This is a genomic window from Microbulbifer agarilyticus S89 (assembly GCF_000220505.1).
Lineage (GTDB): Bacteria > Pseudomonadota > Gammaproteobacteria > Pseudomonadales > Cellvibrionaceae > Microbulbifer > Microbulbifer agarilyticus_B.
This window is the reverse complement of the sequence record NZ_AFPJ01000051.1, coordinates 1-57,671: the sequence shown is the minus strand read 5'-3', so window position 1 is coordinate 57,671 and position 57,671 is coordinate 1. Positions and strand designations below refer to the sequence as shown.

Sequence of the window (57,671 nt, the reverse complement as noted above, 5' to 3'; positions counted from 1 at the left end):
ACCGGTAAGGATTCTGAGACGCTGTTTGTCGGCTGGGATGTGGGCGGCTGGAACTGCGATAACAACGCGAATAGCCGCGATGCGCTGGTTATCCTCGATCGCGGGCGCAATGTCCTCGGTCGCCCCTGGCGCGGTAACCTGCGTGCGGCGATCAACGAGGCTGATTCTACCCAGGCGTGGGTCCGTGCGTTACTCGAGTGCTGTGGCGTCCCGCCCACCAATGACCTGCCGCCAGTGGTATTGGCAATCGATACACCTTTGGGCTTTTCGCAGGCCTTTCAACAGCTGGTAACCGGTGGCGCGGCGGCCGGTGCAATTCATCAGTCGGCCACAAACCCCTACCTGTTTCGTTATACCGAACAATTCCTGTTCCGGCACGGCCTGCGGCCGCTGTCTCCGGTCAAAGATATGATCGGCAGCCAGGCCACCAAGGGCATGCATGTGCTCGCTCGTTTCGCCCCTGCAACTAAAACCGCCGGGGTTTGGCACGGTGGTTCTGCACTCACAGCGTTTGAAGCCTATCCATCCGCATGCAAGCCATCGCCACTCGTCCACAAGTTACTCGAGGATTACCGGGGCGCACCTGTGCAAGATACGCGAGACCCGCTGCATGCATGGGATATGGCCGGCTTTGAATTTGGCATCGATCACGAGGACAAACGCGACGCGCTGTTGTGTGCACTGGTTGCTTGGTTGTTTCACTGTGAGCCCGATACGCTGAGCCACCCGGATGTGCACGCGCCCGTGGATGAGGGCTGGATATTTGCGCCACGGGATGCGCTGACTCCCCCCGAAGGTGACAACACGTAAGTCTCTGCTAGGTTCAATGAGGGAGCAATTCGTGCGAATACGCCAGTTGAAAAGGTACCTGTATGACTCAAAGCCGCAGCGTTAACCGTCAGATTACCCTGGCCGCTCGCCCCCATGGCGCGCCGACACCAGCCAACTTCAATGTGGTAGAAGGGGCGGTGCCAACACCCGGCGACGGAGAAATTCTGTTGCGCACCATCTACCTGTCGCTTGACCCATACATGCGCGGGCGCATGAGTGATGCAAAATCTTATGCCGACCCAGTCGCCATTGACGAGGTAATGGTGGGTGGCAGTATTTGCCGGGTGGAGGAATCGAAACACGCAGGTTTCACCAAGGGCGACCTGGTGGTGGCCTTTGGCGGCTGGCAGGACTATAGCCTGTCGGATGGCGAGGGGCTGATCAAACTGGATAGCGCCATGCCCCACCCATCCTATGGCCTGGGGGTACTGGGGATGCCCGGGCTCACCGCGTATATGGGGTTGATGGATATTGGCCAACCCAAAGCCGGTGAAACTTTGGTGGTTGCCGCCGCGACCGGTGCGGTGGGTAGCCTGGTGGGCCAGATCGGCAAGATTCAGGGCTGTAACGTGGTGGGGATAGCGGGTAGCCAGGAAAAGTGCGACTACGCGGTGAATGAACTCGGTTTCGATGCCTGCCTCAATCACCATGCGGACGACCTAGGCGAGCAACTCGCCAAAGCCTGCCCGGATGGCATTGATGTGTACTATGAAAACGTCGGCGGCAAGGTGTTTGATGCGGTATTGCCATTAATTAACCCAAAGGCTCGCATTCCACTGTGTGGCTTGATTGCCCAGTACAATGCAACGGATTTACCCCCGGGGCCGGATCGCATGCCCATGCTGATGGGCAATTTACTGGTGAAACGGGCAAAAATGCAGGGCTTCATCGTGTTTGACGACTACGGCCACCGCTATGAAGAATTCCAGCAGGCCATGGTGCCCTGGCTGATGTCGGGTCAAATCAAATACAAAGAAGACAAAGTGGTAGGCCTTGAAAATGCAATCACAGCATTTATTGGCTTACTGCAGGGTGAAAACTTCGGCAAACTGGTAGTTGAGGTCGGCCCAGATCAGCTGGCTTGAACACCGGGGTATATGGGCGGTGATCCGCCCATAACCTGTCCACAAGCCGAGGCTCACTCATACGCTACCTGCAGATCGACACGCTCACTCTCCAATCCATTTCTATCTACCGCGACAACCGCAATGGCTGAGACCTCAGCCTGCTGTTTGAATTGGTGGTTGTGGATATCTTTGGTGAAAATCCGATATTGCCACTTGCCGCCGGTCTGGTAGTACAGCAGCCAGCGGGATGCGGCCTCGTCACCGCGTGGTTCCCAATTGACGCTCAACCCGTCTGTGTTTGACTGGTAGCGCACCTCCGGTGCGGCCGGCGCGGTGTCGTCCAACCACGGTGAGGCGGGCACCAGGGCCTGCTGGTAGAACACCGTATCTTTCAACACTTGTGCAAACCGGGGGTTATCACTCACCGTTTTCACGTTCCAGAAAACCTGCCCGGTCTGTTCTTGCAGTAGCGCGCGGGTAAACAGAATCTGGTTGATGATCTCGTCGATGCCCGGATTTGTTTCCACCTGGTTACTGCTCAGACCCGGCCACAGGTGACGTTGCTGATGATTCTCGCCCTGCCACCAGGCCAGCAGCATGGGGAAGCTCTGCTGCACGCGGTTGATATTCCAGTACAGCTGCGGCGTGAAGTAGTCCAGCCAGCCTTCATTCAGCCACAGGCGGGCGTCGGCATAGAGCTGCTCATGCTGGTCAAACCCGGCGATGGTCTCCGGGTACTTGGGGCGCCAGATACCGAAGGGGCTGATACCGACTTTCACGTGCGGCTTGATGCGTTTTACTTCACGGTAGATATCTTTAACAAAACGGTTCACCGCCGCTCGGCGCCAGTCGGACACGCCAAGTTGACCGCCTTGCTGCTGGTAGGCGGTGTAGCTGTCACGGTCGGGAAAGGGGGCACCCTCGTTGTAGGAAGGGTAGGGGTAGAAATAGTCATCGTAGTGAATGCCATCGATATCGTAGCGCTGCACAATATCCGTGATGACCGATAGCGAATGCGCAATGGTTTCTTCCCGGGTGGGCTCCATCCAGTACATACCGTTGGCCAGCTTTGCGACCAACTCCGGCTTGGTGTTGACGATGGAGTGTTCAGATACAGGGCCGCCCTGGGTGTGGTGGGCGCGGTATGGGTTCACCCAGGCGTGTAGTTCAAGGCCGCGCTGGTGGGCCTGTTCTATCCAGAACGCAAGTGGGTCATACAAGGGCTCGGGCGCTTTACCCTGCTCGCCGGAAAGGTAGTAAGACCAGGGCTCCAGTTCACTGGCATACAGGGCATCGGCCTGCGGGCGAACCTGAAAAATCACTGCGTTCATGTTCGCCGCAGCAACCTTGTCCAGCAGGGCGATGGCCTCCTGTTGCTGCTGCGCTACCGGCAAACCCGGCTGGCTCGGCCAGTCGATGTTGGCCACCGTGGCCACCCAGGCCGCGCGGAACTCTCTTGCCACCGTCTCCCGCTCAGCCCTGCCGTATTTTGGCAGTTCTTCCTGCTGGACTTCTGCCTGCTCCGGCAGCTCGGGGCCAAACCACGCGGGGTATTGCCACAGTGCCAGCGCCATCACGGCAATGATCGCGGGGTAAGCCCAACGATAAAGGATTTTCTGCAGGGGGAATGTTTTCGGTAGCGTCATGATTACCTTATTGGAATTGTACTTCGTTTGAATTCGGCAGCGCTGCTGCGGCGGCACCTAGTATCCTCGACACGCTGTGATGCCTCAACAGCATGAAATGGGGCTGAATTGTGCGCGGGACTACGGCGTGGTGTCCACAGGGCCACACATCGGCGCAAACGATGGAAGGTCACTATCATTTGCACGGGTATACCGTAACTTAGGCTTCAGGTTTCTAAATAAAAGCATCGTTGCTACAGGTATAACTATGCAGAGTGTGCGCTTAAATTCGTTATTTTTCTTTCTACTGGCCCTCACTTATCTTGCGGGCTGTGCCGGCAAGCCTGCTATGCCCACTGCCAATACGGATATTGGTCCTGCGTTGGCAAAGATGGCAACGGTCGATGTGCTGCTGGTGTCGGATCACACCTTGCCCGATCACCTCAATTTATCCAGCGGCGGGGCCAATGGCGAAGAGCGCCTGTTTATCGACCCAACCTTGCAAAGCCTCAACAGCAAGCTGATTAGCCGGGGCCTGAACACACATATTCTCAATGTTGAAGATATGGTTGCCGGTAAAGATATCCAAAATAAAGCCACGTTTGATACAGCATATACACAGTACGACCAGATTTTGCAGGCGGCGGTAAAGCACGGGGTAACCATCGCCTCTATCCATTACGATGCGGACAAGATTCCTGCAGAAAGTTACGGTGACAATAAAGCCTATGCCAGCGCCGAAGAAGGCGGAAAAAAATACGGCTATATTGGCGGAGTGCAATTGATCCTGGATGAACGGGCCACTAGTGACGCAACCCTCAACCTGGCAGAGCATATTATTCATCGCGACCTTATCTTGCAGCAGCTCAATGCGGTGGGTTTTCGTATCCGTCCGGGCTACGGTGATAAAGTGCGCTTTCAGAACAACCTGACATTGAATATCGCTGGCCATTCTGAGGGTGGCGCCTTCCTGCTGGAGATTGCGCCGCAAGATCAGGCTGTGCGTCTTTATGGCAGCCCGGAGAAGATCGTTGAGGCGATTGATACACCCATGGACGCACTGGCGGATACGCTCTACGCGTTTCGGCAGGGCTTGAAGTAGTCGCAGGCTACCCGCTGCTAAATGGCTATAAAAAAGAAAGCCCCAGTCTTGCGACCGGGGCTTTCTTTTTTTGGGGGATGCGATAGTGGCTATCGCGGGTTCCGTCGTTAGCCGCGTTTGTCCAGTATGGCTTCGATCTCATCCATAACCACTTCCATACGATTGATTACCGCGTTGTATGGAGCCGGGCTGGTCATATCGAGGCCGGCTTTCTTCAGGATCTCCACCGGGTAATCGTTACCGCCCGCCTTGAGGAACGCGAGATAGGTATCCAGCGCGGCATCGCCACCGGTTTTGAGTTGCTCAACGAAGTAGGCCGCACCTGCAATTGAGGTCGCATACTGATACACATAGAAGTTGTAGTAGAAATGCGGAATGTAGGCCCACTCAATCATTTCCCGCTGTGAAATGTTCATCACGCCCTTGTCGTGGCCGTGGTAGCGCTTGAGGATTTCACCGTAGATTTCCGTCATGCGCGGGCCGGTCATGGCTTCACCGCGCTCGACCGCCTCGTGGATTGCCAGTTCGAACTCGGAGAACATCACCTGTCGAAAGAAGGTCCCGCGCATCTGCTCCAGGGCATAACCCAGGTAGAACAAACGTTCCTCTTCGGTCTTTGCCTGTTCCAGCATGTGTTCTTGTAGAATGATTTCCTTGGCAATTGCCGCAATTTCGGTGGTGAAAATCGAGAAGTTAGACAATTCGAAGGGCTGGTTCTCGTTGGTCAACACCTTGTGCATCGCGTGCCCCCACTCGTGGGCATAGGTGGAAGCGCTGTTGTAGTTGTCCTGGTGATTCAGCAGGATAAGTGGATGCACATCGTAGGCTGAGCCAGACATGTAGGCGCCAGAGCGCTTACCCGGTTGTGGGTACACATGCATCCAGCGGTCGCTAGAGGCCTCGGCGAATTTGTCGGCAAACTCCCGCCCCATAATGTCGAGGGAGGCCAGCATATGTTCACGTGTTTCATCAATCGGGAAGGTCAGGTCGGTCTTCACCAGATCCGGGTAGATGTCGTGATAACCCAGGTCTTCGATACCGAGCATGCGCCCACGCAGCTCGAAGTAACGGTGCAGCACATCCATTCGCTCGTTGGTAACGCCAACCAGCGTGCGGTACACCTCTTCCGGGATATTGTCCCCGGACAGGAAGTACTGCAGCGTATTGTCGTAGTTACGGGTTTTGGCGGTGGCAACATTCGCCTGCACTTCACCGTTTAAGGTGGCGCCAAGGGTGCCTTCAAAATCTTTGTATTTGCCCCAGAAAGCGTCAAACACCGCCTCGCGGTCTTCACGATTTTGCGCTGCGCGATGCAGTGTGTAACCAGCATTGGTCAGGTGTGCCTCGGTTCCATCGCTCAGGGTGATCGTCGGCCACTCTATCTCCGCATTTGCCAAAATCTGACGCGCGTTCTCCGATGCCGATAGTGCAGTACCCATCAGGGAGAGTACCTTTTCTGACTCCGGCGACAACACGTGTTTACCCTGACGCAGGGTATCTCTTAGGGAGTGCGCATGTTTTGCCAGGCCCGGCTCTTGCTGGATAAAGCCCTCGATACGCTCCTCGCCCAACGCGACAATTTCAGGCGCCATAAAGCTCTGGCTGGCACTGATGGATTGTGAAAGCGCCTGCAGGCGACCGACCATGGCTTGGCCCTCTGCATCCCCCAGATTGGTATTGCGGATATTGGAGGCGTACGTCCATGCCCGGTACAGTTCTTTAGCTAACGCAGACTGTGCATCCAGCGCGTTCAACAGGCTCTTGGCACTATCGCCCAGCTTCCCCTCATACGCTTTCAGGCTATCAACTTCGCCGCTCAGCCGTGCCAGCTCAGCTTCCCAGTCCTTTTTGGTGGCGTAGAACTCGGTCAGGTCCCATGTGTACTGCTCATCGATGGCTGTGGTTGAGGGCTCCTGTGCCAGCGCCGGCGAGGCAACCGCCGCCAGTGCCACAGCGCTCGCACACAGGATGCCAGCCGTTTTTAGCTTAAGTTTATTGATATTCATTGTGTTCTCGCTATTGGTCTAAGGAAAAGATGCCGATTCAACTAGCTCAATACTGTGCCGTAGTCACAAGGATGAACCTTGCCATTCCAAGATAATCTTGCAACAAGGTCAACCGCAGGCAGAGCGCCTCGCAGGACGCATAGCACATGGGAACTTTGAGTAGTGGCCTAAGATATGAATACGCAGATAACCCGGCTGTGGTTTAACTTGCCGGCCTCTGGCCAGTAATGAATCGAGTCACCATACTGCGGTTTGATGGGCAGAGCAGGCCTTTCAGATGCGAGGGAGATGAGAAAAAGCCTCGGGAGCGCTGGGCTGCCGAGGCTTTTATGAGTCGCCTGAGGCGAGTATTAAGGGAGGGGCGGTTCACATCATGGTGTCGTGTCACCTTTACCGGTAGTGATAACAACCCTCTTAATTTCGCCAGTGAACGGATAAGGTGGCTTGTACTCGTGAGTGACGGGTTGGCCGGTATCCTCGCCGATCCCGAAGGTATCGATACCAAACCGCCCGCCAACCGTAGCCTCCATGTTTCCGCTGGCGACCTCTTGGCCGTTTACCTTTAGCGTTATGGTGGCCGGGCCACCTGGCTCGGAGCCCTTATAATCGAAATCTACCGAGACGGTTGCATCGCCGGCGGGCAGGGGCTTGTCGCCTTTGAGGATTGTGTGTTCCTCAAAGTAGTTGTAATTGAATATGGGAATACCGTCATCGAGGTAGAGGACAATACCCGCAGCAACGCCCCCGAGCGCCATCACAACCCCTTCGGTGTCACTACCTTCCGTATTTAGCTCAGCGGTGAGTGTCCAGGAACCATTTTTCAGGGGCGGGCCTGCGACTTCTGCAATCCGTGTAGCACCGGGGTAATAGGTGTATGTCCCGGAGCTGGTGTCAGCACCGGGTACCGGAGGCTTTGGCATGGCCAGTCTTGCGGCACCCCGGTCGTCCAGCGGGAACACCTCTTTTCGTTTCGCGGTCTCATCGAACTTTTTCTTGAGCTCTGCAAGCTTGTCTGGATTCTGCTGCGCCAGGTCGTTAGCCTCAGAAAAATCCTGCTCGAGGTTATAGAGTTCCCACTCGTCCTTGTCCCAGTTGCCCGGGGCAAGGTCCTGGCGCCAGGGCAGTGTGTGCTGGGCATTGGCCTTCCAACCGTCGGAGTACATGGAGCGGTTACTGAATACCTCGAAGTACTGTTCCGGACGCCCTTTGAATTCCGGATTGGTGAAGCTGGCGAGAAAAGATTTGCCGGCGAGGGGCTTCTGCTCGATACCGTTGACCGTTTCGGGCATCGGGATATTTGCCGCTTCCAGGATTGTTGGTACCACATCAACCAAATGCAGGAAGGCGTCGCGGACCTGCCCGTCTGGTTTGATCTTGGCAGGCCAGCTGATCACCATCGGGTTACGGGTTCCACCGAGGTGCGAGGCGACCTGCTTGACCCACTGGAACGGCGTATTGCCAGCCCAGGCCCAGCCAACCGGGTAGTGGGGTTCCGACTCGGGGCCGCCCAGTTTGTCGATATTGGCAAGATTCTCTTCGATACTAGTCGGTATTCCGTTTAGGGCGCGGATCTCATTCAGGGTGCCATCGGGGCCGCCCTCGGCAGACGCACCATTATCACCAGCGATATAGATGATCATGGTGTTGTCTGCATCCGGTAGCTCTTTGATGGCATCAAGCAGGCGACCAATTTCGTGGTCGGTAAACGCGAAAAAACCGGCGAAGTTTTCCATCAGTTTGGTGTAGAGCGTCTTCTGCTCGTCGTTGAGGGAGTCCCAGGCTGGTACCCACTCCGGACGCGGCGTCAGCTTGGTATCGGCGGGAATGATGCCCATGTCTTTCTGCCGAGCGAAAACTTGCTCGCGATACTTTTCCCAACCCATGTCGAACTTTCCCTTGAACTTCTCGCGCCATTCTGCAGTGACATGGTGAGGTGCGTGCATCGCGCCGGGAGCGAAGTACATGAAGAAGGGCTTTTTCGGCGCAACCGACTTGGCAAACTTCATGCGCGCAATTGCCCTGTCGGTCATGTCCGTCATGAAGTGATAGCCCTCTTCGGGTGTCTCGTCCGGCTCGACGGGCAGGGTATTTTCGAACAGCACCGGATAGAACTGGTGCGTTTCCCCGGCATTGAAGCCATAGAAATATTCGAAGCCCATACCGGTAGGCCAGTGATCAAAGGGCCCCGCGGTGGTGGTTTCCCAGTCCGGGGTGTTGTGGTTTTTGCCGTACCACCAGGTGCCGTAGCCGTTGCCCTTCAAGATCTCACCAATGGTGGCGGTGCTCTTGGGAATATAGGTGGAATAGCTGGGAAACCCGGTGGCCCACTCCATGAGGAAACCACTCCCAGATTCGTGGTGGTCGCGCCCTGTTAGTAGCGCTGCGCGCGAGGGTCCGCAGATAGCGGTGGTGTGGAAGCGGTTATAGCGCAAGCCTTCCTCAGCTAACTGGTCGAGGTTTGGGGTGGGGATAAGCCCCCCAAATGTGGATGGCTGACCGAAGCCAACGTCATCGAGCAAGATTACGACGACGTTAGGGGCGCCGTCTGGGGCCATGGGGCCATCTTGCCAGTTGGGTTCAGATTCTTTGTATGTCCTTCCGATCTCGCCTGTAAAAGGAGACAGCGGAATCGGCAGGTGTCTACGATCGGGCCATTTGTCGTTCTTTTGTGCGGCGTCCGGCGCGGCAGCCGCTTCTAAGTTAGCGCTGTCGGTTTTCGTGTCACGGTTGTTTGTGACGGCTTCGCGAGCGCTGTTTTCTGCGGACTGTTCGCCGCTGCCGCAGCCGACAAAGGCGAGAGAGAGGAACAGAGCGGAGAGAAAGAGACGCATGGCAGCCTCGAGATGCATTGTGTTTTGGGCGTGCCCTCAGAGGGCTAATTCAGAATACTTGAGAAGAGAATCCTACTTATCTAGGTATAAGTCATAGCACGGATACGGCTGCTTTGTGTGGGGGGAGTATTGCGAGTGGAAGGGGGTGTTTATCCGGTTGCTTTACATTGCTTTGCGTAGCGATTGGAACCCGGGCTGAATGATCCGCAATTTTTTCTGTTCGGAAATTAAAAAGGCCCGGTATCTTGCGATACCGGGCCTTTTTAATTTGGTGGAGATGGCGGGAGTCGAACCCGCGTCCGTCAGCACTCCGCCAGAGGCTCTACATGCTTAGATCCGTCTATTGATTTAATCCACTACAGCCCAACGGGCAGGACGTAGCAGACGATTCTGAAAAAGTTTTAACCGATCTACCTCAGATAAGTGTCACGGCGATCCAGTTCTGTATAACAGCCAGCAGCGCGGTACTGGAACCTTGCTGAGGGCCGCTAAGGGACGAACCCTTAGTTAGTGCTTCACGGGCTGCTTATGCAGCCAGTTGGGCACCGTAGTTGTCGTCGTTGGCAACTAATAAAATGCAGCTTTGGATTTACGTGATTCGCTACCCTCACGGCATGCACCCATGGTTTCGTCACCGGCGTCGAATCCAAGTCATCCCCAGAATCGGCGTCTACGAACCTCGTAGGCGTAACAGTAATTATACCGGAAGCAGGATTGTCACAATAGGTGTGTTTGCAAAAAGATTGACTGGTGGTTCTCAACTGTTCACGCGGGTGCAGTGAACCGGAAGACCTGACCGGGTCAGGCCTTTTCGAACAGGGCGATGGATTCTACGTGGGTGGTGTGGGGGAACATGTCCATTACCTCGGCCTTGCGCAGCACGTAGCCCTGTTGGATCAGTTCGGCGGTATCCCGTGCCAGGGTGGCGGGGTTGCAGGAGATGTACAGGATGGCCTTGGCGTTGAACTGGCCGATATTGCGCACCACTTCCAGCGCGCCGTTGCGCGGTGGATCCAGCAGGATGCGGTCGAAGCCGCCGCGCGCCCAGGGGCTGCGGGAGAAGTCTTCGGTCAGGTCGGCGGCCTGGAAGCGGATATTGTCGATGCCGTTCGCCGCCGCGTTTTCCCGCGCACGCTCGGTGAGCGACAGCAGCCCCTCCACGCCAACCACTTCGCGCGCGCGGGTGGCCAGTGGCAGAGTGAAGTTGCCGAGCCCACAGAACAGGTCCAGCACCCGGTCTTGCGGTTGTGCATCCAGCAGTTCCAGCGCTAGGGAAACCATCTGCCGGTTGATCTCGAAATTCACCTGAATGAAATCCTGCGGATGGAAGTTCAGGGTCAGGTCGAACGCGGGCAATGCATAATTCAAACGCGCCGGGCCGGATTCGGGCCAGACCTTGTGCGTGTTGGCATCGCCCTGCTCCCCCTGCTGGTAAAGGTGCAGCTGATGTTGCTTGGCGAAATCCAGCCAGCCATTGCGGTCGCCCTCAGATAGCGGCTGCAGGTGGCGGATGACCAGTGCGGTGTGGTCTTCACCGGCGGCAATCTCGATATGCGAGATATTGCGACGGCCCTCGCACTGCAGGATGGTCTCGCGCAGCTGCGGAATCAGCGCGGAGGCTTCTGCGGGAAGTACCGGGCACTGTCCAACATCGGTGAGGTCGTTGGAGCCTTTCTCACGGAAGCCCAGCACCAGGCGCGCCTTGCCGCCGCTTTTCGGTTTTACGAAACGCACACCGAGGCGCGCCTTGCGGCGGTAGCCGAGCGTGCTGCCGGTGAGTGGCGGTAACACCTGCTCGGGAGTGGCTTTGGCAAACCGGCTGAGCTGATCCAGCAGAATTTGCTGCTTGGCATCGATCTGCGCGGCGGGCGTCATCTGTTGCAGGGCGCAGCCGCCGCAGACCTCTGCGTGGGGGCAGGGCGGTGTCTGCCGGTCTGGGGAGGCTGTCAGTACCTCGGTGGCCACTGCTTCATCAAACTTGGCGCGGTTGGCGGTATAGCGGATGCGCACCGTCTCACCGGGCAGGGCGTTATCCACAAATACGGTTTTACCCTCGTGCCGTGCGATACCGCGTACCTCGTGGCTAAACCGCTCAATCTCCACTTCGGGTGTCGCGTTCGATGGTTTGTTGCTGCCACTTTGCGGTGATTTACCAGCATTGCGGCGATTGGAGTTGCGGAAGATCGAAGGTGGTTTTCTGGATGGCATAAACGCAGCGTCGATTGACGATCGGTTGGAACAGTTGCAGTGGGGGAGTGTTTGGGCTGCCGCAGCGGGCAGCCCAAGGGAATATCAGGACTATTTTAGGTCAGATAATCCGGGCGGGCAGTTACAGCACGGTCTGTGCGAAGGCCGCGAGGATCAGCAGCGGGCACACGATGCGCACGTACCAGGGCCAGATCTTCCAGAACAGGGTGTTTTCGATGCCCTCATGGCCTTCCTGCAGTTCCATCAGCAGCTGGTCGCGGCGCCAGATCCAGCCGGCAAAGATGCACAGGGCCACGCCCAGCAGCGGCTGGCCGTATTCGGTGCTGATGGAAATCACCAGGCCGAACAGGCTGTCGAAATTAAAGATGATCACGGTGCTGATCAGGAAAATAATCAGGCCCATCAGCAGGGTGGCAGGCTTGCGCTTCAGGCCCAGGCTCTCGATGGAGAAGGCAACCGGCACTTCCAGCATCGAGATGGAGGAGGTGAGGGAAGCGATGCTCATCAGGGCAAAGAAGGCGATGGCCACAAACAGGCCGGTGGAGCCCATGCTGTCGAACAGCGCCGGCAATACCTGCAGGATCAGGCCCGGGCCGGCAATCAGGTCACCCGCTTCGGAGAAGATCTGGGTGCCCGCAGCCTGGGCCACATACATGGCCGGCAGGATCAGCAGGCCGGCGGTAAACGCAATGCCCACATCGATTAGGGTTACCAGTGCGCCCAGGCGCGGCAAGCTTTCCTCTTTACTCAGGTAGGAACCGTAAATCAGCATGGTGCCCACACCCAGCGACAGGGAGAAGAACGCCTGGCCCATGGCGGACAGCAGCAGTTCCGGCGAGAGCTTGCTGAAGTCTGGGATCAGGTAGGCCTCAAGCCCCTGGAAAGCGCCCGGTTGCGCGAGCACGTATACGATCAGCAGCAGTAGCAACAGGATCAGTGACGGCATCAACAGGGTGGACCAGCGCTCGATACCTTTCTCCACGCCGCTGGCAATAATCAGCATGGTGAAGCCGCTGAAAATGGCGGTAAAGGTGAAGTTGCGAGTGGTGCTGTCGCCAGTCATCCAGGCGGCCGCTTCCTTCGCGCCTGCGAGGGTGGCAACCGGGTCTGCCAGGTGGGCCACCATCCAGCCGGCAACGATGGCGTAGAAGCTCAGGATCAGGGAGGCGACGAGAATACCGCCAAGGCCGGTCAGGGTCCCGGCGGCGCGGCTGACCGGGCCGGTGGCGATACCGCGCAGGGCCTTCACCATATTGCTGCGCGCGTAGCGGCCAATGGCGAGTTCCGCCATCAGTACCGGGTAGGCCAGCAAGAAGGCGAGGACCAGGTAGATCACCACAAACGCGGCACCGCCATTGGCGGCAACGTTGGTGGGAAAGCCCCAGATATTGCCAAGACCGACGGCGGAGCCGGCGGCGGCCATCAGGAAGCCGAAGTTAGAGCTGAACTGTCCTCGCGGTGCACTCATGGTAAATCTCGTCGTTATTGTTCTGATGTTCTGGTGAGTTGCGGATCAACGGTGGTCGCTGCGCATCAGGCGCTGTTTCTGGCGGTTCCAGTCCCGTTCTCTCTCGGTCTCGCGCTTGTCGTGGGAGGCCTTACCCTTGGCCAGCGCAATCTCGCACTTGATCAGGTGCTGCTTCCAGTAGATTGCGGTACATACGCAGGCATAGCCTTTCTGGTTGACCGCGGCCACCAGCTTGGCGATCTCGCGCTTGTTCAGCAGCAGCCGGCGGGTGCGGTCCGGCTCGGTAACGAAGTGGGTCGAGGCACTGGCGAGCGGTTGGATACGCGCACCCAGCAGCCACGCCTGGCCGTCTTTGAACAGCACGTAACTATCGGTGAGCTGGGCCTTGCCCTCGCGGCAGGACTTTACTTCCCAGCCCTGCAGCTCCATACCCGCCTCAAACTTTTCCTCGATAAAGTAATCGTGCTTCGCCTTCTTGTTGAGGGCGATGGTGTTTGAGGTCGGGGCCTTTTTCTTCTTGGCCATGAATACAACGTTGCCTGAGTTTAAAAGAAGCTATACCCGAAGTACTTCTCGGCCACCGTGTTGATGAATACCAGCAACAGGATCAGCGGGATAAAAGTACCGAGGGAAAAGTTCACATATTTCTGGGAGAGGGTGCCGGCAAAGCCACTGTCACCCTCCTGGAGTTCGGAATCAAAGTTGGACTTCTTCCATTTGTAGATCACAAACAGGCAGACCAGCAGGCCGTTCAGCGGCAGGATTGTAGAGTAGAAGATCAGTTCTACAAGATCAAAGAATGACTTATTTTCACCGGCGACTTCTACGAACTGGGTCAGCCAGCCGGCCATGCCGAAGGACATGGCGCAGGCGATGGCGAGAACCAGCTGTGCCGCGGCCACCGTATAGATGGCCTTCTTGCGCTCCATGCCGCGCTCGTCGCACAGGGTGGCAACCGGCACCTCGATGATGGACACCAGCGAGGTAATGGCGGCAACCAGTACCAGGAAGAAGAACACGGATGCGAAGGCGCTTGCACCGAAGTAGCCGATGTTGTCCTGCAGCGCGTAGAAGATCTTCGGCAGGAATAGGAAGATCATGCCCGCGGATGAGTCACTCAGCTCAGCCGGGTCAATTTGCGGATTGAAGTGGAAAATGGTCGGCAGGATCAGGAGGCCCGCGGTGAACGCCACCATGGTGTCGGTGAGCGCTACAGCTTTCGCCGAGCCGGGGATCGCGTCCCGCTTCTTCATATAGGAGCCGTAGGTGATCATGATGCCCATGCCCAGCGACAGAGAGAAGAACGCCTGCGCCATGGCATTGTTGACGACTTCCGCATTCAGCTTGGACAGGTCTGGGGTCAGGTAGTATTTCACTCCCAGCATGGCGTTCTCCTGAGAGAGAACGAAGATCACCAGGCCCACCAGCATGACGAACAGCATCGGCATCAGGGTCTTGGCTGCGCGCTCAATACCGTCCTTCACACCCAGCGCCAGAATGCCATTGATGACCAGCATCATGACGATCAGGTAAGCGAACACCACCGGGGAGTTGATAAACTGGCCAAAGTATTCGCCGCTGGCGAGCTGGTCCAGGTTACCGGTCAGGGTGGCCAGCAGGTAGCCGAGCACCCATACGGTAACCACGATATAGAATACCGCGATCATAAAGGGGGTCAGCAGGGCCAACCAGCCGGGGATATGCCAGAGTCGGGAGCCTCCGGCGAGCTGCCGGTAAGCGCCCACCGGGTCTTTATCAGTTTTGCGGCCAAGTGCCAGCTCCGCCATCATCACCGGCAGGCAGATCAGGAAAACGAACAGCGCATACACCAGCAAAAAGGCACCGCCGCCACTTTTGGTTGCGGCCACGGGGAAGGCCACCAGGTTGCCAATACCGACGGCGGAGCCGGCGGCGGCCAGAATAAAACCGATTCGGGAGCCAAAATGTTCTCTAGCTGCGGACATAGATTACTCGCTTGCCTGTTATTCTTGTCTTCTGAGTGTTTGCCGTGGCCGCGCTGGGCGCCCCTGCAGCGTACATTGGAGCGTACACGTTCCGCAGGGGGCGGTCTGGGCAAAAAATGGTCGCGTCTGCAAAGCAGATAAAGAACGAATTGTTGCAGGATTTATCCGCCTTGAGTAGCGTCGCGGGCGAAATTTGCCCCCAGTATCGCCAGATAGGTAAGAATCCGGCCTCAATGGTGCAAGCCGTGAGTCATGAAAAAGATACCCAATGACAAAAATTGAACGCAGTGCGCTGGTCATGTTCAGTGCAGAACAGATGTTTGACCTGGTCAATGATGTGGCCAGCTACCCGCAGTTTTTGCCGGGGTGCCGCAGTGCAGAGGTACTGCATCAGGATGAAACAACCCTGGAGGCGCGGCTCGATTTGTCGCGCGCGGGAATCAGCCAGAGCTTTACCACCCGCAATGGTTTGCAGCGCCCCACGCAGATGACGCTGGAGCTGGTGGACGGGCCATTTCGATCCTTCAACGGTTGCTGGACCTTTACCCCGCTGGCAGAAGACGCCTGCAAAGTCGCGTTTACCCTGGCATTTGATGTAGAAAACCGCCTGCTTGGTGCCGCGGCCGGCAAGCTGTTTGGGGGAATTGCCAATCAGATGGTGGATGCCATGTGCGAACGGGCCAAGAAGATTTATGGAGAGAATGCATGAGCAACCAGAAAACGATTGCGGTAGAGGTAGTGTATGCGCTGCCCCATGAACAACGCCTGATGAGCCTGCTGGTGGAGCCCGGTACTACTGCCCTGCAGGCGCTGGAGCAGTCCGGCATCCCGCGGGAATACCCGGAAGTCGATCCGGCCACCGCCAAGCTGGGCATTTTTGGCCAGGCGCTAGGCACCAAGGGGCTGGCGGTTGCCGCGGAATACGTATTACAGCCGGGGGATCGGGTGGAGGTTTACCGGCCACTGATTGCGGACCCGAAAGAGGCGCGCAAGCAGCGGGCGGCCAAGGCGAAGCGTCAGGCCGAGGGTGGCTGACGCTCTTGGTACTGCCTTAGCCGGGCCAGCCGGCGGGCTGCCAGTCGCCGCTGGTGGCGATCAGTAGCTCACCATTGAAGTAGACCGTGAAGCGCTTCTGGCTCTCTTTGCCCTTGGGGCTGCGCACCCGATTGACGTAATCCCAGCGGTTCGGGTTGAAGGTGTCTTCAATCAGCGGGGTACCGAGGACAAAGCGCACCTGACGGCGGGTCATGCCCGGCTTCAGCTTGTCGACCATTTCCTGGGTGATGATATTGCCCTGCTGAACCTGGATCCGGTGTACTCCGGGGAATTTGAACAGGCTACAACCGGTGACCAGGCTAACCAGCCCGGCGATCAGCAGAATGCGTACAACTGATGGCATTGAATGCTCCATCTAAATTTTTATGGTTCCGTAACGGGGCCCATTGCTGGGCCTGTGGTGGATTCAGCGCCCCGCGCTGCCGCCTGACGGTGTGATGCCACCCTGACAGAGAATAGTCGCCTTTGCGGCGATTAAGTTCCCGGCCCTGTCGGCTGAAACCGCCTTGTGGGCGCCAGCACCACGGATGATGAATCCGGGTGTCGGGGTTTCGCTGTCCACCTTGGGCGTGGATAATACCCGAACTATTCGCCCGTCGACAGGCGGACGATCAATAGAGCACAAAGATCCGGAACTTGAATACCCATGTCTAACGAAAACCAGGAACTGCGCAAGGCTGGCCTAAAGGTCACGCTGCCGCGTGTAAAAATTCTGCAGCTGCTTGAGGGCGCCAGCGAACAACATCTGAGCGCTGAAGATGTGTACAAAATGCTGCTGGAGGCCGGGGAAGATGTGGGCCTGGCGACCGTTTACCGGGTATTGACCCAGTTTGAGAGTGCCGGTCTGGTGATTCGCCACAACTTCGATGGCGGCCACTCCGTATTCGAGCTGGACCGCGGCGACCACCACGATCACATGGTATGTACCGATTCCGGCAAGGTAATCGAATTCCACAATGAGCAGATCGAAGAGCTGCAGCACAAGATTGCCGCCGAGCACGGTTACGAGCTGACCGGCCACAGCCTGGTGCTGTACGTGAAGAAGAAAGAGAGCTGATCGGCCAGTACTGATCACACAGCCCAAATTTCTACGGTTGGGCAAATAAAAAAGGGAGCAGAAGCTCCCTTTTTTGTTGGTTTTTGTTGGCCGTGTACGCTGCGGCTTAGATCGGCGGGGTGTAATCGTTCTGGTACTTGCCTGCCTTGTCCGCGTAAAACGCACCCAGCCGCTTCAGGTCGGCTTCCAGGTCGTCGCTCATCTCCATCACCGGGCCGACTCCGGCAACCTTGTTGGGGAAGTCGACGAAGCCACAGGCAACGGGAATCCCCGCGCCGCGGGCGATATGGTAAAAGCCGGTCTTCCAGCGTTCGGACTTGCCGCGGGTGCCTTCCGGCGGAATGCCGATGATCAGCTCTTCGTGGGCGTTGTACTGGTTAATGGTGGCGTCTACCAGATTGTTCGCCTTGCTGCGGTCGACGGGAATGCCGCCAAACCAGCGCACCACACGGCCCAGCGGGAAGGGGAATAGCTTGTCTTTGCCCATCCAGTGCGGGTTTATCCCCAGTTTCAGCGCCGCCAGAATAAAGATGTAGCCATCCCAGTTGGAGGTATGGGGGGCGGCAATAAGCACATACTTTTTCAGCTTCATTGCCTGCTCATCGGCAACGATGTTCCAGCCGTGCAGTTTCAGCAGCAGCTTGGCAATCAAGCGCAGGAATGGCGTGATGATGGGGGTGTTGAAAATCGTGGTTTGCATGGTGAGACCGAATTGATTCCCGTCAGTGTAGTCGTATCCGCCTAAGCGGGCGCGGGAGTATAAAGTGAATCTCCCGCCACTTTCGGTCAATTTCGGTCCCGAACGCCAGCTAATTGTGACTGCTTGGCCGAACTTTCTCTGATCCGCACGGTGTGTGCCGGCGCAATCAGGCCCGCGCTAGCATCTCTTCCGCGTGCGCCAGGGACTGCGCGGTAGCCTCACCGCCGAGCATGCGCGCCACCTCGGCGCTGCGCTCCGCGTCCTTCAGTTCGCGCAGGGCCACAAATGCGGCCTCGCCGTCGCTGTGTTTCTCCACCAGGTACTGCCGGTGGGCGCGTGCGGCAACCTGCGCAAGATGTGTGACGCAGATAACCTGGCCGCGCTCGCCCAGTTGGCGCAGCAGCTTGCCCACCACATCGCCGGTCGCGCCGCCAATCCCCACGTCCACCTCATCGAACACCAGGGTGGGGGTGCGCGAGGTTTGTGCGGTGACCACCTGAATGGCCAGGCTTACCCGCGAAAGCTCACCGCCGGAGGCAATTTTGCCCAGTGCCCTCGCCGGCTGGCCGGGGTTGGTGGCGATCAGGATCTCCACTTCCTCGAGACCTGTGGCGGTGGGCTTTTCCAGCGCAGTGAGCGCCAACTCGACGCGGGCGTGAGGCATCGCCAGGTCGGCGAGCTGGCTGTTTACCGCACTTGCCAGTTTCTTCGCGGCGGCGGTGCGGAGTTTGCTGAGTTTGCCGGCGGCGACGCGGAACGCCTGCTCCAGCTGCGCGCACTCGTCGGCCAGTTTATCGAGGGCGTCGGGCGCGCCGATTTCTTCCAGCTCCTGCTGCCACTGCTGTTGCAGTTCGGCGAGCTGGGCTGGCTGAATGCGGTGTTTGCGGGCGATGGAGTAGATGGCCGACAGGCGCTCTTCTACTTCTGTCAGGCGCTCGGGGTTCATTTCAAAGCTATCGATATGCCGCGACAGGGTGCTGCCCGCTTCGTCGATCTGGATGCGGGCGCTATCCAGCATTTGCGCGACTTCAGCGAGTGCCGGGCTCTGCTCGGGCATGGCGCTGACCAGTTGCAGTGCGCGGTGCAGCTGTTCAGCGATATCGCCCTCACCACCGTTCAGCATGGCGGCCAGCTGATAGCTGCCGTGCAAAATATCGCCGGCGTTGGCCAGCTGGCGTTGCTCACTCTCGAGCTCTTCCAGCTCGCCGGGCTTCAGGTCCAGCTGCGCCAGTTCTTCCAGCTGGTACTCCAGCAGGTCGCGACGGGCCTGGGTTTCCTCGGCGCTGTCGGCCAGGCGGCGGTAGCGGCGGTACTGGTCCTGCCAGGTTTTGTAGTGAATACGTACTTCGGCGCTGTGCCCTTCGGCGTGGGCATATTCGTCCAGCAGGCGGCGGTGGGTGTCCTTTTTCAGCAGCGACTGGTGTTCGTGCTGGCTGTGGATGTCGATCAGCTGCTCGCCCAGGGTGCGCAACTGCATCAGGGTTACCGGCTGGCCGTTAATGTAGGCGCGGGAGCGGCCATCGGCGCTGATGGTGCGGCGCAGGATCACTTCGCGCTCGGCATCCATTTCCTGCTCTTCCAGCCACGCGCGGGCGTCTTCGTGATTGCTGATGTCGAAGGTGGCGTGGATATCGGCGCGCTTGGCACCGCTGCGCACCAGCTCACCATTGCCTCGGTCACCCAGTGCTAGGCCGAGAGCATCCAGGGTGATGGATTTGCCCGCACCGGTCTCGCCGGTGAGGGTGCTGGTGCCATTGCCGAACTCCAGCTCCAGCTGGTCGACCAGGGTGAACTGACTGATGGACAGGTGCAGCAACATGGGAAAGCATTCGTTGTTGTTTCGATAGTGGTTGTTTATACAGTATTTGGCCCGAGCGTTTCAATCATCACGGGGCCTAATTGCAACCGGATCATATTCGTTGCGGGACCGCCCGCACATTATCCTGCCTCCCCAAGGGCCACTTCGCTTCACACCGCAGCTGCGATCCGCGCATCCATCCCGTATGACTTGAAGTGCGTACCAATGACCCCATATAGCCTTCCTCACCCGCGAAGGGCCCGCAGTCAACGGGCTGACGGAACGGGTTCTTTCTTTTGAACACCCAGCTGGACCGTTGACGAACGGGCAGTTGACCGCAGGACACAGACGGAGAAAGCAGTGGCCAAAGAGCGCAGCGAAGAAGAGCAGATCGACACTGGCGATCAGGCGGCGGAACAGGCCGTCGAAGTAGAAAACCCGAGCGCCGCAGAGCAGCACGCCGCGGAAGAGGCGCTGGCTGAAGAAAATGCGCAGGACGAGGAGATCGCCTCCCTCCACCAGCAGCTTTCCGACCACAAAGACATGGTGCTGCGCGCTCAGGCGGAGGTGCAGAATGCCCGCCGTCGCGCCCAGCAAGACGTGGAGAAGGCACACAAGTTCGGCCAGGAAAAACTGCTGAAGGACCTGCTGCCGGTTGTGGATAACCTCGAGCGCGCGCTCACTACTATCGACAAAGACGACGAGTCGCAAAAGGCGGTGCGTGAAGGCATCGAGCTGACCCAGAAGTCTTTTATCGACACCCTGACCAAGTCTGGCTTGGAAGTAATCGACCCGGCCGGCGAGCCCTTCGACCCGGAACTGCACCAGGCCATGACCCAGATCCCCAATGGCGATGTGGAGCCCAATACCGTGCTGGACGTGTTCCAGAAAGGCTACCGCCTGAACGGTCGCCTGTTGCGCCCGGCAATGGTCGTTGTCTCCAAGGCGCCCTAGTTTAGTTTTCTGCAATTCATTCGTGAATTGCAGAAAAGACGCCCGCCGCGGCGCATGTCCGCCCCGGGCTCCCGCGAATCAGCGCAAACGCTGTTTCGCGAGCGGCACCTCCCTGTGCCGCTGAATTACAGGTTTCGCCCTTGAAATGTGAGAGGCGGCACCAATATAAGCAGCAACCGAATACAAACGTGCAGCGCCGGTGACGGAATATCGCGTAACACCGGCGCGCAGCAAAGTGAGGAATTAGATCCATGGGAAAAATTATCGGCATCGACCTGGGTACTACCAACAGCTGTGTGGCAGTCCTGGACGGCGACAAGGCCCGCGTTATTGAGAACGCCGAGGGCGATCGCACCACCCCTTCCATCGTTGCGTTCACCGACGACAACGAAGTGCTGGTAGGCCAGTCTGCCAAGCGTCAGGCGGTAACCAACCCGACCAACACCCTGTTCGCGGTGAAGCGTCTGATCGGCCGTAAGTTCAAAGACGACGTTGTGCAGAAAGACATCAAAATGGTGCCTTACTCCATCGTTGAAGCCGAGAACGGCGACGCCTGGGTAGAAGTGAAGGGCGACAAGAAAGCGCCGCCGCAGATCTCTGCCGAAGTGCTGAAAAAGATGAAGAAAACCGCCGAGGACTTCCTGGGCGAGACCGTCGATGCGGCCGTAATCACCGTGCCGGCGTACTTCAATGATTCCCAGCGTCAGGCGACCAAAGACGCCGGCCGCATCGCGGGTCTGGATGTGAAGCGCATCATCAACGAGCCGACCGCTGCCGCACTGGCATACGGTATGGACAAGGCCGGTGGTGACCGCACCATCGCCGTGTACGACCTGGGTGGTGGTACCTTCGATATCTCCATCATCGAAATCGCCGACGTCGACGGTGAAAAGCAGTTTGAAGTACTGTCCACCAACGGTGACACCTTCCTCGGCGGTGAAGACTTCGACCTGCGCCTGATCGACTACCTGGCGGAAGAGTTCAAGAAAGAGCAGGGCATCGACCTGAAAGGTGATCCCCTGGCCATGCAGCGTCTGAAAGAAGCGGCCGAAAAAGCCAAGATCGAGCTGTCCTCCAGCCAGCAGACCGAAGTGAACCTGCCGTACATCACCGCAGACGCCACCGGTCCCAAGCACCTGGTTGTAAAACTGACCCGCGCCAAGCTGGAAAGCCTGGTAGAAGACCTGGTTGCCCGCTCACTGGAGCCGGTTAAGACCGCACTGGCGGACGCCGACATGTCTGCCTCCGGTGTCGACGAAGTGATTCTGGTGGGTGGCCAGACGCGTATGCCGCTGGTTCAGTCCAAGGTAACCGAGTTCTTCGGCAAAGAGCCGCGCAAAGACGTAAACCCGGACGAAGCTGTTGCCGTTGGTGCAGCGATTCAGGGCGCGGTACTGGGCGGCGACGTGAAAGACGTACTGCTGCTGGACGTAACCCCGCTGACCCTGGGTATCGAAACCATGGGTGGCGTAGCGACTCCGCTGATCGAAAAGAACACCACTATCCCGACCAAGAAATCTCAGGTGTTCTCTACCGCCGACGACAACCAGACTGCCGTGACCATTCACGTAGTACAGGGTGAGCGTAAGCAGGCGGCACAGAACAAGTCCCTGGGCCGTTTCGACCTGGCCGACATCCCGCCGGCGCCGCGCGGCATGCCGCAGATCGAAGTAACCTTCGATATCGATGCCAACGGCATCCTGCACGTGCACGCCAAAGACAAGGCGACTGGCAAAGAGCAGTCCATCGTGATCAAGGCCTCCTCTGGTCTGTCCGATGACGAGATCGAAAAAATGGTTCAGGACGCCGAGGCCAATGCCGAAGCGGATAAGCAGTTCGAAGAACTGGTAACCGCGCGCAACACCCTCGACGGCCTGATCTCAGCCACCAAGAAGACTCTGGAAGAGGCCGGTGACAAGGCGACTGCGGATGAGAAGACCGCGATCGAAGCCGCACTGACCGAAGCCGAGGAAGCGGTTAAGGGCAACGACAAGGCGGCCATGGAGGCAGCAACTACCAAGCTGACCGAAGCGTCTGGTCCGGTTGCCCAGAAGATGTACGCTGAGCAGGCGCAGGCCGCCGAAGCGGGTGCCGAACAGCCGCAGGGCGAGCAGGCGCAGTCCGCTGGTGACGATGCCGTGGACGCTGAGTTCGAAGAAGTGAAAGACGACAAGAAAGAAGACAAGTAAGATACGGCCGCCGCTGGAGTTCCGGCGGCGTCCTGAAGCTTACACCTTCAGAGGCGCGGACGTCCGGTCATCAGAATCGGGCTTCGCGCCTTGCGCCGTTTTAAGGCGTGCCTAAAAAGCAGTTGAAACAGAACACACAGAGCTATGTCCAAACGCGATTACTACGAAGTCCTCGGCGTCAGCAAAGGCGCGGATGATAAGGAGCTGAAAAAGGCTTACCGCCGGGTGGCGATGAAATATCACCCGGACCGCAACCCCGACGATAAAGAGGCGGAAAACAAGTTCAAAGAGGCCAACGAGGCCTACGAGATCCTGTCTGATCCGCAGAAGAAGGCGGCTTACGACCAGTTCGGTCACGCCGGTGTCGATGGTCAGGCGGGCGCCGGTGCCGGGGGCTTTGGCGGCTTCTCCGATATTTTCGGTGACGTGTTCGGCGATATCTTTGGTGGCGGCGCCGGTGGCGGCGGCCGTCGTGGTCCGGCGCGCGGTTCCGACCTGCGCTACGACCTGGACCTGGATCTGGAAGACGCGGTGCGCGGCACCACCGTCAAGATCAAGGTGCCGACCCTGGCCAACTGTGGCACCTGCCACGGTTCCGGAGCCAAAGCCGGCTCCCAGCCCCAGACCTGTGGCACCTGTGGTGGCGCCGGTCAGGTGCGTATGCAGCAGGGCTTTTTCTCTGTCCAGCAGACCTGTCCCAACTGTCGCGGACGCGGCACGGTCATTACCGATCCCTGTACCGACTGTCATGGCCGCGGCCGTATCGAAGAAACCAAAACCCTGTCGGTCAAGGTACCGCCGGGTGTGGATTCCGGTGACCGCATTCGCCTCGCGGGCGAGGGTGAAGCCGGGCCGGACGGTGGTCCCGCCGGTGACCTGTATGTACAGGTGATGGTGCGCGAGCACGAGCTGTTCCAGCGCGATGGCAAAAACCTCTACTGTGAAGTGCCCATCAGCTTCGCTACCGCCGCCCTCGGCGGTGAAATGGAAGTGCCGACCCTCGATGGCAAGGTCAAACTGAAGATTCCCGCGGAAAGCCAGACCGGCAAGCTGTTCCGCCTGCGTGGAAAGGGGGTTACCCCGGTGCGCGGTGGTGCCCCGGGCGACCTGCTGTGCCGTGTGGTAGTGGAAACCCCGATTAACCTCACCAGCAAGCAAAAAGAGCTGTTGGAAGAGTTCGCCGGCACCCTGAGTGAAAAGAAAAACTCCCCGCGTCAGACCGGCTGGTTTGAAGGGGTGAAGAATTTCTTCGGTGATATGAAGCTCTGATTTAGCAATCGCTCTTTTTTGTTGTCGGTATTTATCCGGCAAAGCAAAAAAGCCCGGGCAGGAATGTCCGGGCTTTTTTTGTGGAGCTTTTTACCGGGCTATTCTTTGGTCTTCTTGTCCAGCCGTTTGCGGAATTCCTGGTGGAATTCCGTCTGCATTTTCTTGAGCTCTTCGAGCTGTTCTTTATTGAGTACCTTGACCATTTCTACGCGAGTGGCAGCGCGGGTCGCGATGATTTTCGCATCCAGCTCTTCGCGCTGTTCACGGGTCAGCTGGGGTAACTTGCCTTCACCAAATCCGTAGTCTTTGAGGATCGCCAGCTGTAGCTCAAAGTTGCGCTCTAAAATAGGCAACACCTTGTCCTCCTGTTCCTGGGTCAGGTTCAGGCGCAGGGTTGTCCAATCCGCAATATCGTCATATTTCTCCCAGAAATCCGGGCCGAGTGTGTCGTCGTCTCCCGCTTTACCGGTATTTACCACGGTGAACAGCAGCAGCGCGACGAGGGCGGCGCACAATGAAGACCAGAAGGGGTGGTGGGATTTGCGAGGCATGAGTGGCGCTCCGATCAACAGATTACTAAAAGCCTAGTAAAAGAATGCTGTGCCGCAAGGCGTACCTGAGAGTCAGTAGGCGAAAGTTGCGGTGAAGGACGGTGACGCAGATTAATCGGTGTTACCCGGAGCCTAATCCAGAGTAGAATCCGCGGTTTTGCCCGGGCCGTAAAACAGGAGAGTGACAGGGATCATGACAGCAAGCGCCACAGCAAAAATAGCGATTACTGGATTTGGCGGCCGTATGGGCCGGGTACTGGCAGAGGCGGTGTCGTATGCCGAGCAGGAAGGCAAGGCCAAGCTGAGCGGTGCCATCGTGCGCCCGGGGTCCAGCCTGGTGGGTGCGGATGCAGGCGAAGTCGCCGGTCTCGGGCGCAATGGCCTGGCCATCGTGGACAGCCTCGAGCAGGCCGAGTTTGATGTGCTGATCGATTTCACCTCTCCGCAAGCCACGCTCGACAACGCCGCCTACTGCGCGGAACACGGTAAGGCCATTGTGATTGGCACCACCGGGTTTACCGCGGAAGAACGCGCGCAGATGCTCAGTGCCGGGGATAAAACACCTCTGTGCTTTGCCACGAACTTCTCCACCGGCGTAAACCTGTGCTTTAACTTACTGGAAACCGCTGCGCGGGTGCTGGGTGACGACGTGGACATCGAAATCGTCGAGGCGCATCATCGCCACAAGGTGGATGCACCCTCGGGCACCGCGCTCAGCATGGGGGAGGTGATTGCCGATACCCTGGGGCGTGACCTGTCCAAGGTGGCGGTCTACGGGCGCGAAGGGCAAACCGGCGCCCGCGAGCGCGAAACCATTGGCTTTGCCACGGTGCGTGGTGGCGATGTGGTTGGCGAGCACACCGTGTCTTTCCTCGCCGATGGTGAGCGCATTGAAATTACCCACAAGGCGAGCAGTCGCCTGGCGTTTGCCCGCGGCGCAGTGCGCGCGGCGACCTGGCTGATGGGACGGGCCGCCGGCCAATACGACATGCGCGATGTCCTTGCGCTCAAATAATTTGTACGAATAGGAAGAGGCTTTTACTTGGATAAGAAAATCATTGTCGGCAGTGAAGAGTGGTGCGGTTTCCCGGGGTTGGGTATTCCCGCTATCAAGGCTCGCGTTGATTCGGGCGCCAAGACTTCCTCTTTGCACGCATACAACATCCAGCCTTTTAACCGCGGCGGTGAGCCGTGGGTGAGCTTTGAGGCGCATCCCCTGCAGGGGCAGCGACGCCCCAGTGTGCGCTGCGAGGCGCGAGTACTGGACAAGCGCACGGTGCGCAGCTCGTCTGGCGACAGCGAAAAACGCCTGGTGATTAAAACGCCGATCAGTATCGGTGGCAGTACCTGGGACGTGGAACTCACGCTGACCAACCGCGACTCCATGGGCTATCGCATGCTGCTCGGGCGCGAGGCCATGATGGGGCGCATGCTGGTGGATCCGGCGGCGAGCTTTTGCCTGGGGGAAATCCCCGGCAGTCAGCTGGAAGAGTATTACCACGACGAGCACCATATGGCGGGCACCGGCCTGCGTATCGGCGTGCTTGCGTCCAACCCGGACCTGTACAGCAACCAGCGCATCATGGAGGCGGGCACCGAGCGTGGCCACCGCATGACGTTTCTGAATATTCGTCAGTGTTACATGAAGCTGGATGCCGCGGAGCCGGAAGTACATTACCGGGATGGCCGTATCCTGAATCACCTGGATGCCATCATCCCGCGCATTCGCCCGAGCCAAACCTTTTATGGCTGCGCCCTGACCCGCCACTTTGAAAGCATGGGCGTGTTTGCGCTGAATGGCTCCCAGGCGATCAGTCAGTCCCGCGACAAGCTCTACTCACTGCAGTTGCTGCAAGAAGGTGGGTTGAATATCCCAATTTCAGGGTTTGCCAATTCACCCATCGACACCAACGAGCTGATCGAGATGGTTGGTGGTGCGCCATTGATTGTGAAACTGCTGGAGGGAACCCAGGGACGCGGTGTGGTGCTGGCAGAGACGCGCAAGGCGGCGGAGTCTGTGATCAATGCCTTCAAGTCGCTGAAGGCAAACCTGCTGGTGCAGGAGTTTATCCGTGAGGCCGAGGGCAAGGACCTGCGCCTGTTCGTGGTCGATGGCAAGGTCATTGCCGCGATCCAGCGCGAGGCTGCGCCGGGTGAATTCCGCGCCAATATCCATCAGGGTGGCACCGCGTCGGTGGTGAAGATTCTGCCGGAAGAGCGCAGGCTGGCGATCAAGGCGGCCAAGGTGCTGGGCCTGAAAGTGGCGGGCGTGGATATCATCCGCTCCAAAAAGGGACCGCTGCTGCTGGAGGTGAATTCCTCGCCGGGGCTGGAAGGTATTGAAAGCGCTACCCGCAAGGACGTCGCGGGGTCGATGATTCTGTCGATTGAAAAGGCGCTCAAGTGGAAACCGGGCGCGGCGGTGGCGCCAGACCTCGACTGATCTGGCCCCGCCACAAGCGGCATTTTTGGCGCTCGCCTCGCGCTTGGGCGATGGTGAGCGCTGGTTGCGGATACTACCCTTTGGGTAGCCCGCGCTGTACGCCCGCAGTGTGGGGAAACCTGATACCGGTGACCCCCAGCCATGTTGAAGTCATCCTCTCATCACCAGCGCTCGTCCCAGCCCATTGGGTGGAGGCGTAGTATTGCGGGCCTGATGCTGGTTCTGGGGGTGACTACCGCGGCCCCTTGCGCTGCCGAGCAGCTCTCTGACAGCGACCTGGGGCGCAAGGTGATGGTCGACTATATCGTCCATTTCGCCCACCATTTCCAGTGGCCGATCGAGGTCTTTAACGGCGCCAATGCCCCTTTTCGTATTTGTGTGATGGGCGATGAGGCGCTGGTGCCCGCGCTGACCGCGCGTTTTCATCGCCACCGTATCCAGGGGCGCATGGTTGCGCTGGAGACCGTCAACGATGGTGAGACCATGCGCGCACGCCGTTGCCAGATTATGGTGATGGGCAGCGAGTTAGGCCTGGAGCCCGTCGCCAAGGCGGTTGGTGCCCTGGAGTTCTTCCCCGTGCTCACGGTAAGCGATGTCAACCGCTTCAATCAGCTGGGGGGCATGGTGGAGTTTGCCGGCAGTGGCGCCAACATGTCGTTGCAGTTGAATAAGACGCGGCTCGATCGCGCCGAGCTCAAAATGGGCAACAGCCTGTTCCGCCTGACGCGCGAGGTGAACTAGTCGTCACTGGAGCGCCGCTTGTCCCGAGCAGGGCAGCTAGGTGGATATTTCAATGTGGCGTAAATTTGTACTGGCGGACAACCCCGTTTTCCCGTAGAATCTGCGCCCGGCTTGGAGAGGCCCCACAGTAGTTGCTCGCGCCATATTGGCCGCTGAGCCCGTGGCTTTCCTGCCAAAAAATTGCGCCGGTGTTGGCGGTATTTCCCGCCCACCAAACCACCGAACTGGTTGCCGGCCAAACCGTGAGAGCCAAGGTGAAAGCCTCAGTGAGCGCCCGAAAAGAACTCTATAAATAAGCGAGATGAAGCAGAAGTTTCATCTCGCTTTTTTATAAAGGGCACAGGGTAAAAAGTTGCAGCTGAAACTTCGCCTGTTGTGGCACGTAAATGTGCGCCCTCTCACCCCGCCCGCAAGCTGTTCTGACGACTGGAGATTGAATTGAACAACGCTGTTCCCACGCCGGAATCCTTGATGCCCAGCACCACCCCGGCAATGCTGGTGCTCGCCGATGGCAGTGTCTTCCGCGGTCGCGCTATTGGCGCCGAAGGCTCAACTGTTGGTGAGGTAGTCTTCAATACCTCCATGACCGGTTATCAGGAAATCCTGACCGATCCATCCTACGCCCGCCAGATCGTTACCCTGACTTACCCGCACATCGGCAATACCGGTACCAACTCTGAAGATGAAGAGTGTGCCGAGATCTGGTCTGCCGGCCTGGTGATCCGCGATCTGCCGCTGCTGGCTTCCAGCTTCCGTAACGAGCAGTCTCTGGAAGATTACCTGAAGGCGCGCAATATCGTTGGCATCGCCGATATCGATACCCGTCGCCTGACCCGCATCCTGCGCGACAAGGGCGCACAGAGTGGCTGCATCATTGCCGGTGAAGGCGTTGATGAGGCGGAAGCCCTGAAGAAGGCCCAGGAATTTGCCGGCCTGAAAGGCATGGACCTGGCCAAGGTGGTTTCCACCAAAGAACAGTACGACTTCAATGAAGGTACCTGGGAGCTGGGCCAGGGCCACAAGCCGGCACCGGCGGCGCAGCCTTACAAGGTTGTGGCGTACGACTTCGGTGTAAAGCGCAACATCCTGCGCATGCTGGTGGATCGCGGCTGCAGCATCACCGTGGTACCAGCAGAAACCCCGGCCTCTGAGGTGCTGGCGATGAATCCGGACGGCGTCTTCCTGTCCAACGGCCCCGGCGACCCCGAGCCCTGCGACTACGCGATCAAGGCGATCCAGGAAATCCTCGACGCCAGCCTGCCGACCTACGGCATCTGCCTCGGTCACCAGCTGCTGGGCCTGGCGGTTGGCGCCAAGACCGCAAAAATGAAATTCGGCCACCACGGTGGTAACCACCCGGTGCAGGACCTGAATAGCACCAAGGTGATGATCACCGCGCAGAACCACGGTTTTGCGGTGGATATGGACTCTCTGCCGGACAATGTGGAAATCACCCACAAGTCTCTGTTCGACGGCACCCTGCAGGGTATTCGCCTGACCGACAAACCGGCGTTCAGCTTTCAGGGCCACCCGGAAGCGAGCCCCGGCCCACACGACGTGGCGCCACTGTTCGACCAGTTTATCGAGATGATGGAAGCGCGCCGCTAAGCGCCGCTCTCACGGCAGGGGCTTTAACGGACCCCTGCGATGCAAGACCAGAATTTTATCCACCGGCTGCGGCCGGCTAGATTCGGAAGAAAGATGCCAAAACGCACAGACATTAAAAGCATTCTGATCATCGGCGCGGGCCCGATTGTCATCGGTCAGGCCTGTGAATTTGACTACTCTGGCGCCCAGGCCTGTAAGGCCCTGCGCGAAGAGGGTTACCGGGTGATCCTGGTGAACTCCAACCCGGCCACCATCATGACCGACCCGGCCATGGCGGATGCGACCTACATCGAGCCGGTCGAGTGGAAGACCGTTGCCAAGATCATTGAGAAAGAGCGCCCGGACGCGATTCTGCCCACCATGGGCGGCCAGACCGCACTGAACTGTGCGCTGGCGCTGGACGAAAACGGCGTGCTGAAAGAATTTGGCTGTGAGCTGATCGGCGCCGACAAAAATGCCATCGAAAAAGCGGAAGACCGCAACCTGTTCGACAAGGCGATGAAGGCCATCGGCCTGGAAACCCCGCGCGCCAAGATCGTCCACAGCATGGACGAAGCCAAGAAGGTGCCGGAAGAGTTTGGTTTCCCGGTGATCATTCGCCCGTCCTTCACCATGGGTGGTTCTGGCGGCGGTGTGGCCTACAACTGGCCGGAATTCGAAGAGATCTGTAAGCGTGGTCTCGACCTGTCTCCGACCAATGAGCTGCTGATCGACGAATCTCTGCTCGGCTGGAAAGAGTACGAGATGGAAGTTGTGCGTGACAAAAACGACAACTGCATCATCGTGTGTGCCATCGAAAACTTTGACCCGATGGGCGTACACACCGGTGACTCTATCACCGTAGCCCCGGCGCAAACCCTCACCGACAAGGAATACCAGCTGATGCGTAACGCATCCATCGCGGTATTGCGTGAGATCGGCGTGGAAACCGGCGGCTCCAACGTACAGTTCGGTATGGACCCGAAAACCGGCCGTATGGTGGTGATCGAGATGAACCCGCGGGTATCTCGCTCCTCCGCACTGGCTTCCAAGGCCACCGGCTTCCCCATCGCCAAGGTCGCGGCCAAGCTGGCGGTGGGTTACACCCTCGACGAGTTGCAGAACGACATCACCGGAGGTGCAACGCCGGCGTCCTTCGAGCCGTCTATCGACTACGTTGTGACCAAGATTCCGCGCTTCACCTTCGAGAAATTCGGTGAAGCAGATGCGCGCCTGACCACTCAGATGAAGTCTGTGGGTGAAGTGATGGCCATTGGCCGTAACTTCCAAGAGTCCATGCAGAAAGCCCTGCGCGGCCTGGAAGTGGGCTCCTTCGGTTTTGAGCCTAAGATCGACCCGGCAGAAGTGGGCTCCATGGAGCGTCTGCGCCGCGAGCTGTCCGTACCGGGCGCCGAGCGTATCTGGTATGTGGGCGATGCCTTCCGTGTGGGCATGACCATCGAGGAAGTGTACGAACTCTCTGGCATCGATCCCTGGTTCCTGGTGCAGATCAAGGAACTGATGGATATCGAAGAGCCGCTGAAGTCCATGCCGACTTCCGCGCTCACCGCGGAAAGCATGCGCTTCCTGAAGCGCAAGGGCTTCTCCGACCGTCGTCTGGCAGACCTGCTGGGTGTGAGCCAGAAGACCGTGCGCGAGTTCCGCCACAAGATGGGCGTGTTCCCTGCGTACAAGCGTGTGGATACCTGTGCGGCGGAATTCGCCACCAGCACTGCGTACATGTACTCCACCTACGACGAAGAGTGTGAGGCGGCACCTTCGGACAAGAAGAAAATCATGGTGCTCGGCGGCGGTCCAAACCGTATCGGCCAGGGCATCGAGTTCGACTACTGCTGTGTACACGCAGCACTGGCGATGCGTGAAGACGGTTACGAGACCATCATGGTCAACTGTAACCCGGAGACCGTATCCACCGACTACGACACTTCCGACCGCCTGTACTTCGAGCCGGTAACCCTGGAAGACGTGCTGGAAATCGTGCGCAAAGAAAAGCCGGTGGGCGTGATCGTACAGTTTGGCGGCCAGACCCCGCTGAACCTGGCGCGCTACCTGGCTGCCGAAGGTGTGCCGATTATCGGTACCACCCCGGAGCAGATCGACCGCGCGGAAGACCGCGAGCGCTTCCAGCAGATGATCATGCGTCTGGGCCTCAAGCAGCCGCAGAACGCCATCGTGCGCTCTGAGTACGAAGCCATCCAGCGCGCGAAAGAAGTGGGCTACCCGCTGGTGGTACGTCCTTCCTACGTCCTGGGCGGCCGTGCCATGGAGATCGTCTACAAGGAAGACGAACTCAAGACTTACATGAAGGAAGCGGTGGAAGTATCCGACGACGCGCCGGTACTGCTGGACCACTTCCTGCACTCCGCCATCGAGGTGGACATCGATGCGGTTTCCGACGGCAAGGACGTGGTGATCGGCGCGATCATGCAGCACATCGAGCAGTGTGGTGTGCACTCCGGTGACTCCGCATGCTCCCTGCCGCCCTACAGCCTGCCGGCCGACGTGCAGGACAAGATGCGCGAGCAGGTGAAAGCCATGGCGCGTGAACTGGGCGTGGTCGGCCTGATGAACACCCAGCTGGCCTACCAGGACGGCGAGATCTACGTGATCGAGGTGAACCCCCGCGCGTCCCGTACCGTACCGTTTGTCTCCAAGTGTATCGGTACCTCTCTGGCCAAGATCGCCGCGCGCTGTCAGGCGGGTATCAGCCTGAAAGAGCAGGGCTTTACCACGGAAATCGTACCGGACTACTACTCGGTGAAAGAGTCGGTATTTCCGTTCAACAAGTTCCCGAAGGTAGACCCGATCCTCGGCCCGGAAATGAAATCCACCGGTGAGGTGATGGGTGTAGGCGAGAGCTTCGCCGAAGCCTTCGACAAGGGCCTTATCGGTGCCGGTGACGCACTGCCGGAATCCGGCAAGGTATTCATCTCCGTACGCGATGTGGATAAGCCGGGTGTTGTCGAAGTGGCGCGCGAGCTGGCCAGCCTGGGCTTCGAGCTGGTTGCCACCCGCGGTACCGCGAAGGTCTTGCAAGAAGCGGATATTCCCGTTAAAACTGTGAACAAGATGAGCGAAGGACGCCCGCATATCGTCGATATGATCAAAAACGACGAGATAGCGCTGGTGGTGAACACGACCGAAGGTCGTCAGGCCATCCGGGACTCCGCTGACATCCGTCGCAGCGCGGAAAACCACCAGGTTTGTTACACCACCACCTTGGCTGCGGCGCGTGCCATGGCCATGGCTCTGCAAATTGCCGAGCCGCACAAGGTGCGCAGCTTGCAGGAGTTGCACCAGCGTGTAGTGCGCCTGCAGGGCTGATCAGCGAGCCAACAGCACCGCCTTAATCAGCGTTGCAAATGAAAAGCTCTGCCATTTGGCAGAGCTTTTTCGTTCAAGTAATACCGTATAAAAACCAACGCGATTGCCCCCCGGGGTACCGCGCAACATAGAGATTCTGGAGGTCCCCCATGAACCGCGTACCTATGACCGTTGAAGGTGCCGAGGCACTGCGCACGGAATTGGAAGACCTGAAGAAGGTGCAGCGCCCGGCGGTAGTACAGGCAATTGCCGAGGCCCGTGAGCACGGCGACCTGAAAGAAAATGCCGAGTACCATGCTGCCCGCGAGAAGCAGGGTTTCATCGAAGGTCGTATTCAGGAAATTGAAGCCAAACTGTCCCTGGCACAGGTCATCGATGTCAAAGCCATCGAGCCTTCTGGCAAGGTGATCTTTGGTACGACGGTGACCATCATCCATGTGGAAGATGACAGCGAAGTAACTTACAAAATCGTGGGTGACGATGAAGCGGATGTGAAGCAGAAGAAAATTTCTGTAAATTCACCAATCGCGCGCGCCCTGATTGGCAAGGAAGAAGGCGATATCGCGGTGGTGAATACCCCTTCCGGTGCGGTGGAGTACGAGATCGACTCCGTCGAGCATCTCTGATTTTTCAGAGTGTGGATAAAACAAGGCGGCCATTGGCCGCCTTGTTTGTTTTTACGCTGCAAAAAGCAGTAAGTATTACTGCAGAATGACCGCCTGATTGCCTACGCCAACCTGGGTGATGATGGCGGTTTCCGACAGGCCGCTCTGGATCACCGTGGCGTTGTTGAGGCTGCCGCTCTGGCTAATCATCGCGTTGTGCCCACCGAGCCCCTGTTGCAGGACACTTGCATTGTTCAGGGAGCCATCCTGGGTGATGGATGCGCTGCTGTACCAGCCATACTGGGTAATGTTGGCGTCATTACCAAAGCCGTTTTGGGTTACTACGGCGTCGTTGTAGAGGCCTACCTGGGCAATGGTCGCGTCATTACCTGCACCAGACTGGTCGACCGTTGCGGTGTGGCCGATGCCACCCTGCAAAATTGCCGCATCATTGCCAATACCTTCCTGGTACACATAGGCCGCAGAGTCGGCGCTAAAGAACTGACCGATGTACGCATCGTGCACCAGGCCGTTCTGCTGGATGATCGCGGTGTTGTCGGTACCGGCCACCTGATCAATACGCGCGTTATTGCCGGTGCCCTGCTGCGAAATCACCGCACTGCTATTAAACGATCCGATTTGCATGGTGTTCGCCGTATTGGCAAAACCCTGCTGCTGAATATCGCTAAAGTTGTTTGCGCCATAAGACTGCAGCGCGTAGGCATCATTCAACGACCCCTCCTGGGTCTGATAAATGACGCTTCCGGTTTCACCAACCTGCATGGCATGCGCGTTATTGAAAAAACCGGTTTGTGTCTGGTGAACGGTGTTACCGATTGAAGCAGCATCGGTCTGGTCCACGCTTGCGGTATTGCCGACACCAGTCTGGGTGAGCAACGCCGTGTTGGTATCGGCTATCGCTGTACTGCTTGCAGCAAGTGTTACAGCGGCGCCGATATGCACTAGATACTTCATTTGAACTCCCTCACTTCCCACATCGAAAGGAATTTTCTGAAATAGCGTGAGTGGTTATCTGTGTCGACAAATAACGAACGAGCGGCTGTAGTAGCCGCTCGTCGTTAAACGCGGGTTCGCAGGATTACTGGAAAATCACCGCGCTGTTGCCGAAGCCCAATTGCGTGGCTGTTGCGGTATCACCAACAAGACCAAGCTGACCTACCAAGGCGTTGTTGAAGCCACCGACTTGAGTGGTGGTGGCCATATGGCCTACACCAACCTGACCGATATAGCTGTCGTTAAAGAAACCATACTGTGAGGTTGTGCCGGAGTTTGCCGCGCCCAGCTGAGAAACGTCAGCTTCGTTACCGACGCCATCCTGCATGATGCTCGCGTCGTTAAACAGACCAATCTGACGGGAGTCGGCATCGTTACCAAGGCCGGACTGGGTAATGCTGGAAGACTGCAAGATACCTGACTGCCAGGAGTCTGCATGGTTTAACGCGCCATCCTGGCTAATCGTGGAGGAGTCCAGCAGGCTAACAAACTGCACTGACTTGGCACGGTTACCAACGCCCGTCTGATCGATGGAAGCCGAGCTCAGCAGGCTCACAGTCTGGGAAATTTTGGCGTAGTTCAGGAAGCCAGATTGCATGATGGAGGCGGAAGACAGGCCGGATGCGGTCTGCTTGGTTTTTGCGGTGTTCGCGACACCCACCTGCATGATGCTCGCGTTGTTGCTAAGGCCGTAGGATTGGGTGGAGGAAGCGTAGTTCAGCGCGCCCAGCTGGACTTGCATGATCATGCTGCCATTCTCGCCGGACTGGGTAGCCTCGGCGTTATTGAAGAAGCCGGTTTGCACCTGCAATACGGTGTTGTCATCGGTGTTGAGGCCGGTCTGATTCACATTGGCGTTGTTGCCAACACCGGTCTGCAGCGTTGTAGCGGTATTGTTCCCTGCGAAAGCAGAACCACTGACAGCGAGCAGAATTGCAGCGGCAATCGGGGTAAACGTCTTCATGAGTTGCTCCTTTACTTCGGACGTTAAATACAACCAGCCCTTGGAAGCTGATTAACGATGGCGCGACGGTGTGCCGGCGCCATGTACCTCGGCTCGACACCTCACGATGCAAGGTTCCACAAAGTCGTGAGGCATCGGTGCCCAAGTTCTTGAAGTTCGGTGCCCGCGCGCATACAGCTCTCTCCGCTAAATGGGGGAGAATTGGCGCGACCAATAGCGTTGGCTACAGCGGGTCGATGTGTCTCTGATTCAGCTGATCAAAAAACAATCATCTCGTACTTGAGTGTTGATGCTGGAAACCGCTGGCGCTATAGGAGGGAAGTCATGAAAAACTAGGAAGAAAGTACAATTTTTAATCAGTAATAATTCTGGAAAACACGCGCTCATAACTGAATGTTGCAGTTATGACGCGAAAATTATGTTTTCGGAGGATGTTTCTGCCAGCAAGGCAATGGGGGTGCCGGCGGTAACGGTAGAGGGCTGTAGATGTCGGCCGGGCAGCCTAGTGACTGAGTGACACCGAATTACCCACACCGTACTGGGTCACAGTGGCACTGGAGGAAATACCGGTTTGGGTAACGGTCGTTGTGTTGAGTGTGCCTGACTGGCTAATGATCGTCTGGTGATTTCCCCCAAGACCAATGGCGTCACGCTGCTCAATCGCCAGCTGGTTGAAACTACCACTCTGGCGAGTGCTAATCAGGTTGTCATCACCGGCCTGTAACAGCGACGCCTGGTTGGCCAGTCCATCTTGATACACGTCCGCCTGATGCAGTGTGCCAGACTGCTGCAGCACGCTCTTGTTAAACGCGCCCTCCTGGACGGAGATGGATAGCTGGGCGACACCGGTTTGTGCGATTGTGGTCGCGTTGTCATTGCCCCGTTGTTCCACAAAGCTGCGCGTATAAAACGCACTGGACTGCTGGATTTCAGTGCGATTCTGTATGCCGACTTGCCGGATACGCAAGTCATTGAAGTTGCCGTCGAGCTGTTGCGTATCGGCTTCATTGCCAAAGCCACCCTGCTGGACCTGTGCGCGGCTGTCATAGGACACGGATTGCAGGCTGGTTACGCGGTTCTGCGTGCCGACCTGTAGGCTCTGTATTCTGTTGCCGGCACCATACTGTTGTTGCGCGTTCGCCCGATTGAAAATGCCGTCTTGTTGCTGTTGGATCAGGCTGCCACTTTCCTGTTTCTGTGTTGCTTCGGCGCTATTCTGTGTGCCTTCCTGGTCTTGCTCCAGTTCGTTATCTGTTGTGCTAAAAAATTGCTGCTGGATGAGGGCGAAGTTATCCAGCCCCTCCTGGTATTGATACACGGTATTTTGTTCAGCATGTGCCTGCGGTAGTTGCGCAAACTGCGCGACGCTCGTCACAAGAAGCATTGCCAGCGCGGGTTTAAGCGTCCCTGCCATCAAGGTGCTAGGTGAGCGGGAGGCCGTATGACTAGTCATATTGATTGATCGTGGTGCTCATGGAAACGCCAGTCTGGGTGACCGCTGTGCTCAGGCCGTTTCCGCGCTGGTTGATGGTGACGTTGTGATAGAGCCCGATCTGCTCGACCGTGGCGGAATTGCGTACGCCATACTGGGTGATGCCGGCGGTATGTGCATAGCCGACCTGTTCCAGCAGGATCAAATTTTCATAACCGGCCTGTAGCAGTGCCGCGATATTACCTTCACCAACCTGGGTGGTAATGCTGCTGTTGCCGTCACCCACCTGATTGGCGACGACCAGATTATTGAACCCTGCCTGTTGCACCGAGAGGAAGTTCACTGTGCCCGTCTGCTTAGCCGAAACCTGATTAAAGTTTCCTTCCTGATAGATGTTGGCCATGTTGGCGGCAGAAAAGCCGAACGACACATCTAACTCGCTGACGCCAGAAAGTTCAGATACCGTACTCTTAATTTCCTGCGCAATCCCCAGGCCGGGCAGTACCAGCAGAAAAGCCGAGGCATACCTCAAACTAGGGGCAGCAAACTTGGCGTGCCAGACGTGCATGGATAGGTTCTCTTTGATTTTTCTCATGAATGAAAAGCGGGCAAGCGGACAAGCTAAAGAATGGCCGTGCCTTCGTTCAGGTAGTACTGCAGTACCGGGTTATTAATATCTTCCGGGTTATCCAGCGCCCAGGAGTTCGCGACAATGCCCTGGCTGATCAAATGGATCACCGCGGACTCCATTGCCGACAACATGGCGAGCTGGGCGGGTTCATTGGTGGTGGTCCCCACTTCCATCTCGAGTAGGCGCTTGAATTTCACATAACGGAATACGTCCGCACTGATAGCCTTTGAGTAGACTGTTTTTGATGTCAGTACCGAGTGAAGCACGCGACCTGAACGTATGTCGACGGCACGCAAATTGACCGTAACCTGGTCCACCCGGTATTGCTCGTCCGCGCCAATGCCGAAGTAGCGAATACCGGCACCGCCGGTACGGATATTGGTGTCATAGGCTACGATGCCACCTTCGAGCAGGATATTGGCGGCAACTAGCGAGGGCAGTGCCAGGTTGTTTTCTGGTGCGTTGGGTTTGGCCAGTGCTGCGCGTACGATCTTGCGCTCTGTTAGCAGGTTCTGCAGCCCCTCGCGCTCCAGTGGGATAAACCATCCGGATTCATTCAGTACGTTCATCAGCATCGACGCCGCACCCTGGGTAACGGCGGTAGAGAAACTGCTGGAAGGTGCGGGCTTGTACTGGCCGGTCTGGTCGCGAAAATTGTATACCGCCGCGAGAATCTTTCCACGCGGTTGTGGCAGACCGAGTAAGTCACGGAAGGTGTTCTTACGCGGTGTCAGCTTCGCATCTTGAATGCCAGGTCCAAACAGGGCCTCGCCCGTTTGTTTTACCAGGACGCAGCCATTCAGGGCGAGCACAAACGAAAGGGTGGCGACGAGTCTGTAACCTCTAGTAAACATCACGCTTGTCTCCAATATTATTCGCGATTATTCGGATTGCGGATCAGTCCAGGATGCATCTAGTTGGCGCTGATAGCTTTTTCCTATTTGTGATTAACGTCTGTTGATTCGTGTGTTCGAGTCGCGCAGTGCGCTGTTAATTGGTCGGGTTTAACCCGCTTACGACAATTTCACTTTTGTCACCGGTGGAACGGTCGGTAATCAGCACCGTCAGGACGCCATCGTTATCCACAATCTGGACGATGAAGTCATCGGTAATCAATTCGCCGCTATTGCCATCACCCACGTCCGTCAGCAGTTGGTTGAGCAGGCGCGTTTCCAGCGAATCGGTAAAGCGGTCCAGCGCGCTGGGCTGCTGATACAGGTCTGCCGGGCTATCCGGGTCATCGTGATCATCCTGGGACTGAGCATTCTGCAACAGAAAGGTGCCGTTCAGCGGGTTGCCGCCGAAGTTCGGGTTCGTTGGCTCATAGATCAGCTCGGTAGCCAGTGCGCTGGCGCCCATGATTACACCAGCGATCAATGCCAACTGACGCATTATTTTGATTTTCATCAGAGTTCGTCCTTGCCTAAATCAAAGTGGTCGGTAAAGGCCGCACGTACCTTTTCCTGTAAAACCATTTCGTGAATCATCTGTGACGCTTCCTCTGCCAGCTGACGGATATTGTTCGTGCTGGGGCTGATAAAGCGTCGAAATACCGTTTTGTTGTTGTAGGTGATCCAGATCAGATTGCCCCAGCGGGCGGAGGGGCGCTCTTGAATCGTGAGGTTGTAGTCACTGTCCGGGTAGTTCAGGTTGCGGTACTCGCTCATATACCGCGCGAAGTCATGCCCGGTGCGGGTAATTGTCTGGTCGATATTAAACCCGCTGATCTCGTCCTCGATGGTCGCGCTATCTTCCGCTACTACCTGTTCTTCCAGGGTGCCGTTGTCCTCCTGGGTGAGGGCAGGCAGGGGCGTCATTAGCGACAGGCAAAATGCGACAACCTTTCTCATATCCGTTCGACTTGCAGGTGCAATTTCGCCCAGTTGCTGGCCTGTAGCCGGTTTTTCACACCAATCTTGCGAAAGATGTTGTACATGTGGTTTTTCACGGTGTGCTCACTCAAGTGCAGCCGCGATGCGATGATGCTGTTTGGCTCTCCGGTGGTGAGTTGCGCCAGGATTTCCTGCTCCCGCTTGGTCAGGAGCAGTCTTGATCTCGAATCGGAATCGCCTTGGAGTTGGGAACTCTGGATGCTGGAGGCCAGCTTACTGACAAGCTCCTGCTGCCCGGTGCGATGATCGCAGAGGAAAACAAACTTGCGCTCTTCCAGAGGCGTAGTGATGTGGGCAGGTAAATCATCGGGAAGGTTGATGAGCAGGACGCGAGAATGTTCCAGGCCCTTTAAATAGTGGAATTCTGTCCCCGGGATGGACGAGGAGGCGAGGCCAAAACAATTTACGACGATTGCGTCGTAGTTTTGCAGGCAGTGCTTCTGCTTACCAAATTCCGATTTTTCCCAACTAAACGGCAATGATTCTGAAATGAGAGAGAACAGCAAATCCCCATGAAGGCCGGCATCGCTCAAAAAGAGAATCGGCATAGATGACCCCATAATTAACTCAAGGAGTCTCAGGGATATGGGCATGTGGGAGGGGATGCCTGTGTGGCCCAATCAGGCAAATAATGCGTCTTCCCAAGTTCCTCACCGGTGCGTCTTAAATTGCTGCGCTTTGTGGGGCAGGCCCACTTCTTCATTCCGGGAGGAAAATATGCCAATCCACTTAAGTGGAAAATCTCAATCCCTGAGAAATTTGTATGGAGTGTAGACGGATTTGCCGGAAAGTCGGCGCAATCCGATGACAGAAGCTGGATTATTTATTGGCTCTACACACTTCATCCTTATGTCAACCCAAGTATTCCCACCGACCTATAGTTTTTAGGATTGGTTTTTAAGGAATGGTTTTTCATGAGGCCATTAAGGCGAAATAATTTTTGGGGGAATTGTGGAGATTTTTATGCGGAGGGCAATGATCCTAATGTCACGGGATGATTTTGGTTCCAGTGTTGGGTCGAGGATCCGGCGCTAAACATGCTCAGTGCGTTGCCCGGTTGAGCCCCACATGCAAATCGCGATGTCAATCTGTCGTCTGTGTGCCCTGTGCCTGATGCTTTGCGCATGTGAAAAGCCAAAGGATGTCGTGCTGGGGACGCTGGAATGGGACCGTATCGCGCTGCCGGCACCACTGGCCGAAAAAATCGTGCAAGTCCATGTGCGCGAGGGGCAGCGAGTGGAGGCCGGGCAGCTGTTACTGGTGCTTGATCCTTCGACGACCCTCGCGCAACTGCGTGCACTGGAAGCCAGTGTGGTACGTCAGCAGGCGGCGCTTGCAGAATTGCGCGTCGGCCCCCGGGTAGAGGAAATCGAACGCGCCAGGGCCGATCTGTTTGCCGCCCGCGCAGATCTGGTGGACCGGGAAGCGGATTACCGGCGCCTGGTGGCACTGGGCAAAAAGAATTATGTCGCCCAGGCGGATATCGACGGCGCACTGGCGGCCACGCAAAATGCGCGGGCACAGGTGCGCTCCACACAAGAGCAGTTGCTGGAACTGGAGCGCGGCAACCGGGTGGAAGACATAGAGCAGGGGGAGGCGGCCCTTGCCGAAGCCCGCTCGCAGGCACAAGCCCAGCGGGTATTGCTGGAAAAACTCAACGTCCGCGCACCCCGTGCCGGGCTTGTGGATAGTATTCCGTTCAAGCTGGGCGATGAGGCCCCGATAGGTGGCTCGCTGGTGGTGATGTTGGTGGGCGATACGCCCTATGCCCGGGTTTATGTTCCGCAATCGCTGCGTCGCGGTGTGGCTGTCGGTCGGCAGGCGCGCATCGTGCTGGACGAAAGCACGGCTTCTGCAAGTACGGACACAGCACCAAAGCCTGTGGCGTACCCGGGGCGAGTGCGGGTGGTGCGCGATGAACCATCGTTTACGCCATACTACGCATTGACCGGCAGCGATGCCGCCCGTCTCAGTTACATCGTTGAGGTGCAGTTTGCGCCGGGAACGGGCGTCGACCGCTTGCCGGCCGGGCTGCCACTGCGTGTGGAGTTTCAAGCGGGAATCGACTCTGCCGCGCCCTTGCGCCAGCCCAGCGTGTTGCCCGGGTTCGAGCGGCTGGATTCCTCCGCTTCACATTCACCTGGTCCCTTTGATGAGTACGACGATCGGCAACTGCCCGATGCGCTGAAGCCCATGAAGCAACCGCAAGAGCCCGATAATGTCGGAAAGTGATGTTGCCATTCGCGCGCGCGGACTCACCAAGACATTCGGTTCTCTGGTGGCCGTGGATCATGTGGATCTCACCGCGCCGCGCAAGCAGATATACGGTTTTCTCGGGCCGAACGGTTCTGGTAAGTCCACCAGTATTCGCATGCTGTGTGGCCTGCTGACGCCCTCGCAAGGGGAGATCGAGGTGCTCGGGCTGAAGATACCGGCGCAGGCGGAAGTACTGCGCCAGCGTATTGGCTATATGACACAGCAGTTTTCTTTGTTCTCCGACCTGACGGTGCGCGAGAACCTTGAGTTCCTCGCGGCGGTACAAAATGTGCCAGGCAATAAGGCCCGCTCCCGTATCGACGACCTGCTCGACGAGTACCATTTCCAAGGGCGCAGCGGGCAACTGGCGGGAACCATGAGTGGCGGCCAGAAGCAGCGCCTGGCATTGGCCGGGGCAGTGATTCACGAACCGGAGTTGTTGTTTCTGGACGAGCCGACCAGTGCGGTGGACCCGGAATCGCGGCGCGACTTCTGGGAAAAATTATTCGAACTGACCGACGCCGGCACCACCATTCTGGTTTCCACCCATTACATGGATGAAGCGGAGCGCTGCCATCGCCTGGCGATCCTCGATCGCGGGCGCCTGGTGGCCGACGGTACGCCCGCTGAACTGACCGGCGCACTGAAAGGCCGCACCTTACTGGTGGAATCGGCAAATCAGCGGCAGGCGCGGGAGTGCCTGCTGAGCGTACCCGGTGTGATCAGCGCGGCGCAGATTGGCAACAGCTTGCGTATTCTCACGGACGGACAGGGGGAGGGGACTGCAGTACAGCAGAAGCTGCAACAGGCTCTGGACAACGCCGAGCCCGGCGCTCATATCACCCCAATTGCTGCGAGCCTCGAGGATGTATTTGTGTCGGCCACCCACCGCGAGGCGGGCGATAACGCCGCGCTCGCTGCAGCGGAGCCGCCTCGTTGAACTGGCGACGCCTGTACGCGGTGTTGATCAAGGAGTTTCGCCAGATGCGGCGCGACCGCATGACCCTGGCGATGATCGTTGGCATCCCCATCATGCAACTCGCGCTATTCGGTTACGCCATTAATCTCAACCTGCGCAACCTGCCTGCGGCGATCGCCGATCAATCCAAAACCAGTGCATCCCGCCAGTTTGTGATGGATATGCTTGCCACGGAAGTGATCGAGCCGGTCATGCCGGCCCAATCCCCCGATCAGCTGATGGGCATGTTGCGCCGCGGCGAAATCAGCGTGGGCGTAGTCATTCCCTACGACTACGAGCGCCGCCTGGCGCTGGGGCAGGAAGCGGTCCAGATACTGGTGGACGGCAGTGATACGGTGGTGCAGAGTGCGGCCCAGCAACTGGCGCAGATCCCGGTGGGTGAACCGCCGCCGGAGACCGATATCGCACTGCCCGACCGGCAAACCACGGTTCCCCTACCGGAGAGGCCCATCAGCATTGTGGCCTTCTACAATCCACAGCGCGTTTCCGCGATCAATATCGTTCCCGGCCTGATAGGCATTATCCTGACCATGACCATGGTGATGTTTACTTCGGTGGCGATTGTGCGCGAGCGCGAGCGGGGCAATATGGAATTGCTGATCGCCACGCCCATCAGTCGCGCCGAGCTGATGATCGGCAAGGTATTACCCTATGGGCTGATTGGGCTGGTGCAGACCAGCCTGATTCTGTTGCTGGGGGTAGTGCTGTTCAGTGTGCCGATTCGCGGGAGCCTGCTGGATGTGTACATTGCCGCGCTGTTATTGATTCTGGCGAACTTGGCCATGGGGCTGCTGATCTCCACACGTGCGCAATCTCAATTCCAGGCCATGCAGATGACGTTCTTCGTCTTTCTACCGTCCATCTTATTGTCCGGTTTTATGTTTCCTTTCGACGGTATGCCCAAGGCGGCGCAGTGGCTCGCCGAGATATTGCCACTTACTCACTTTCTACGCCTGATTCGCGGCATCATGTTGCGGGGTGCCAATATTCTGGAGCTGTGGCCGGACCTGGTCGCGCTGCTGGGGTTTGTAGTGGTGATGATGACCCTCGCCATTCTGCGCTTCCGCAAACGGCTCGATTAGCGCGCCTATCGCGCGTTATCTACCCCGTATCCCATGCCTGTTGGCGCCTGAAACCTCTTTTGTCTTGTTTGCACTTCCGCCCGGGCGGATTAATCGCGCATATCCGCCTTTTGCCGCATTTGTGGCGCGCAGCACAAGAATCCTTTCGCGGCACTTGGTAGCATGGGGTGTTACCCCGGTCCAAACCGAATAAAGCGAAGTTATCCATCAGGACTAAAACCAGGACTTAAACAGCAGTACTTAGGTCTGTGCACCCAACAAGCATTGCTGCCAGTCAGCAGGGAGGACGTTGTACCATGGCCGAGTTATTCCAAAGCCTGCCGCCGTGGCTATGGTTTGTCATCGCACTGGTTGCGCTGTTTCTGGCGCGCAGACCGGCCCACCAGGGCATCTACGCATTGGCGCGCTTTTTTCACCAGTCCCTGCGGCTTGGGGCCAATGCCGTGGCGGCAGCAGAGGCTCGCCTGCAACAACGCAATCGTGAGGTTCTGCTGGCGGCGGGACGCGAGGCGACGGAGCGTCAGCTTGAGCGGGACTTTGACCGTATTGAAGCGGCGATGAACAAAGATCTCGCCCAGTATCCATCCCTGCACCGGCGTTTGTGCGAGCAGCTCACCACCATCGACGAGGATTATGTGCGCAGCGCAGAGGTTCCCCCTGAGCCCACCAACTGGGCCAAAGCCATCAAGGCGGTTGCCGAAATCCCGTCCAAGCACGACGGCGTGGTTGGGGATGTGCTGGAGACGATACATGGCTCCATGCGCAAGGCGGAGGGCCGCGCGCTGGAGGCCTACCGCGAGTCCGCGCGCGAACGCCACCTGCTGTTAAAGCGCATGATGCCGGGCTGGCGCAGTATCCTTACCAGTCTTGGGGATATGCACAAAACTGTGACCACGGTGCAGCAGCGCTCCAAAGCCATCGACGGGCACATGACACGCTATGAGGAAATCCTGCACGGCAGCGACCGCGCCCTGCGTATCTTGTCTTCGTCCTCACTGATTCAGTTTTTTATCGCAACACTGGTGCTGGCTATGGTTGCCGGCGGGGCGCTGGTGAACTTTCACCTGATCGCGCGCCCGATGGAAGAAATCGTTGGTAGCGCCAGCTCCCTCGGAGCCTTCAAACTCGCCGATATTTCTGCGCTGGTGATTATTTTCCTGCAAATCTCATTGGGCGTCCTGGTCATGGAGAGCCTGCGTATTACCCGCATGTTTCCCAGTATCAGGGCGCTCACCGACAAGTTACGCAAGCGAATTAAGTCGGCGGCACTTGCCATGCTGGTCCTGTTTGCCGCGATGGCGGCGGGCCTAGCTTATATGCGAGGTATCCTGCTGCAACAGGATATTGCGCAGAATGCAGCGCTCGCCGGTAGTGAGGTGGCGGTGAGCGAGGTCCACTGGATTAGCGTGGCGGTGCAAGTGGGGATGGGATTTTTCTTGCCATTTGCGCTCGCATTTATGGCGATTCCGCTGGAGCGGTTCGCGGTATCTTTACGCACTGTCGTCGGGGTAGTTTCCGCGTTTATCCTGCGCCTTCTGTCGATGAGTTTGCGGTTGACCGGCGCGGCGATTACCGGTTTAGGCAGCATGCTGGTGCGGGTGTACGACATTGTGATCTTCTTTCCTCTGTGGCTGGAAGCACTGTTGCAGGGGTGGCGCGAGCAGCGCGTTGCGCGCCAGGGTGCGAACATGACTGCGAGTGAAGTATCCGAAAATGTTTAAACGCCTGCTTGTATTGCTGATCCTGGCGGCCCTGCTATTTCTTGGCTGGCGCTTTCTGGCCGCGCGTCCTGCGCCAGACACTGGCCTGCAGTTCCCCCACTACCAACAGGAAGGCTTCCGCCGGCCGCTGGTGATTGCCCATGCGGATGACTCCGGCAAGGGCCTGTTCCCCGGCAATACGGCGATCTTCCTCAAGCAGATGGCCGCTCTGAACGTCGACGTGCTGGAGATGGATGTGCACCTGACCGCGGACGGTGTACTGGTGCTGATGCATGATGACACTGTGGATCGGACCACGGATGGGCAGGGGGCGATTCGCGATAAGACCCTGGCACAACTGCGCCAGTTGAACGTGGCCTACAACTGGACCAAGGACGGCAGCAGCTATCCCTACCGGGATAACCCCCAACGCATCCTGACGCTGGACCAGGTATTCAAGGCCTACCCCCGCTATCCGATGATTGTTGAGCTGAAAACACCACAAGCGGAGGCCGCACGCCTGTTGTGTGAAAAGCTGCAATCTTTCCAGAAAAGCAACTTGGTGATTGTCTCCTCCTTTCATCAGGAGGCGGTAGACGCATTTCGTAGTGACTGTCCACAGGTGGCCACCGGAGCGGGGGCCGACGAAGTGAAAGCCTTTGTCGCGGCCAGCAAGGTACGCCTCTTCCGACTGTTGAGCCCCCGCTATCAGGCACTGCATATTCCGGTGCAATATTCCGGTATCACCCTGGTGGACCAGAGCAGCGTGCAGCAGGCACAGATCCGCGGCGTGCGTATCGACGTATGGACCGTTAACGACGAGCCCGAGATGCGCCGGCTCATCGCCCTAGGGGTGGATGGCATCATGACCGACAGACCGGATCGTTTACAAAAAATAATTGAAGAACTACAGGAATTTGAGGAGATGAATCAATGAAGAAAGCGTTTTTGGTGAAGCTGGCGGCGCTCGGTTTGAGCGTGAGTGCGGCTATGTCTGCGCAGGCGCAACGCGACTTTTCCAAGGTGGAAATCAAATCCGAACCTGTAGCCGATAACCTGTATATGCTGACCGGCCTCGGTGGCAATATCGGGCTGTTCGTGGGAGAGGACGGTGCGTTCATGGTGGACGATCAGTTCGCCCCGCTGAGTGAGAAAATTCTCGCGGAGGTGGCGAAGCTCACCGATAAGCCCCTGCGCTTTGTGATCAACACTCACTGGCATGGCGACCACACCGGTGGTAACGAAAATATGGGTAAGGCGGGTGCATTGATTGTTGCGCACGAGAATGTGCGCAAGCGCATGAGTACCGAACAGTTTACCAAACTGTGGGATCGCACCACCCCGCCGGCCCCAGCGGATGCGCTACCGGTAATTACCTTCACCGATGCCACTACATTCCACTGGAACGGCGATGAAGTGCGTGTGCAGCATGTGGGCCCGGCACATACGGACGGAGATTCGATCATCCATTTCAAGAATGCCAATGTGATCCATATGGGCGATACCTTCTTCAATGGTAGCTACCCCTATATCGATATTTCTGCGGGCGGTGTGCTCGACGGCGTGATCGAAAATGCGCGTAAGGTGATCGAGATGTCTGATGACAGCACGCGCATTATTCCCGGCCATGGACCGATCACCGACAAGCAAGGGCTGCAGAGTTACCATGACTTACTGGTGAAATTAAAAGGCAACATCAAGGTGCTGGTGGACAAGGGCATGAGCAAAGAGGAGGTCGTCGCGGCAAACCCCACCAAGGAGTTTGATGAGAAGTACGGCCAGGGCTTTATGAAGCCGGATGTGTGGACCGGCATCGTCTACGACTCCATCAAGCAGCAACAATAATCCGAGCACAAAAAAAGGGCCAAGAATCGCGGATTCTTGGCCCTTTTTCTTTGTTTGGTCTTTTGTTTAGTCTTTTGTTTAGTTTGCCGGCTCGGCTACAGGTGTTTCGCCTGACGTCCCCGGCTGTATAGACGCCGCATCGCTATCCGGGCGCGCAACCCGATACCAGGCGGCGTAAAGCGCTGGCAAGAACAGCAGTGTCAGTGCCGTCGCAACGATGAGCCCGCCCATAATCGCGACCGCCATAGGACCGAAGAAGTCGCTGCGCGAAAGCGGGATCATCGCCAGTACAGCGGTCAGGCCGGTGAGCACAATGGGGCGGAAGCGGCGTACCGTGGACTCGACAATGGCGTCCCAAACGGAGAGCCCCTGGCCTTTATCCTGTTCGATCTGGTCCACCAGAATCACCGAATTGCGCATGATCATCCCCGCCAGAGCGATAGTGCCCAGCATCGCCACAAACCCAAACGGCTGGTTGAACAGCAGCAGGAACAGGGTGACTCCGATAATGCCGAGCGGTGCGGTCAGGAACACCATGGTGGACAGTGAGAAGCTGCGTAGCTGCAACATCAGCAGAGTAAACACCACGAAGACGAACAGCGGCATACCCGCATTGACCGAGTCCTGCCCCTGCGCAGATTCTTCCACGCTGCCGCCGACCTCCAGCAGGTAGCCCGGTGGCAGGGTGTCACGCAGCGGCTGAAGTTGGGGCCAGATTTCGGCGACCACCGAAGCTGGCTGCTGCGTGCCATAGATATCCGCACGTACGGTCACAGTGGGCAGGCGGTCGCGGCGCCAGATAATGCCTTCCTCGAACCCGTAATCCAGCGTGGCAATCTGGTTGAGCGGCAATGCATTGCCATTGCTGGTTTGCACCGCCAGGTTACCCAACTGTGCCAGCGCCTGTCGCTCGCGCTCTTCGCCGCGCACCGCCACCGTGATCAGTTCGTTGTCTTCACGATACTGGCCCACTGCGGTGCCGGAAAGTGAGCCGCGCAGTGCCTGGGACAATGCAGCACTGGTTACCCCCATCTGGCGTGCGCGGGCCTGGTCTACCGCCAGGTTGACGACCTTGCTCGGCTCCTCCCAGTCCAGGTGCACATTCGCCAGTGCACCGTGATCGCGTATGACTGCGGCGACTTCGCGGGCAATGCGGCGGGCTTCGCCGATGTGTTCCCCGGAAACCCGGAACTGCACCGGGTAACCCACCGGTGGGCCATTTTCCAGACGCGAGACACGGGTGCGTACTTCGGCGAACTGCTCGCCCAGGGTGGCAATCAACCAGGCGCGCACCTGCTCACGTTCTTCCACATTGCGAGTCAGCACCACGAACTGGGCAAAGCTGGCCGCGGGCAATTGCTGGTCCAGTGGCAGATAAAAGCGCGGCGATCCGGTGCCGACATAGGCCACATAATTTTCTACCTGTGGGTGCTGCGACAGCATTTCCTCCAGGCGCAGTGCCTGTTCTTCGGTGGCGTACAGCGAAGCGCCTTCGTTCAGCTTCAGGTCAACGATCAGTTCCAGTCGCGCGGAGGAGGGGAAGAACTGTTGGGGTACAAACCGGAACAGGAAAATAGCCCCGAAGAAAACCAGTGCGGTCAGCAGCAGCACCGTTTTTCGATAGTACAGGCACCAGTGCAAGATACGACGGAAGCGCTGATAGAACGGCTTGGTGTAGGGATCGATATGGCCGGTTGCGCTGTGGCCGCCGCGCTCTGGCAACAGGCGGTTGCCCAGATAGGGGACAAAAATTACCGCCGCAACCCAGGAGGCCAGCAGGGACAGGGTAACCACCTGGAAAATCGAACGGGTGTACTCGCCGGTGCCGGACTGGGCGGTGGCGATCGGCAGGAAACCCGCCGCGGTAATCAGGGTTCCCGTCAACATTGGGAACGCGGTTGTGGTCCACGCATAACCGGCTGCCTTGATCCGGCTGAGGCCCTGCTCCATTTTAATCGCCATCATCTCTACCGCGATGATCGCATCGTCCACCATCAGGCCCAGCGCCAGAACCAGTGCGCCGAGAGAAATCTTGTGCAGCCCGATGTCGAAGTAGTTCATCAGGGCGAAGGTCATCGCCAGCACCAGCGGAATCGACAGTGCCACCACGAGACCGGTGCGGAAGCCCAGTGAGAAAAAGCTCACCAGCATCACGATCACCAGGGCTTCGATCAGTACTTTGACAAATTCGCCCACGCCACTTTTTACCGCGGCCGGTTGGTCGGATACCTTTCTGAGTTCAAGACCAATGGGCAGGCTCTGTTGCAGCTCAATCACTGCGGTATCGAGATGTTCGCCCAGTTGCAGGATATCGCCGCCATCTTTCATGGATACGGCAATGCCGATGGCATCTTCGCCCATAAAGCGCATGCGTGGCTGGGGTGGGTCGCTGAAGCCGCGCGTTACCCTGGCGATATCGCCGAGCGTGATCGTGTGCCCGTTGGCGTAGATTGGAAACTGGCGGATTTCTTCGACCGTGCGAAACTGGCCGCTGACACGGATGCGCACGCGATCGCTGACGGCTTCGACGATGCCGGCATCCGTCATCTGGTTTTGTGCCTGCAACACCGCCTGTACCTGGGAGAGGGAAATGCCCAGTGAGGCCAGTTTGGTATTGGATATTTCTACCCAGATTTTTTCGTCCTGCAGCCCCAGCAGCTCCACCTTGCCCACGTTGTCGACACGTTGCAGCGCCAGCTGCAGGCGGTCGGCATAGTCTTTCATCAGCGCATAATCAAAGCCTGCGCCGGTCAGTGCGTAGATGTTGCCGAAGGTAGTGCCAAACTCGTCATTGAAAAAAGGCCCCTGAATATCCGGCGGCAGAGTATGGCGAATATCGCCAACCTTTTTCCGTACCTGATACCAGAGTTCCGGGATCTTGTCTGAATGCAGGCTTTCGCGGGCGACAAACATCACCTGGGATTGCCCCGGGCGCGAGAAGGAGGTGATGCGCTCGAAGTCCCCGGTTTCCATCAATTTCTTTTCGATGCGCTCGGTGACCTGGCGGGATACTTCCTCGGCACTGGCCCCCGGCCACTGGGTATTGACCACCATCACCTTGAAGGTAAACGGCGGGTCTTCACTTTGGCCGAGCTGGGTATAGGAGATGGTGCCGATCACCCCGAGGATGATCATGGCGTAGAGCACCAGTGGTCGGTTATTGAGTGCCCACTCGGAAAGGTTGAATCGCATCTTGGATTTTCCGGTCGTCCGCTGTGGCGGATGGTTAGCAGGGAATAAGGTTTCTTCCGCAAGCGGTTATTGCTGGTGGGCGATACGGTTATCGGCCTCAATCGGGCGGTTCTGCCGGTCCACCGGGCGCACTCGCTGCCCCTCGCGAACCAGCTGGGTACCTGCGGCAAGAATCCAGTCCTGCGGGCTGAGTGTGGAAATTACCTCGGCATCCTCATGGCCGTAGTTGGCAATGGTGACGGCCACCTTGTGCAGGGTGAAGTGCGCCGGGTCCATGCGCCATACATAGGGATCGGCGCCCTCCGCGGTAATTGCGGACATCGGCAGGCGCTGCGTCGGGCGCGCGCTGCTGGTGCGTGCGTACACTCGTGCGCTCTGGCCGAGCTGGGGTGCAGGCTGATTTGCTGCTGCGCTGTCCGCGCCCTGGGCCAAAGTGATACGCGCCTCGAAGGTACGCAGCCCTGCTTCGGCGGCGGGGGACAGCTCGCGCACCGTGCCATTAATCGGCGCGCCGGGTGCTGACCACAATTCGATGGAGACTGGCTGACCAACGGCAAAGCGCGTTACCTCGTGTTCCGGCAAATCGATGCGCACTTCCCGCTCACCGTCTGCGGCCAGCACAAATACCGTTTGCCCGGCACTCACCACCTGTCCGGCATCGACACCGCGGCGGGTGATCACGCCATCGCTGGGCGCCCTGAGCACCGCGTAGGCGGCCTGATTTTCTGCGACCTGTAGCTGGGCGCGGGCGCGTTCCAGCTGCGCAACGCTGCTGTCGTGTCGGGTACTGACTGCATCGAACTGCGATTCACCAATGAGTTTGCGCTCCAGCAGGTCGCGATAGCGCGCCAGTTCGTTACTGGCGTTGAGGTTTTCGGTTTGCGCCGCCTGCAGTTGTGCCTTGGCCGCATCCCGCTGCAGCTTCAGGTCCTGGGCATCGAGCTCGGCAAGCGCCTGTCCCTGCTTTACCCGCTGCCCGGTTTCTACCAGGCGGCGCGTGACCGCCCCGCCCACGCGAAACGCCAGTGCCGATTCATGCCGGGCGTGAATTTCACCGGGGTAGACGGCCAGCTGGCCGCCGGACGCCTTGGGATGTACCACGATTGCCGGGCGCGGCGGTGTGGCCTCGCCACTTTCCGGCGCGGAGCAGGCGACCAGTATCAGCGAGCCCAGTAACAGGCTGGAGAGTTTGAGTGCGTGGCCCAGATGGCCCAGATGATTTAGGTATCCTGGGGGTGCAAAAGCGCGGCGCATGAGTACCTCATTCCTTGTGAATCACTGGGCGCGTCGTGACGGATAGTGGGGATCAAGGCGGATACTGGTACAGTTGTCTGCCACGTCACACCGGCGCCCATTGCTACCTATTAGTATGTAGGAGCCTTTGATTTGAGCTTGTGAGGCCAAGTCTGTAGTAAACTGGCCATTAATGAACTGAAGAGTATAGTAAGTATATTAAACTCGTGAGTCCACTAATTCGGTGGAGGCGAGCGCGCACTTCAACCTGAATGACCGATCCGGTTGCTCGAATAGCGGGAAGTGCACGAGAACGACGGCGATGAACCAGAACCATGAGTGAACAGAATCTATCCAGCCCCAAAGACGCACCGGTCAGTCGCGGTCGCCCCAAGGATCCTGCCAAGCGGCTGGCGATCCTGAATGCGGCCAAGGACCTGTTTCTGGCCCTCGGCTTTACCGGCACCAGCATGGATGCCGTGGCGGCGAAGGCGGGCGTGTCCAAGCTGACGGTGTACAACCATTTCTGCGACAAAGAAACGCTGTTCTGCGCGGCGATAGAGGCCAAGTGTGGCAGCCAGATGCCTGAGGAGATGTTTTCCCTGGATGCGGATGCACCGTTGTCAGACCGGCTGCAGGCAATCGGCGAAGCCTTTTTGGATATGCTCTACCACGAGGATTCGCTGCAGCTGATGCGCCTGATCAGTGCGGTGGGGGCCCAGGAGCGGACCATGGCCAACCTGTTCTATGAAGCCGGCCCGGTGCGCACACGCAGTGAGATGATTCGTTTCCTTAACCGGGCGGTGGACCTGGGACTGATGCAGGTGCCGGACCCGGAGCGGGCTTCGGAAGTATTTTTTGGGATGCTACAGGGCGGCTGCACGCATATTCAGATTATTATCGGCTGTGCCGAGCCACCGTCGCAGGAGAAGATCGCCGAGCATGTGACGGAAGTCGTGCGTGTATTTATGCGGGCCTATCAGTCTGTATAAGCGGCCTGTATAAGCAGTCGGCAGAGACCAGAAGGTAAAAAGCCCGCGAGCAAAACTCGCGGGCTTTTTTTGTTGCTGGCGGTAAGGTCAGGGGCGAATCTTGTAACCGGTACGGAAGATCCACCAGATGGCGGTCAGGCAGGCAAGCAGGAAAAACAGGGTCATCCCCAGGCTTATCCCCACATTGACATCGGACACTCCATAGAACGCCCAGCGGAAGCCGCTGATCAGGTACACCACGGGGTTGAACAGGGTTACCTTCTGCCAGAACTCCGGCAGCATATTGATGGAGTAAAAGGCCCCGCCCAAAAATGTGAGGGGAGTAATGACCATCAGTGGGATTACCTGCAACTTCTGGAAGTCGTCGGCCCAGATGCCGATGATAAAACCGAACATGCTGAAGGTAACTGCGGTGAGGACCAGGAAGCCGAACATCCAGAACGGGTGGGCGATTTCATAGTCCACAAAAAAACGCGCGGTGATCAGAATCAGGATGCCGATAACCACAGACTTGGTGGCCGCAGCACCCACATAGCCGGCCACAATTTCAAACGCGGATACCGGCGCAGACAACACTTCATAGATGGTGCCGGAAAACTTGGGGAAAAAGATACCGAAAGAAGCGTTGGAAATACTCTCTGACAGCAGTGAGAGCATAATCAATCCGGGGATAATAAACGCCCCGTAACTGACACCCTCGATCTCCCCCAGGCGGCTGCCGATGGCGGTGCCGAACACGATAAAGTACAGGCAGGTAGAAATAACCGGCCACGCGATACTCTGCATCAAGGTGCGGCCGGTACGGGCCATTTCAAACTGGTAGATGGCGCGGATGCCATAAATATTCACGATGTTACTTCCTCTTTCACCCAGCTGTGTTTACCCGGCTGTTTGGCGTTCATCCTGGCTCTGGTGCACCAGGCTGACGAAAATTTCTTCCAGCGAGCTTTCACTGGAGTGCAGGTCCTTGAACTCCATACCCTGTTGGTTCAATGCGCGTAGCAGGGTGGCGATCCCAGTGTGCTCACGCTGCGTATCGAAGGTGTAAATCAGTTGATTACCTTCATCGGCGATATCCAGGTCAAACTTTTTCAGTTCCTCTGGGAGTTCGCTGATCTGGTTTTGCAGGTGGATGGTCAGCTGTTTCTTGCCGAGCTTCTGCATCAGCTCATGCTTTTCTTCTACTAGCACCAGTTCGCCATGATTGATCACGCCGATACGGTCCGCCATTTCCTCGGCTTCTTCGATGTAGTGGGTCGTCAATATGATGGTGACGCCATTCTCGCGCAGGCCGCGCACCATCTCCCACATATCGCGGCGCAATTCTACATCCACGCCGGCGGTTGGTTCGTCGAGGAACAAGATGGAGGGCTCGTGGGATAGCGCCTTGGCGATCATCACGCGGCGTTTCATACCGCCAGAAAGCGCCATAATTTTGCTGTCTTTCTTATCCCACAAAGACAGTTGGCGCAGTATCTTTTCGATATGTTGCGGGTTTGGCGCCTTGCCAAACAGGCCGCGGCTAAAGCTGACGGTATTCCACACGCTTTCGAAGGAGTCGGTGGAAAGCTCCTGCGGTACCAGGCCAATCTTGCTGCGCGCTGCGCGGAAATCCTGCTGGATATCGTTGCCATCGGCGGTGACGCGCCCGCTGGTCGCATTGACGATGCCGCAAATGATGCTGATCAGTGTGGTTTTGCCGGCGCCATTGGGGCCGAGCAAGGCAAAGATTTCACCGGAGTGAATGTCGAGGTCGACAGATTTGAGTGCGGTAAAACCACCGGCATAGGTTTTACCCACACCGGCGACAGAAATAATGGGTTGCACGCTTCCCCCTTTCGAATGACTGGCAGTGCCGAATGCAGCCACTATTGTCCCTGAACGACACGGTGGTCGCCACTGCCAGCTGCCTCGTGCTGGGAATAGAAGCGCGCGAGTGGCAGTAATTACTGCTGGAAAATTTTGTTGTAGAAGTTTACGGCACCTTCGTAGGCGTCGTTGGCGGCTGCTTCATCGTATTTCAGCGGGATGCCAAATTTTTCGCCACGCTCGGTCGCGGCGGGGTTAGTGAAGCCATGCTGTACTCCGGGGTAGCTGGCTACGTCGAAGCGCACGCCGGCGGTTTGCATTTCCTGTACGAAATTGGCCACGTGCTCTGCGGGGATCATGGCGTCATCGCCGCCGGTGTAGACCTGCAGCTCGGCAGTGATGTCACCGGGTTTTACTTTGACATCGCTTTCCAGTGCACCGTGGAAGCTGACAACGCCTTTGAGTGGCAGGCCGAGGCGGGCCATGGAGAGGGCAACGGCGCCGCCGAAGCAGTAGCCCTGGGCCGCAACCTGGCCTGCCTGGACGGTAGGGTGGGCATTGATGAGGTCGAGGGCGGCCTGGAAGCGTTTCAGTGGTGCGCCTTCGGTTTCGATGGTTTTGGTCATCAGGGCGCCGGCGTCGGTGGGGTTGTCGGCGCTTACTCCGGTGCCGTACATGTCGAGGGCGAAGGCGGTGAACCCTTCGGCGGCGAGGCGTTCGGCTTCTTCACGGGTGAAGTCATTCATGCCCCACCATTCGTGCAGCAGGAGGATCGCGGGGCGCTCGCCTTCTATGCTGTCGTCGTAGGCCAGGTAGCCGGTAAAGGACTCGTCGTCGATATAGTATTCGATCGCTTCGGTATGCATTGTGTCCTCCCTGAGGAATGCTTGGTCTTGGAAACAGTGAGGCAAGGTTAGTTGGATAGGGGAGGGGGTGCAATGGGTCGAAGTAGCTTGGTGCTTATGTGGCGGCAAAGCGCCGGGTGTGAATTTTCAGGACCGCTGTGAACCCATCCCTGGGCGCTTCGGCGCAAACATCCTGTTTGCGACGATCCTGAAAATTCACACCCGGCGCTTTACCTTCGCGATTCGCTGTTGTTGTTATTTATTTGGCTGTCGGTACTTTGGATCTTTCGGTGGAATGATATCGCCGTCTTCATCCAGCTCCGGAAACGGCAAGCTGTGCTTCTCGCAGTACTTCACCATTTTCGGGTGCATCCAGCGGAACAGAATATCTTTAATGGCCGGATCTTCTTCGTATGCGCAGGCTGAAACATAGAAACACACTGAGCTACACGTGACTTGCTCCGTATGAATCTAAGGGAAATATGAGTTAAACCTGCAGGTTTTAGCGAGATCCCATGTTCAGCTGGCCCTATTGGGCGGCGGGTTTCGTATACCCCGCACACTACGGTTTGAGATTGCTTATTGACTTCATTTTTGAAGAGGTGGAAAGCCGGTGGAGTGATTTTGTCCTGAGTGTCACAGACGGGCAGGAAGCCAATGCAACATGCGAGATCAGTCTTTTCTCTGGCTTAGCCGCTGAACTGTTCGTGTTCTATCAGCAGATGGGCCAGGTACTTCTCTGGCCGAAGCCGTATTACACCAATGCGAATGAACAGAAAGGAGGCCTCAAAAGATCGAGTCCGGCGCAGCTTGAGGATAGTGTTGAGTCTGCTGTAGCTAACGGGTTGAGGAAGACGCAAGGACGTCTCGTAGGATAAAAACACTGAAAGGTATGTCTTTCATACATGCTGGGAAATAGTGTGAAGAAATGCGCCTGTCACAAAATAAATGTGACGCATCAATCATTTTTGAATTTGTAATGTCGTGTAATTGATTTGCAGGTTGGTGTCATGTAGAACCACATGCTCCCGCATGTTGGAACTATATCAATGAAAGTAAGAAGCTGGCTCGATGGGGCGCTAATTCTTGGTTGTAAATTTAAAGGGTTTGGTGCCAGTGCACCGCTGCTCGGGCTGAGTTTGCTGTTGTTTGCGTGGCTCGTTCGATCATTGAAAATATTCCGCAAGTTGCAGTGGATTTGCATCGTACTTGTGTCTAGTAATGCCGCAGCGTCAACCACTCAAAATTATACATACGACGAACTAGGACGCTTGACTCGCGCTGAAAAGGTGGGAGTGAGCGCGTCGATTTATGTATACGACGCTAGTGGCAATAGAGTGGAGGAAATCACAGCTGTAAAACCCGGCGTGCCCGCATCCATTAACGTACCCGCTAACAGCTCCGGGAATCACACGATTAGCTGGGCTGCAGGTAGTGGAGTGACATCCGAATATCAATTATACGAATCGAAAAACGCAAGTTTCTCTAGTCAGACTTTGGTTTACCGTGGCTCCGATACGAGCAAAGTGCTCACGGTTCATGGTGAGGGAATCTTTTATTACAGGGTTAGAGCGTGTAGCTATGACTTATGTAGTGGCTATAGAGCTGGAAGTAACGGAGTGACAGTCTTGTTGCCCCCAGGGGCTCCCACGTCCATCTCAATTCCGTCATCCAGTGTGTCTGGAAGCTTTACGGTAAGTTGGGGAAGTGCCGCAAGCGGGACGGCAACGACGTACAAGCTTTACGAAGCTACTAATTCAAATTTTTCCGGTCAGGTGCTTGTGCACAATGCGTCTGGAACGAGCAAAGCACTATCTGGTAGAGGGGATGGAACCTATTACTATCGGGTGAGTGCTTGCAATGCCAGCGGTTGCAGCGGCTATCGGACCGGAGGGAGCCCTTTGAGTGTCACCTTGCCACCTGGAGCTCCGTCATCCTTAACCGTGCCCTCTGGCAGTACAACTGGGGACTTCACGATTAGCTGGGGATCGGCCAGTGGTACGGTCACGACTTATAAACTCTACGAGGCGACCAATTCGAGCTTCACTGGCCAGACGTTGATTCACAACGGCGCAGCGACAAGCAAGACATTGTCCGGAAGGGATAATGGAACCTATTACTATCGGGTGCGGGCTTGTAATGGTAGTGCGTGCGGTGGATACCGGACAGGTAGTGGCCCCTTAAACGTTACTTTGCCACCTGAAAGACCGTCATCTATAGCCGTGCCTTCTGGTAGTGCAACCGGGAGCTTCACTATCAGCTGGGGTTCGGCCAGTGGTACGGTCACGACTTATAAACTCTACGAGGCAACCAATTCGAGTTTTACTGGCCAGACGTTGGTTCATAATGGCGCAGCTACTAGCAAGGTATTATCTGGAAGAGGTAATGGAACCTATTACTATCGGGTT

At 57.5% G+C, this 57,671-nt stretch carries 48 protein-coding genes, 1 other RNA gene and 1 pseudogene (1 of these 50 running past the window's edge); 24 read left to right on the top strand and 26 right to left on the bottom strand.

Going from position 1 to position 57,671, the window contains the following annotated elements:
- On the top strand, positions 1-810 hold the 3' portion of the coding sequence (locus AS89_RS0115015) for a DUF429 domain-containing protein (RefSeq protein WP_033230621.1). Its footprint begins 6 nt before the window's first position; 810 of the gene's 816 nt are visible here — the last part of the coding sequence; the start codon falls outside the window, past its left edge; the stop codon is at positions 808-810.
- A 62-nt stretch (positions 811-872) separates the two neighbouring features.
- Positions 873-1,916, top strand: coding sequence for an NADP-dependent oxidoreductase (locus AS89_RS0115010; RefSeq protein WP_010133539.1), 1,044 nt, complete (start codon positions 873-875; stop codon positions 1,914-1,916).
- 53 nt (positions 1,917-1,969) lie between these two features.
- Here AS89_RS0115010 and AS89_RS0115005 read toward each other — a convergent pair whose 3' ends face one another.
- Complete coding sequence (locus tag AS89_RS0115005) at positions 1,970-3,544, bottom strand: glycoside hydrolase family 10 protein (protein WP_202798412.1); 1,575 nt, start codon at positions 3,542-3,544, stop codon at positions 1,970-1,972.
- Between the two features lie 76 nt (positions 3,545-3,620).
- Here AS89_RS0115005 and AS89_RS0115000 point away from each other — a divergent pair, with 76 nt between their 5' ends.
- Positions 3,621-4,625, top strand: a complete 1,005-nt coding sequence (locus tag AS89_RS0115000) for a hypothetical protein (RefSeq protein WP_138976418.1) — start codon at positions 3,621-3,623, stop codon at positions 4,623-4,625.
- A 107-nt stretch (positions 4,626-4,732) separates the two neighbouring features.
- Here AS89_RS0115000 and pepF read toward each other — a convergent pair whose 3' ends face one another.
- The 7 genes from pepF to AS89_RS0114970 form a co-directional block, all read right to left on the bottom strand.
- Entirely contained in the window at positions 4,733-6,631 is a 1,899-nt protein-coding gene (gene pepF, locus AS89_RS0114995) for an oligoendopeptidase F (protein WP_010133536.1), read from the bottom strand.
- 371 nt (positions 6,632-7,002) lie between these two features.
- Positions 7,003-9,462 carry an arylsulfatase gene (locus AS89_RS0114990; protein ID WP_010133535.1) on the bottom strand — a complete coding sequence of 820 codons (2,460 nt, stop codon included), beginning with the start codon at positions 9,460-9,462 and terminating at the stop codon, positions 7,003-7,005.
- Between the two features lie 269 nt (positions 9,463-9,731).
- Positions 9,732-10,121, bottom strand: a transfer-messenger RNA (tmRNA) gene (ssrA, locus tag AS89_RS18485).
- A 142-nt stretch (positions 10,122-10,263) separates the two neighbouring features.
- Complete coding sequence (gene rlmD, locus AS89_RS0114985) at positions 10,264-11,670, bottom strand: 23S rRNA (uracil(1939)-C(5))-methyltransferase RlmD (protein ID WP_010133534.1); 1,407 nt, start codon at positions 11,668-11,670, stop codon at positions 10,264-10,266.
- Between the two features lie 121 nt (positions 11,671-11,791).
- Positions 11,792-13,138: a sodium-dependent transporter gene (locus AS89_RS0114980; protein WP_010133533.1), complete on the bottom strand. Its 1,347-nt coding sequence runs from the start codon at positions 13,136-13,138 to the stop codon at positions 11,792-11,794.
- A gap of 45 nt (positions 13,139-13,183) precedes the next feature.
- Positions 13,184-13,663, bottom strand: coding sequence for an SsrA-binding protein SmpB (gene smpB, locus AS89_RS0114975; RefSeq protein WP_010133532.1), 480 nt, complete (start codon positions 13,661-13,663; stop codon positions 13,184-13,186).
- A gap of 20 nt (positions 13,664-13,683) precedes the next feature.
- The gene (locus AS89_RS0114970; protein ID WP_010133531.1) at positions 13,684-15,102 is read right to left on the bottom strand and encodes a sodium-dependent transporter; all 1,419 of its coding nucleotides are present in this window, start codon (positions 15,100-15,102) and stop codon (positions 13,684-13,686) included.
- Positions 15,103-15,370: 268 nt separating this feature from the next.
- Between AS89_RS0114970 and AS89_RS0114960 the strand changes: the two genes are divergently transcribed.
- Together AS89_RS0114960 and AS89_RS0114955 are read left to right on the top strand one after the other, a co-directional pair.
- A complete protein-coding gene (locus tag AS89_RS0114960; RefSeq protein ID WP_010133529.1) occupies positions 15,371-15,811 on the top strand; it encodes a type II toxin-antitoxin system RatA family toxin in 441 nt (146 codons plus the stop codon).
- Positions 15,808-16,137: an RnfH family protein gene (locus AS89_RS0114955; RefSeq protein WP_010133528.1), complete on the top strand. Its 330-nt coding sequence runs from the start codon at positions 15,808-15,810 to the stop codon at positions 16,135-16,137. Before AS89_RS0114960 ends, AS89_RS0114955 begins: the two co-directional genes overlap by 4 nt.
- 16 nt (positions 16,138-16,153) lie before the next feature.
- Here the strand turns inward: AS89_RS0114955 and AS89_RS17845 are convergent, their stop codons facing one another.
- Positions 16,154-16,501 (bottom strand): outer membrane protein assembly factor BamE, encoded by a 348-nt coding sequence (locus AS89_RS17845; protein ID WP_010133527.1) that lies wholly within the window; start codon positions 16,499-16,501, stop codon positions 16,154-16,156.
- 303 nt (positions 16,502-16,804) lie between these two features.
- Between AS89_RS17845 and fur the strand changes: the two genes are divergently transcribed.
- Entirely contained in the window at positions 16,805-17,215 is a 411-nt protein-coding gene (gene fur / locus AS89_RS0114945) for a ferric iron uptake transcriptional regulator (RefSeq protein WP_010133526.1), read from the top strand.
- Between the two features lie 106 nt (positions 17,216-17,321).
- Here the strand turns inward: fur and AS89_RS0114940 are convergent, their stop codons facing one another.
- Together AS89_RS0114940 and recN are read right to left on the bottom strand one after the other, a co-directional pair.
- Entirely contained in the window at positions 17,322-17,915 is a 594-nt protein-coding gene (locus tag AS89_RS0114940) for a lysophospholipid acyltransferase family protein (protein ID WP_010133525.1), read from the bottom strand.
- 166 nt (positions 17,916-18,081) lie between these two features.
- Positions 18,082-19,734: a DNA repair protein RecN gene (gene recN, locus AS89_RS0114935; RefSeq protein WP_010133524.1), complete on the bottom strand. Its 1,653-nt coding sequence runs from the start codon at positions 19,732-19,734 to the stop codon at positions 18,082-18,084.
- Positions 19,735-20,073: 339 nt separating this feature from the next.
- Between recN and grpE the strand changes: the two genes are divergently transcribed.
- The 3 genes from grpE (at position 20,074) to dnaJ (ending at position 24,125) form a co-directional block, all read left to right on the top strand.
- Positions 20,074-20,667: a nucleotide exchange factor GrpE gene (gene grpE / locus AS89_RS0114930; protein ID WP_010133523.1), complete on the top strand. Its 594-nt coding sequence runs from the start codon at positions 20,074-20,076 to the stop codon at positions 20,665-20,667.
- A 251-nt stretch (positions 20,668-20,918) separates the two neighbouring features.
- On the top strand, positions 20,919-22,856 hold the full coding sequence (dnaK, locus tag AS89_RS0114925; RefSeq protein WP_010133522.1) for a molecular chaperone DnaK: 1,938 nt from the start codon (positions 20,919-20,921) through the stop codon (positions 22,854-22,856).
- A gap of 144 nt (positions 22,857-23,000) precedes the next feature.
- The gene (dnaJ, locus tag AS89_RS0114920; protein ID WP_010133521.1) at positions 23,001-24,125 is read left to right on the top strand and encodes a molecular chaperone DnaJ; all 1,125 of its coding nucleotides are present in this window, start codon (positions 23,001-23,003) and stop codon (positions 24,123-24,125) included.
- A 98-nt stretch (positions 24,126-24,223) separates the two neighbouring features.
- On the opposite strand, the gene AS89_RS0114915 is transcribed toward dnaJ, so the two are convergent.
- Entirely contained in the window at positions 24,224-24,676 is a 453-nt protein-coding gene (locus tag AS89_RS0114915) for a hypothetical protein (protein ID WP_010133520.1), read from the bottom strand.
- A 193-nt stretch (positions 24,677-24,869) separates the two neighbouring features.
- Between AS89_RS0114915 and dapB the strand changes: the two genes are divergently transcribed.
- The 7 genes and pseudogenes from dapB (at position 24,870) to greA (ending at position 33,418) form a co-directional block, all read left to right on the top strand.
- Positions 24,870-25,691, top strand: a complete 822-nt coding sequence (gene dapB, locus AS89_RS0114910; RefSeq protein ID WP_033230617.1) for a 4-hydroxy-tetrahydrodipicolinate reductase — start codon at positions 24,870-24,872, stop codon at positions 25,689-25,691.
- Between the two features lie 27 nt (positions 25,692-25,718).
- Positions 25,719-26,120 (top strand): annotated as a pseudogene (locus AS89_RS19000) (ATP-dependent zinc protease family protein); the annotation flags it as partial.
- Positions 26,121-26,204: 84 nt separating this feature from the next.
- Positions 26,205-27,119: a 30S ribosomal protein S6--L-glutamate ligase gene (gene rimK / locus AS89_RS0114905; RefSeq protein WP_237709710.1), complete on the top strand. Its 915-nt coding sequence runs from the start codon at positions 26,205-26,207 to the stop codon at positions 27,117-27,119.
- 141 nt (positions 27,120-27,260) lie between these two features.
- Complete coding sequence (locus AS89_RS0114900; RefSeq protein ID WP_237709709.1) at positions 27,261-27,860, top strand: YfiR family protein; 600 nt, start codon at positions 27,261-27,263, stop codon at positions 27,858-27,860.
- A 471-nt stretch (positions 27,861-28,331) separates the two neighbouring features.
- On the top strand, positions 28,332-29,468 hold the full coding sequence (carA, locus tag AS89_RS0114890; RefSeq protein ID WP_033230616.1) for a glutamine-hydrolyzing carbamoyl-phosphate synthase small subunit: 1,137 nt from the start codon (positions 28,332-28,334) through the stop codon (positions 29,466-29,468).
- 93 nt (positions 29,469-29,561) lie between these two features.
- Positions 29,562-32,792, top strand: coding sequence for a carbamoyl-phosphate synthase large subunit (gene carB / locus AS89_RS0114885; RefSeq protein WP_010133515.1), 3,231 nt, complete (start codon positions 29,562-29,564; stop codon positions 32,790-32,792).
- Between the two features lie 149 nt (positions 32,793-32,941).
- On the top strand, positions 32,942-33,418 hold the full coding sequence (gene greA / locus AS89_RS0114875; protein WP_010133514.1) for a transcription elongation factor GreA: 477 nt from the start codon (positions 32,942-32,944) through the stop codon (positions 33,416-33,418).
- 75 nt (positions 33,419-33,493) lie between these two features.
- On the opposite strand, the gene AS89_RS0114870 is transcribed toward greA, so the two are convergent.
- The 8 genes from AS89_RS0114870 to AS89_RS0114830 form a co-directional block, all read right to left on the bottom strand.
- Complete coding sequence (locus AS89_RS0114870; RefSeq protein WP_029250071.1) at positions 33,494-34,372, bottom strand: hypothetical protein; 879 nt, start codon at positions 34,370-34,372, stop codon at positions 33,494-33,496.
- A gap of 124 nt (positions 34,373-34,496) precedes the next feature.
- Positions 34,497-35,375 (bottom strand): hypothetical protein, encoded by an 879-nt coding sequence (locus AS89_RS0114865; RefSeq protein ID WP_029250070.1) that lies wholly within the window; start codon positions 35,373-35,375, stop codon positions 34,497-34,499.
- A 502-nt stretch (positions 35,376-35,877) separates the two neighbouring features.
- The gene (locus tag AS89_RS0114860) at positions 35,878-36,750 is read right to left on the bottom strand and encodes a hypothetical protein (protein WP_138976417.1); all 873 of its coding nucleotides are present in this window, start codon (positions 36,748-36,750) and stop codon (positions 35,878-35,880) included.
- Positions 36,751-36,820: 70 nt separating this feature from the next.
- Positions 36,821-37,402 carry a hypothetical protein gene (locus AS89_RS18305; protein WP_081475750.1) on the bottom strand — a complete coding sequence of 194 codons (582 nt, stop codon included), beginning with the start codon at positions 37,400-37,402 and terminating at the stop codon, positions 36,821-36,823.
- A gap of 26 nt (positions 37,403-37,428) precedes the next feature.
- Entirely contained in the window at positions 37,429-38,292 is an 864-nt protein-coding gene (locus AS89_RS0114845) for a CsgG/HfaB family protein (protein ID WP_010133511.1), read from the bottom strand.
- 136 nt (positions 38,293-38,428) lie between these two features.
- A complete protein-coding gene (locus tag AS89_RS0114840) occupies positions 38,429-38,845 on the bottom strand; it encodes a curli assembly protein CsgF (RefSeq protein ID WP_010133510.1) in 417 nt (138 codons plus the stop codon).
- Positions 38,845-39,288, bottom strand: coding sequence for a curli production assembly/transport protein CsgE (locus AS89_RS17830; RefSeq protein ID WP_237709708.1), 444 nt, complete (start codon positions 39,286-39,288; stop codon positions 38,845-38,847). The genes AS89_RS0114840 and AS89_RS17830 overlap by 1 nt, the downstream gene beginning before the upstream one ends.
- Positions 39,285-39,878 (bottom strand): helix-turn-helix transcriptional regulator, encoded by a 594-nt coding sequence (locus AS89_RS0114830; RefSeq protein WP_010133508.1) that lies wholly within the window; start codon positions 39,876-39,878, stop codon positions 39,285-39,287. The genes AS89_RS17830 and AS89_RS0114830 overlap by 4 nt, the downstream gene beginning before the upstream one ends.
- Positions 39,879-40,410: 532 nt before the next feature.
- Between AS89_RS0114830 and AS89_RS17825 the strand changes: the two genes are divergently transcribed.
- The 6 genes from AS89_RS17825 (at position 40,411) to AS89_RS0114800 (ending at position 47,192) form a co-directional block, all read left to right on the top strand.
- Entirely contained in the window at positions 40,411-41,562 is a 1,152-nt protein-coding gene (locus AS89_RS17825; RefSeq protein WP_202798411.1) for an HlyD family secretion protein, read from the top strand.
- The gene (locus AS89_RS0114820; protein WP_010133506.1) at positions 41,549-42,526 is read left to right on the top strand and encodes an ABC transporter ATP-binding protein; all 978 of its coding nucleotides are present in this window, start codon (positions 41,549-41,551) and stop codon (positions 42,524-42,526) included. The genes AS89_RS17825 and AS89_RS0114820 overlap by 14 nt, the downstream gene beginning before the upstream one ends.
- Entirely contained in the window at positions 42,523-43,647 is a 1,125-nt protein-coding gene (locus AS89_RS0114815) for an ABC transporter permease (protein ID WP_010133505.1), read from the top strand. The genes AS89_RS0114820 and AS89_RS0114815 overlap by 4 nt, the downstream gene beginning before the upstream one ends.
- 296 nt (positions 43,648-43,943) lie before the next feature.
- A complete protein-coding gene (locus AS89_RS0114810; protein WP_010133504.1) occupies positions 43,944-45,368 on the top strand; it encodes a hypothetical protein in 1,425 nt (474 codons plus the stop codon).
- A complete protein-coding gene (locus tag AS89_RS17820) occupies positions 45,361-46,284 on the top strand; it encodes a glycerophosphodiester phosphodiesterase (protein WP_010133503.1) in 924 nt (307 codons plus the stop codon). Before AS89_RS0114810 ends, AS89_RS17820 begins: the two co-directional genes overlap by 8 nt.
- Entirely contained in the window at positions 46,281-47,192 is a 912-nt protein-coding gene (locus AS89_RS0114800) for an MBL fold metallo-hydrolase (protein ID WP_010133502.1), read from the top strand. Before AS89_RS17820 ends, AS89_RS0114800 begins: the two co-directional genes overlap by 4 nt.
- Positions 47,193-47,270: 78 nt before the next feature.
- On the opposite strand, the gene AS89_RS0114795 is transcribed toward AS89_RS0114800, so the two are convergent.
- Positions 47,271-50,384 carry an efflux RND transporter permease subunit gene (locus AS89_RS0114795; RefSeq protein WP_010133501.1) on the bottom strand — a complete coding sequence of 1,038 codons (3,114 nt, stop codon included), beginning with the start codon at positions 50,382-50,384 and terminating at the stop codon, positions 47,271-47,273.
- A gap of 66 nt (positions 50,385-50,450) precedes the next feature.
- Positions 50,451-51,638: an efflux RND transporter periplasmic adaptor subunit gene (locus AS89_RS0114790; RefSeq protein ID WP_010133500.1), complete on the bottom strand. Its 1,188-nt coding sequence runs from the start codon at positions 51,636-51,638 to the stop codon at positions 50,451-50,453.
- A 314-nt stretch (positions 51,639-51,952) separates the two neighbouring features.
- On the opposite strand from AS89_RS0114790, the gene AS89_RS0114785 reads away from it, so the two are divergent.
- Positions 51,953-52,609, top strand: a complete 657-nt coding sequence (locus AS89_RS0114785; RefSeq protein ID WP_010133499.1) for a TetR/AcrR family transcriptional regulator — start codon at positions 51,953-51,955, stop codon at positions 52,607-52,609.
- Positions 52,610-52,696: 87 nt separating this feature from the next.
- Here AS89_RS0114785 and AS89_RS0114780 read toward each other — a convergent pair whose 3' ends face one another.
- From AS89_RS0114780 to AS89_RS0114760, 4 genes are all read right to left on the bottom strand, one after another.
- The gene (locus AS89_RS0114780) at positions 52,697-53,458 is read right to left on the bottom strand and encodes an ABC transporter permease (protein ID WP_010133498.1); all 762 of its coding nucleotides are present in this window, start codon (positions 53,456-53,458) and stop codon (positions 52,697-52,699) included.
- Between the two features lie 30 nt (positions 53,459-53,488).
- Positions 53,489-54,436 (bottom strand): ABC transporter ATP-binding protein, encoded by a 948-nt coding sequence (locus AS89_RS17815; RefSeq protein WP_010133497.1) that lies wholly within the window; start codon positions 54,434-54,436, stop codon positions 53,489-53,491.
- 119 nt (positions 54,437-54,555) lie between these two features.
- Positions 54,556-55,284, bottom strand: coding sequence for a dienelactone hydrolase family protein (locus AS89_RS0114765; protein ID WP_010133496.1), 729 nt, complete (start codon positions 55,282-55,284; stop codon positions 54,556-54,558).
- A 234-nt stretch (positions 55,285-55,518) separates the two neighbouring features.
- Positions 55,519-55,704, bottom strand: coding sequence for a tRNA guanosine-2'-O-methyltransferase (locus AS89_RS0114760; RefSeq protein ID WP_010133495.1), 186 nt, complete (start codon positions 55,702-55,704; stop codon positions 55,519-55,521).
- Positions 55,705-55,778: 74 nt separating this feature from the next.
- Between AS89_RS0114760 and AS89_RS0114755 the strand changes: the two genes are divergently transcribed.
- The gene (locus tag AS89_RS0114755; RefSeq protein WP_010133494.1) at positions 55,779-56,141 is read left to right on the top strand and encodes a hypothetical protein; all 363 of its coding nucleotides are present in this window, start codon (positions 55,779-55,781) and stop codon (positions 56,139-56,141) included.
- The last annotated feature ends 1,530 nt before the right edge of the window (positions 56,142-57,671 follow it).

Bases quoted from the DNA above. Each gene is read 5' to 3' on its own strand.
- AS89_RS0114755 (WP_010133494.1), top strand. From the start codon at position 55,779: ATGTTCAGCTGGCCCTATTGGGCGGCGGGTTTCGTATACCCCGCACAC.
- AS89_RS17830 (WP_237709708.1), bottom strand. From the start codon at position 39,288: ATGAGAAAGGTTGTCGCATTTTGCCTGTCGCTAATGACGCCCCTGCCT.
- AS89_RS0114800 (WP_010133502.1), top strand. From the start codon at position 46,281: ATGAAGAAAGCGTTTTTGGTGAAGCTGGCGGCGCTCGGTTTGAGCGTG.
- AS89_RS0114820 (WP_010133506.1), top strand. From the start codon at position 41,549: ATGTCGGAAAGTGATGTTGCCATTCGCGCGCGCGGACTCACCAAGACA.
- AS89_RS0114785 (WP_010133499.1), top strand. From the start codon at position 51,953: ATGAGTGAACAGAATCTATCCAGCCCCAAAGACGCACCGGTCAGTCGC.
- rlmD (WP_010133534.1), bottom strand. From the start codon at position 11,670: ATGCCATCCAGAAAACCACCTTCGATCTTCCGCAACTCCAATCGCCGC.
- AS89_RS0114830 (WP_010133508.1), bottom strand. From the start codon at position 39,878: ATGCCGATTCTCTTTTTGAGCGATGCCGGCCTTCATGGGGATTTGCTG.
- AS89_RS0115010 (WP_010133539.1), top strand. From the start codon at position 873: ATGACTCAAAGCCGCAGCGTTAACCGTCAGATTACCCTGGCCGCTCGC.
- AS89_RS0114940 (WP_010133525.1), bottom strand. From the start codon at position 17,915: ATGCAAACCACGATTTTCAACACCCCCATCATCACGCCATTCCTGCGC.
- AS89_RS0114870 (WP_029250071.1), bottom strand. From the start codon at position 34,372: ATGAAGTATCTAGTGCATATCGGCGCCGCTGTAACACTTGCTGCAAGC.
- smpB (WP_010133532.1), bottom strand. From the start codon at position 13,663: ATGGCCAAGAAGAAAAAGGCCCCGACCTCAAACACCATCGCCCTCAAC.
- carA (WP_033230616.1), top strand. From the start codon at position 28,332: ATGCCCAGCACCACCCCGGCAATGCTGGTGCTCGCCGATGGCAGTGTC.
- AS89_RS0114845 (WP_010133511.1), bottom strand. From the start codon at position 38,292: ATGTTTACTAGAGGTTACAGACTCGTCGCCACCCTTTCGTTTGTGCTC.
- dnaK (WP_010133522.1), top strand. From the start codon at position 20,919: ATGGGAAAAATTATCGGCATCGACCTGGGTACTACCAACAGCTGTGTG.
- AS89_RS0114915 (WP_010133520.1), bottom strand. From the start codon at position 24,676: ATGCCTCGCAAATCCCACCACCCCTTCTGGTCTTCATTGTGCGCCGCC.
- AS89_RS0114790 (WP_010133500.1), bottom strand. From the start codon at position 51,638: ATGCGCCGCGCTTTTGCACCCCCAGGATACCTAAATCATCTGGGCCAT.
- pepF (WP_010133536.1), bottom strand. From the start codon at position 6,631: ATGAATATCAATAAACTTAAGCTAAAAACGGCTGGCATCCTGTGTGCG.
- AS89_RS0114960 (WP_010133529.1), top strand. From the start codon at position 15,371: ATGACAAAAATTGAACGCAGTGCGCTGGTCATGTTCAGTGCAGAACAG.
- dapB (WP_033230617.1), top strand. From the start codon at position 24,870: ATGACAGCAAGCGCCACAGCAAAAATAGCGATTACTGGATTTGGCGGC.
- AS89_RS0114990 (WP_010133535.1), bottom strand. From the start codon at position 9,462: ATGCGTCTCTTTCTCTCCGCTCTGTTCCTCTCTCTCGCCTTTGTCGGC.
- AS89_RS0114795 (WP_010133501.1), bottom strand. From the start codon at position 50,384: ATGCGATTCAACCTTTCCGAGTGGGCACTCAATAACCGACCACTGGTG.
- AS89_RS0114900 (WP_237709709.1), top strand. From the start codon at position 27,261: ATGTTGAAGTCATCCTCTCATCACCAGCGCTCGTCCCAGCCCATTGGG.
- AS89_RS0114765 (WP_010133496.1), bottom strand. From the start codon at position 55,284: ATGCATACCGAAGCGATCGAATACTATATCGACGACGAGTCCTTTACC.
- dnaJ (WP_010133521.1), top strand. From the start codon at position 23,001: ATGTCCAAACGCGATTACTACGAAGTCCTCGGCGTCAGCAAAGGCGCG.
- AS89_RS0114955 (WP_010133528.1), top strand. From the start codon at position 15,808: ATGAGCAACCAGAAAACGATTGCGGTAGAGGTAGTGTATGCGCTGCCC.
- AS89_RS17825 (WP_202798411.1), top strand. From the start codon at position 40,411: ATGTCAATCTGTCGTCTGTGTGCCCTGTGCCTGATGCTTTGCGCATGT.
- AS89_RS0114840 (WP_010133510.1), bottom strand. From the start codon at position 38,845: ATGAAAATCAAAATAATGCGTCAGTTGGCATTGATCGCTGGTGTAATC.
- AS89_RS0114810 (WP_010133504.1), top strand. From the start codon at position 43,944: ATGGCCGAGTTATTCCAAAGCCTGCCGCCGTGGCTATGGTTTGTCATC.
- AS89_RS0114865 (WP_029250070.1), bottom strand. From the start codon at position 35,375: ATGAAGACGTTTACCCCGATTGCCGCTGCAATTCTGCTCGCTGTCAGT.
- AS89_RS18305 (WP_081475750.1), bottom strand. From the start codon at position 37,402: ATGAGAAAAATCAAAGAGAACCTATCCATGCACGTCTGGCACGCCAAG.
- AS89_RS0115005 (WP_202798412.1), bottom strand. From the start codon at position 3,544: ATGACGCTACCGAAAACATTCCCCCTGCAGAAAATCCTTTATCGTTGG.
- greA (WP_010133514.1), top strand. From the start codon at position 32,942: ATGAACCGCGTACCTATGACCGTTGAAGGTGCCGAGGCACTGCGCACG.
- AS89_RS17820 (WP_010133503.1), top strand. From the start codon at position 45,361: ATGTTTAAACGCCTGCTTGTATTGCTGATCCTGGCGGCCCTGCTATTT.
- recN (WP_010133524.1), bottom strand. From the start codon at position 19,734: ATGTTGCTGCACCTGTCCATCAGTCAGTTCACCCTGGTCGACCAGCTG.
- AS89_RS0114970 (WP_010133531.1), bottom strand. From the start codon at position 15,102: ATGTCCGCAGCTAGAGAACATTTTGGCTCCCGAATCGGTTTTATTCTG.
- AS89_RS0114980 (WP_010133533.1), bottom strand. From the start codon at position 13,138: ATGAGTGCACCGCGAGGACAGTTCAGCTCTAACTTCGGCTTCCTGATG.
- carB (WP_010133515.1), top strand. From the start codon at position 29,562: ATGCCAAAACGCACAGACATTAAAAGCATTCTGATCATCGGCGCGGGC.
- fur (WP_010133526.1), top strand. From the start codon at position 16,805: ATGTCTAACGAAAACCAGGAACTGCGCAAGGCTGGCCTAAAGGTCACG.
- AS89_RS17845 (WP_010133527.1), bottom strand. From the start codon at position 16,501: ATGCCATCAGTTGTACGCATTCTGCTGATCGCCGGGCTGGTTAGCCTG.